Source organism: Bremerella sp. P1 (assembly GCF_028748185.1).
Taxonomy (GTDB): domain Bacteria; phylum Planctomycetota; class Planctomycetia; order Pirellulales; family Pirellulaceae; genus Bremerella.
Genome location: NZ_CP118164.1, coordinates 3804336 through 3862006, shown reverse-complemented (window position 1 = coordinate 3862006; position 57671 = coordinate 3804336). Strand labels below are relative to the sequence as shown.

The 57671-nt window shown below is 56.1% G+C and carries 55 protein-coding genes and 1 tRNA gene (2 of these 56 cut by a window edge); 20 read left to right on the top strand and 36 right to left on the bottom strand.

The features are described 5' to 3' along the window. The 9 genes from PSR63_RS16235 to PSR63_RS16195 all read right to left on the bottom strand — a co-directional run. A protein-coding gene (locus PSR63_RS16235) for an FAD-dependent oxidoreductase (protein WP_274326724.1) crosses the window boundary here: on the bottom strand, positions 1 to 562 show its 5' portion. It extends 1508 nt beyond the left edge of the window; the window shows 562 of its 2070 coding nt (coding positions 1-562); it begins with the start codon at positions 560 to 562; the stop codon falls past the left edge of the window. A 112-nt stretch (positions 563 to 674) separates the two neighbouring features. Continuing rightward, entirely contained in the window at positions 675 to 1409 is a 735-nt protein-coding gene (locus PSR63_RS16230) for a hypothetical protein (protein ID WP_274326723.1), read from the bottom strand. A gap of 20 nt (positions 1410 to 1429) precedes the next feature. Continuing rightward, positions 1430 to 2137, bottom strand: a complete 708-nt coding sequence (locus tag PSR63_RS16225; protein ID WP_274326722.1) for an arginyltransferase — start codon at positions 2135 to 2137, stop codon at positions 1430 to 1432. 117 nt (positions 2138 to 2254) lie between these two features. Continuing rightward, positions 2255 to 3697, bottom strand: coding sequence for a replicative DNA helicase (gene dnaB, locus PSR63_RS16220; protein WP_274326721.1), 1443 nt, complete (start codon positions 3695 to 3697; stop codon positions 2255 to 2257). A 423-nt stretch (positions 3698 to 4120) separates the two neighbouring features. After that, the gene (gene rplI / locus PSR63_RS16215) at positions 4121 to 4645 is read right to left on the bottom strand and encodes a 50S ribosomal protein L9 (RefSeq protein WP_144976228.1); all 525 of its coding nucleotides are present in this window, start codon (positions 4643 to 4645) and stop codon (positions 4121 to 4123) included. An 87-nt stretch (positions 4646 to 4732) separates the two neighbouring features. Then, complete coding sequence (ssb, locus tag PSR63_RS16210) at positions 4733 to 5239, bottom strand: single-stranded DNA-binding protein (RefSeq protein WP_274326720.1); 507 nt, start codon at positions 5237 to 5239, stop codon at positions 4733 to 4735. 65 nt (positions 5240 to 5304) lie between these two features. Continuing rightward, positions 5305 to 5739, bottom strand: coding sequence for a 30S ribosomal protein S6 (rpsF, locus tag PSR63_RS16205; protein WP_274326719.1), 435 nt, complete (start codon positions 5737 to 5739; stop codon positions 5305 to 5307). Positions 5740 to 5835: 96 nt separating this feature from the next. Continuing rightward, on the bottom strand, positions 5836 to 6396 hold the full coding sequence (pth, locus tag PSR63_RS16200) for an aminoacyl-tRNA hydrolase (protein WP_274326718.1): 561 nt from the start codon (positions 6394 to 6396) through the stop codon (positions 5836 to 5838). 43 nt (positions 6397 to 6439) lie between these two features. Next, complete coding sequence (locus PSR63_RS16195) at positions 6440 to 6721, bottom strand: hypothetical protein (protein ID WP_274326717.1); 282 nt, start codon at positions 6719 to 6721, stop codon at positions 6440 to 6442. A 472-nt stretch (positions 6722 to 7193) separates the two neighbouring features. Between PSR63_RS16195 and PSR63_RS16190 the strand changes: the two genes are divergently transcribed. Beyond that, on the top strand, positions 7194 to 7535 hold the full coding sequence (locus PSR63_RS16190; protein WP_274326716.1) for a co-chaperone GroES: 342 nt from the start codon (positions 7194 to 7196) through the stop codon (positions 7533 to 7535). On the opposite strand, the gene PSR63_RS16185 is transcribed toward PSR63_RS16190, so the two are convergent. Continuing rightward, complete coding sequence (locus tag PSR63_RS16185; protein ID WP_274326715.1) at positions 7532 to 8488, bottom strand: ribose-phosphate diphosphokinase; 957 nt, start codon at positions 8486 to 8488, stop codon at positions 7532 to 7534. The genes PSR63_RS16190 and PSR63_RS16185 overlap by 4 nt on opposite strands. Before the next feature lie 85 nt (positions 8489 to 8573). Then, entirely contained in the window at positions 8574 to 9326 is a 753-nt protein-coding gene (locus tag PSR63_RS16180; RefSeq protein WP_274326714.1) for a sugar phosphate nucleotidyltransferase, read from the bottom strand. A gap of 383 nt (positions 9327 to 9709) precedes the next feature. On the opposite strand from PSR63_RS16180, the gene PSR63_RS16175 reads away from it, so the two are divergent. After that, positions 9710 to 11245: a protein kinase domain-containing protein gene (locus tag PSR63_RS16175; protein WP_274326713.1), complete on the top strand. Its 1536-nt coding sequence runs from the start codon at positions 9710 to 9712 to the stop codon at positions 11243 to 11245. 7 nt (positions 11246 to 11252) lie between these two features. Here the strand turns inward: PSR63_RS16175 and PSR63_RS16170 are convergent, their stop codons facing one another. After that, complete coding sequence (locus PSR63_RS16170) at positions 11253 to 12125, bottom strand: uracil-DNA glycosylase (RefSeq protein WP_274326712.1); 873 nt, start codon at positions 12123 to 12125, stop codon at positions 11253 to 11255. 185 nt (positions 12126 to 12310) lie between these two features. Here PSR63_RS16170 and der point away from each other — a divergent pair, with 185 nt between their 5' ends. The 3 genes from der to mtnA all read left to right on the top strand — a co-directional run bounded on the left by der (position 12311) and on the right by mtnA (position 16134). Further along, positions 12311 to 13771 carry a ribosome biogenesis GTPase Der gene (der, locus tag PSR63_RS16165; protein WP_274326711.1) on the top strand — a complete coding sequence of 487 codons (1461 nt, stop codon included), beginning with the start codon at positions 12311 to 12313 and terminating at the stop codon, positions 13769 to 13771. 174 nt (positions 13772 to 13945) lie between these two features. Then, positions 13946 to 15052: an alanine dehydrogenase gene (ald, locus tag PSR63_RS16160; protein ID WP_274326710.1), complete on the top strand. Its 1107-nt coding sequence runs from the start codon at positions 13946 to 13948 to the stop codon at positions 15050 to 15052. 2 nt (positions 15053 to 15054) lie between these two features. Beyond that, positions 15055 to 16134 carry an S-methyl-5-thioribose-1-phosphate isomerase gene (mtnA, locus tag PSR63_RS16155; protein ID WP_274326709.1) on the top strand — a complete coding sequence of 360 codons (1080 nt, stop codon included), beginning with the start codon at positions 15055 to 15057 and terminating at the stop codon, positions 16132 to 16134. Positions 16135 to 16196: 62 nt separating this feature from the next. Here mtnA and PSR63_RS16150 read toward each other — a convergent pair whose 3' ends face one another. The 11 genes from PSR63_RS16150 to PSR63_RS16100 form a co-directional block, all read right to left on the bottom strand. Beyond that, positions 16197 to 16865 carry a transposase gene (locus tag PSR63_RS16150; RefSeq protein ID WP_274326708.1) on the bottom strand — a complete coding sequence of 223 codons (669 nt, stop codon included), beginning with the start codon at positions 16863 to 16865 and terminating at the stop codon, positions 16197 to 16199. A 37-nt stretch (positions 16866 to 16902) separates the two neighbouring features. Then, the gene (locus PSR63_RS16145; protein WP_274326707.1) at positions 16903 to 17073 is read right to left on the bottom strand and encodes a hypothetical protein; all 171 of its coding nucleotides are present in this window, start codon (positions 17071 to 17073) and stop codon (positions 16903 to 16905) included. Positions 17074 to 17286: 213 nt separating this feature from the next. Further along, the gene (gene glnA, locus PSR63_RS16140) at positions 17287 to 18129 is read right to left on the bottom strand and encodes a type I glutamate--ammonia ligase (protein WP_274326706.1); all 843 of its coding nucleotides are present in this window, start codon (positions 18127 to 18129) and stop codon (positions 17287 to 17289) included. Next, on the bottom strand, positions 18018 to 18422 hold the full coding sequence (locus PSR63_RS16135) for a glutamine synthetase beta-grasp domain-containing protein (protein WP_274334201.1): 405 nt from the start codon (positions 18420 to 18422) through the stop codon (positions 18018 to 18020). The genes glnA and PSR63_RS16135 overlap by 112 nt, the downstream gene beginning before the upstream one ends. 46 nt (positions 18423 to 18468) lie before the next feature. After that, entirely contained in the window at positions 18469 to 18603 is a 135-nt protein-coding gene (locus PSR63_RS16130; protein ID WP_274326705.1) for a hypothetical protein, read from the bottom strand. 140 nt (positions 18604 to 18743) lie between these two features. Next, positions 18744 to 19838, bottom strand: a complete 1095-nt coding sequence (locus tag PSR63_RS16125) for an MMPL family transporter (protein ID WP_274326704.1) — start codon at positions 19836 to 19838, stop codon at positions 18744 to 18746. Further along, positions 19754 to 21388, bottom strand: a complete 1635-nt coding sequence (locus PSR63_RS16120) for an MMPL family transporter (RefSeq protein ID WP_274326703.1) — start codon at positions 21386 to 21388, stop codon at positions 19754 to 19756. Before PSR63_RS16120 ends, PSR63_RS16125 begins: the two co-directional genes overlap by 85 nt. A 154-nt stretch (positions 21389 to 21542) precedes the next feature. Then, entirely contained in the window at positions 21543 to 22874 is a 1332-nt protein-coding gene (locus PSR63_RS16115) for a S41 family peptidase (RefSeq protein WP_274326702.1), read from the bottom strand. Then, on the bottom strand, positions 22858 to 23223 hold the full coding sequence (locus PSR63_RS16110) for a hypothetical protein (protein WP_274326701.1): 366 nt from the start codon (positions 23221 to 23223) through the stop codon (positions 22858 to 22860). The genes PSR63_RS16115 and PSR63_RS16110 overlap by 17 nt, the downstream gene beginning before the upstream one ends. 458 nt (positions 23224 to 23681) lie before the next feature. Further along, a complete protein-coding gene (locus PSR63_RS16105; protein ID WP_274326700.1) occupies positions 23682 to 24473 on the bottom strand; it encodes a GntP family permease in 792 nt (263 codons plus the stop codon). A 72-nt stretch (positions 24474 to 24545) separates the two neighbouring features. Beyond that, entirely contained in the window at positions 24546 to 25517 is a 972-nt protein-coding gene (locus tag PSR63_RS16100) for a GntP family permease (protein WP_274326699.1), read from the bottom strand. 156 nt (positions 25518 to 25673) lie between these two features. On the opposite strand from PSR63_RS16100, the gene PSR63_RS16095 reads away from it, so the two are divergent. After that, positions 25674 to 26432, top strand: a complete 759-nt coding sequence (locus tag PSR63_RS16095) for an SIR2 family NAD-dependent protein deacylase (protein WP_274326698.1) — start codon at positions 25674 to 25676, stop codon at positions 26430 to 26432. Between the two features lie 312 nt (positions 26433 to 26744). Further along, on the top strand, positions 26745 to 27437 hold the full coding sequence (locus PSR63_RS16090; RefSeq protein WP_274326697.1) for a hypothetical protein: 693 nt from the start codon (positions 26745 to 26747) through the stop codon (positions 27435 to 27437). A gap of 242 nt (positions 27438 to 27679) precedes the next feature. On the opposite strand, the gene PSR63_RS16085 is transcribed toward PSR63_RS16090, so the two are convergent. Then, positions 27680 to 28429: a sugar phosphate isomerase/epimerase family protein gene (locus PSR63_RS16085; protein WP_274326696.1), complete on the bottom strand. Its 750-nt coding sequence runs from the start codon at positions 28427 to 28429 to the stop codon at positions 27680 to 27682. Between the two features lie 263 nt (positions 28430 to 28692). Here PSR63_RS16085 and sppA point away from each other — a divergent pair, with 263 nt between their 5' ends. Then, on the top strand, positions 28693 to 29763 hold the full coding sequence (gene sppA / locus PSR63_RS16080; RefSeq protein WP_274326695.1) for a signal peptide peptidase SppA: 1071 nt from the start codon (positions 28693 to 28695) through the stop codon (positions 29761 to 29763). Between the two features lie 66 nt (positions 29764 to 29829). Here the strand turns inward: sppA and PSR63_RS16075 are convergent, their stop codons facing one another. From PSR63_RS16075 to tkt, 7 genes are all read right to left on the bottom strand, one after another. Next, complete coding sequence (locus tag PSR63_RS16075) at positions 29830 to 31320, bottom strand: SLC13 family permease (RefSeq protein ID WP_274326694.1); 1491 nt, start codon at positions 31318 to 31320, stop codon at positions 29830 to 29832. Between the two features lie 35 nt (positions 31321 to 31355). Then, a complete protein-coding gene (locus PSR63_RS16070; RefSeq protein ID WP_274326693.1) occupies positions 31356 to 31994 on the bottom strand; it encodes a tetratricopeptide repeat protein in 639 nt (212 codons plus the stop codon). A gap of 108 nt (positions 31995 to 32102) precedes the next feature. Beyond that, on the bottom strand, positions 32103 to 34013 hold the full coding sequence (locus PSR63_RS16065) for a TrkH family potassium uptake protein (RefSeq protein ID WP_274326692.1): 1911 nt from the start codon (positions 34011 to 34013) through the stop codon (positions 32103 to 32105). A 59-nt stretch (positions 34014 to 34072) separates the two neighbouring features. Further along, positions 34073 to 35410: a Trk system potassium transporter TrkA gene (gene trkA, locus PSR63_RS16060; RefSeq protein WP_274326691.1), complete on the bottom strand. Its 1338-nt coding sequence runs from the start codon at positions 35408 to 35410 to the stop codon at positions 34073 to 34075. A gap of 12 nt (positions 35411 to 35422) precedes the next feature. After that, entirely contained in the window at positions 35423 to 35800 is a 378-nt protein-coding gene (locus PSR63_RS16055; protein WP_274326690.1) for a (2Fe-2S) ferredoxin domain-containing protein, read from the bottom strand. Between the two features lie 141 nt (positions 35801 to 35941). Then, a complete protein-coding gene (locus PSR63_RS16050) occupies positions 35942 to 38341 on the bottom strand; it encodes a hypothetical protein (RefSeq protein WP_274326689.1) in 2400 nt (799 codons plus the stop codon). A 301-nt stretch (positions 38342 to 38642) separates the two neighbouring features. Next, positions 38643 to 40673, bottom strand: coding sequence for a transketolase (tkt, locus tag PSR63_RS16045; RefSeq protein WP_274326688.1), 2031 nt, complete (start codon positions 40671 to 40673; stop codon positions 38643 to 38645). 342 nt (positions 40674 to 41015) lie between these two features. On the opposite strand from tkt, the gene PSR63_RS16040 reads away from it, so the two are divergent. After that, positions 41016 to 41237, top strand: a complete 222-nt coding sequence (locus tag PSR63_RS16040; RefSeq protein ID WP_274326687.1) for a SlyX family protein — start codon at positions 41016 to 41018, stop codon at positions 41235 to 41237. A gap of 23 nt (positions 41238 to 41260) precedes the next feature. Here PSR63_RS16040 and PSR63_RS16035 read toward each other — a convergent pair whose 3' ends face one another. Continuing rightward, positions 41261 to 42541, bottom strand: coding sequence for a hypothetical protein (locus tag PSR63_RS16035; protein WP_274326686.1), 1281 nt, complete (start codon positions 42539 to 42541; stop codon positions 41261 to 41263). A gap of 472 nt (positions 42542 to 43013) precedes the next feature. On the opposite strand from PSR63_RS16035, the gene bcp reads away from it, so the two are divergent. Beyond that, positions 43014 to 43490: a thioredoxin-dependent thiol peroxidase gene (gene bcp / locus PSR63_RS16030; RefSeq protein ID WP_274326685.1), complete on the top strand. Its 477-nt coding sequence runs from the start codon at positions 43014 to 43016 to the stop codon at positions 43488 to 43490. Between the two features lie 66 nt (positions 43491 to 43556). Here the strand turns inward: bcp and PSR63_RS16025 are convergent. Continuing rightward, positions 43557 to 43630 (bottom strand) — tRNA-Val (locus PSR63_RS16025). Between the two features lie 433 nt (positions 43631 to 44063). Between PSR63_RS16025 and thrS the strand changes: the two genes are divergently transcribed. The 3 genes from thrS (at position 44064) to PSR63_RS16010 (ending at position 47931) form a co-directional block, all read left to right on the top strand. Further along, positions 44064 to 46073, top strand: coding sequence for a threonine--tRNA ligase (gene thrS / locus PSR63_RS16020; protein ID WP_274326684.1), 2010 nt, complete (start codon positions 44064 to 44066; stop codon positions 46071 to 46073). 279 nt (positions 46074 to 46352) lie between these two features. Next, positions 46353 to 46901: a translation initiation factor IF-3 gene (gene infC, locus PSR63_RS16015; protein ID WP_338000676.1), complete on the top strand. Its 549-nt coding sequence runs from the start codon at positions 46353 to 46355 to the stop codon at positions 46899 to 46901. Positions 46902 to 47085: 184 nt separating this feature from the next. After that, a complete protein-coding gene (locus PSR63_RS16010; RefSeq protein WP_274326683.1) occupies positions 47086 to 47931 on the top strand; it encodes a glycosyltransferase in 846 nt (281 codons plus the stop codon). Positions 47932 to 47955: 24 nt separating this feature from the next. Here PSR63_RS16010 and PSR63_RS16005 read toward each other — a convergent pair whose 3' ends face one another. Next, a complete protein-coding gene (locus PSR63_RS16005; protein ID WP_274326682.1) occupies positions 47956 to 49296 on the bottom strand; it encodes a glycosyltransferase family 4 protein in 1341 nt (446 codons plus the stop codon). A 7-nt stretch (positions 49297 to 49303) separates the two neighbouring features. Further along, positions 49304 to 49837 carry a hypothetical protein gene (locus PSR63_RS16000; protein ID WP_274326681.1) on the bottom strand — a complete coding sequence of 178 codons (534 nt, stop codon included), beginning with the start codon at positions 49835 to 49837 and terminating at the stop codon, positions 49304 to 49306. Between the two features lie 288 nt (positions 49838 to 50125). Between PSR63_RS16000 and rpmI the strand changes: the two genes are divergently transcribed. The 5 genes from rpmI to PSR63_RS15975 all read left to right on the top strand — a co-directional run bounded on the left by rpmI (position 50126) and on the right by PSR63_RS15975 (position 55628). After that, the gene (rpmI, locus tag PSR63_RS15995; RefSeq protein ID WP_105353331.1) at positions 50126 to 50332 is read left to right on the top strand and encodes a 50S ribosomal protein L35; all 207 of its coding nucleotides are present in this window, start codon (positions 50126 to 50128) and stop codon (positions 50330 to 50332) included. 132 nt (positions 50333 to 50464) lie between these two features. Continuing rightward, positions 50465 to 50821, top strand: a complete 357-nt coding sequence (gene rplT, locus PSR63_RS15990) for a 50S ribosomal protein L20 (protein ID WP_274326680.1) — start codon at positions 50465 to 50467, stop codon at positions 50819 to 50821. 107 nt (positions 50822 to 50928) lie between these two features. Next, complete coding sequence (gene pheS / locus PSR63_RS15985; protein WP_274334199.1) at positions 50929 to 51960, top strand: phenylalanine--tRNA ligase subunit alpha; 1032 nt, start codon at positions 50929 to 50931, stop codon at positions 51958 to 51960. A 75-nt stretch (positions 51961 to 52035) separates the two neighbouring features. Next, positions 52036 to 54051, top strand: a complete 2016-nt coding sequence (gene pheT, locus PSR63_RS15980) for a phenylalanine--tRNA ligase subunit beta (protein ID WP_274326679.1) — start codon at positions 52036 to 52038, stop codon at positions 54049 to 54051. Between the two features lie 56 nt (positions 54052 to 54107). Further along, positions 54108 to 55628, top strand: coding sequence for a carboxypeptidase M32 (locus PSR63_RS15975; RefSeq protein WP_274326678.1), 1521 nt, complete (start codon positions 54108 to 54110; stop codon positions 55626 to 55628). 24 nt (positions 55629 to 55652) lie between these two features. Here PSR63_RS15975 and PSR63_RS15970 read toward each other — a convergent pair whose 3' ends face one another. Beyond that, complete coding sequence (locus PSR63_RS15970; RefSeq protein ID WP_274326677.1) at positions 55653 to 55919, bottom strand: hypothetical protein; 267 nt, start codon at positions 55917 to 55919, stop codon at positions 55653 to 55655. Positions 55920 to 56000: 81 nt separating this feature from the next. Between PSR63_RS15970 and bshB1 the strand changes: the two genes are divergently transcribed. Continuing rightward, positions 56001 to 56705 (top strand): bacillithiol biosynthesis deacetylase BshB1, encoded by a 705-nt coding sequence (bshB1, locus tag PSR63_RS15965; RefSeq protein WP_274326676.1) that lies wholly within the window; start codon positions 56001 to 56003, stop codon positions 56703 to 56705. A gap of 190 nt (positions 56706 to 56895) precedes the next feature. Then, positions 56896 to 57671 carry the 5' portion of a hypothetical protein gene (locus tag PSR63_RS15960; RefSeq protein WP_274326675.1) on the top strand. 145 nt of this gene lie beyond the right edge of the window, so the window shows 776 of its 921 coding nt (coding positions 1-776); the start codon lies at positions 56896 to 56898; its stop codon lies off the right edge, out of view.

Below are 57671 nucleotides of genomic sequence, written 5' to 3'. Positions count from 1 at the left end.
CATTCGCCGCCGCCAACAAGTCACCCTCGTAGGTTGCGTCGACATAGGTCTTCGCCTGGAAGGTTCCTTTGTTGGTCTCAAGCTGTTTGATCGTTGCCCCCTGCATCGTTGCCGACTCAAGGACGTGCCCTGGCAAGACCTCAACGCCAGCTTCGTTGAGCATCGCCATCGTGACCTGCATCGCAACATGCGGTTCATAGGTCCACTTCGCGTTATCTTTCACGCTCACGTCGTACGGCAACTTGACTCCGCGAGCCGTATAGTCTGCTTCAATCCGTCGGTGCCATTCGTCGAACAGGCCCATGACGGTCGAACGTACGGTTTGGTTGGAATCGCTAAAACTCAGCCCGCCCGTATTCACGCCACCGACGTGCGAAGTAGGCTCTAACAAAATGACCGAAGCCCCTTCCCGAGCAGCCGCAATCGCCGCACAGAAGCCGCCAGGGGTCGAACCGTAGACGATCACATCCGCCGACTTGGTTTCCGCTTGAAGCGAATTGCTGAAGACGCAGGCAAGCGAGATACACAGAAGGGCAAAAAGGGGGAAGGGAAATCTGTTCATGGTGTTGGCAGAAGCTAAAGGCAGGAAATGGGTGGCCTCGATATTGTAGTCCAATCGACGTCGGGGTTCCAAACATCCCCCCCAGAGCTTCCACCAGGATTGCGCTCCTACGTTAGGACCAGGCGAGAATGTTCGTTCGCACGAAGAAGTAGATCAGTGCGACGGCAAGTCCAACCCAGTGGAGCCAGTCTCGCCACTCACGCTGAATCAATTCCCACACGGTCAGCAGAAGCATCAAGACAAAGATGATAATCCTGGTGACGACACTCGACCAGCGAAGCGTTTCAAATGAAATGACCTGCCCCATGGCTAACTCAAATGGATTGATCATGCAGAGAATCAAGAGATTCTCGAAAATCAACATTCCAAAGACGAATTGCCAAAACCGCGTCGTACGGATCAGGCACAAGTAAGCTGAAAGCATCAATGTGATGCCCGTATACTGGACGAGTCCTTCGTATGCGTAGATGCTCTGCCGAAACGAAGAATATCCGACTTCTTCATCGAACATCACGAGATCGACTGCGACTGCTAACATCGTGACCAGTTCGTAGAAACTCATCGCGGGCGGCAGAATATGCCCTGGCTGCCATGCCCAGCAGTGACCTCGGTAAAACCAGAACCCAATCAACGCTGCAACTGTGACGCCCGTCCCTAAGACAATCGCGCTGGTACCGTAGAACAGCATCGAAAACCAATCGAGCAGTCCGGTGAAGTCGTCTTCAAAGAATCCTTGAAGCAGCATCAGCCAGGCACCGACCGATACCGAGACCAGGGTTACCCAAAGAAACAGAATCGCCAGCGAGAACCTCGGCGTGCCTGAAAGGGGCTTCGTCGTTTCGCTCACTTTTACCTCATTCACGGCCGCTACTCAAACCGCTGCCAAACCCCACCGATCCGCCGTTCGTGCGGCAGGTAGCTGGCTTTGTATTTCATGTGAGCATTCCCCGCGACGTAGAAGCCGAGGTACAGATACTTGATCCCCCACTCGCGACATGCTTCGATCTGTTTGAGAACCGAGAAGTTGCCGATGCCCAACTCGGATAACTCCGAATCGAAGTAGCAATAGACGGCCGACATCGCTTCGTAACCGACATCGGCAATGGCTACCCCAACCAGGTCGTCACCGCGATAGTAACGGAACTCGCGGCTATCGCAGCAAGTGATGCCGATGAACTCTTTCAGGCTTCGCAGATCGACCTCGCTGCCTGGCTCGCCGAGCCCCCGCCCTACTTTGTGTTTGTTATAGAGTTCGACTCGCTGGCGATCGATGATCGGTTCACCAATTTCGACACGAAGCTCGGCCTCTGCCCTTTTCAAAACACGACGATGGCGCCGACGCGGAACGAAATCTTCGACAGGGATGCGGATCGGCTCACATGCATTGCAGCCAGGGCAATTGGTGTGATAGATGAAAATCCCCGAACGACGGACGCCTTCTTCTAATGCCTCGTCGAATGCTTCAGGCTCGGCCCGAAAGTCGGTTAGATAGAACGGGAGCACCGCCAGCCGATTGGGCAGGTAGGGGCACGTCTCTTCGACGTCGATAAATTTCGCCCCGTAGCGATGACTCATTCGAGCTCTCTACACCATGACACAAACAAAGCATGGCATGCTGGAAACATGACGCAGGCCACCGTCTAAATTATACCTCTCAAAATGGGTGGCAACTTCCCAAAAAAGAGAGGAAGGCTAAAAGCCTCCCTCGCCCCCTTGGTTGAATGCCGAGAAATCATCAGGCTCGCGGTCAAACGCGTTCTCGAATCGCGTAAAGTCCTTGAGCCACGTCAGTTTGACTTCACCCACCGGGCCTGCACGCTGTTTACCGATGATGATTTCGGCCTGACCGGCGTACTGCTCGCGTTCCTCGCCGTGGTGATAATATTCTTCACGGTGAACGAACATGACAACGTCGGCATCCTGTTCGATAGCCCCCGATTCGCGGAGGTGACTCAACTTCGGCTTGTTATCTTTGGAAACTTCCGCCTGACGATTGAGCTGTGCCAGACAAAGAATCGGCACGTTCATTTCACGCGCCAAACCCTTCAGACGCCGGGCAATCTTGGCGACCTGCTCCTGTCGAGGATCGTCCGCATTGTCAGGCTCGATGAGCTGCAAATAGTCGATCACGATCAGGCCCAGACGCTTCTCATTGCGAATGATGCGTCGAGCGGAGGCGGCGATTTCCGCCACTGTTCGGCTGGGCGAGTCATCAACAAACAGGGGTGCTTCCCCCACAAGCGACGACTTCTCGATCAAGCGGGCCCGGTCTTCATTGCTGAGCGTTCCGTTTCGCAATCGATGGCCATTCACGCGGGCCACACTACACAGCAGACGATCGCAGAGTTCGACCGATCCCATTTCCAAGCTGACAAACAGCACCGGGACCTTATCATGCACAGCAACGTTTTCGGCAATGTTCATGGCGAACGCCGTTTTACCCATGGCCGGGCGAGCCGCGAGAATCAGTAGTTGGCTGCCATGGAAACCGCTGGTCATTTCATCGAGATCGTTGAAGCCCGTCAGAACGCCGTCTTCGTTCGCTTCGCCACGCAGACGAGCATCGATGCGTTCCATCGCTTCGGTCACGATCTCGCGCATGCTGGCCATGCTGCGGCTGTCGCGACCATCGAGGATGCTGAAGATCTTCTGTTCCGCCCTACCGATAAGCTCTTCGGGCTTCCCTGCTTCCTGGTAGGCATCTTGCAGGATATCGGTCGCCGCGATGATCAGGTTTCGGCTCGTCGCTTTCTTCCGCACGATTTCGGCGTAGCTGACGGCATGGGCCGCGTGCGGAACACTTCGAGCGACCGTTGCCAGGTAGGCGGCACCACCGCAGAACTCCCAGTCGCCAGCATCACGCAGATGCTCGCTGAGAAGCGTGATGTCGATCTTGCGACCGCTGTTGTGCAGGTCGACCATGTGCTCGAAGAGCTTTTTGTTTGCCTCGTCGTAGAAGTCCTCGGGACGCAAGACCATGATCACGTCGTCCAGACAATCTGGCAGCAGAATGATACTGCCTAGCACACACTGTTCGGACTCGATGCTGCACGGCGGCTGGTTATCGAGAAGGTTGGTTGTTACCTCTTCACGATCATCGAATCGCCGCTTCTTGGATTTACTACCGGTGGCCAAGGATGTGCTCCATCCGTAGGTTGTGAATACGTCTGCCTGACTTCGATTTCCATGTTACCACGGAGCTAACTCAGAACAACGACATCCGCAGATTTAGGGATCGGATTTACGGGCATCACAAAATAGACGCCGCGGCATAAAAAAAACTCCTCGGGGAGGCCGAGGAGTTTTTTGGGATTGTCCGCAGGGGAAGCTAACAAGGCCGGCGTTCTCGCCAAAGGGCCGACCGAGCTTCGTCACCGTTGGAAAAAGGGAGTGCGACTTACTAAGACCAGCAAGCTCCGAGTCCAAGGGAACGGGACTCAAGGTGCCTGCCGTAGCGTGCTATGCGTTATGCGTTTCAGAGCGATGCCGTGCCTGAAACACAAACGTTTGCACAGTTAAACTCAGTGCGAATCTCGCACATTTGACTGTCTGGGCGAATTAGTCGCCGGAGACGGTCGGAACAACCCAAACCTTCAATTCCGATTCGATTTCGGCATGAAGGTGAATCTTGACGGTATACAAACCGAGTTCCTTCAGCGGACCCTGCAGGCGAACCTGGTCTGGGGTCACGGTGAAGTTCTGTTCCTTCAAAGCGGCCACGATCTCAGCCTGACCGACACTACCATACAAGTGGCCTTCGTCGTTGGCATTGGCTTCGATGGTAACGCTTTGACGGTTCAACAGATCTGCGATGGCACGCAGACCAGCCAGACGCGACTTTTCGATCTCCGCCAGCTTAGCCTTGTGCTTTTCGACCATTCGCTTGTGGTGCGTGGTCGCGATGGTAGCCAGACCCTGTGGGATCAGGTAGTTGTTGGCATAACCAGGACGAACTTCGACAACGTCGCCAGGCTTACCCAAGTGATCCACCGATTGGATCAACAACAGTTCGATGCCGCCGTGCTTGCCTTTTGGCAAACGCTTCCAAGGACGTGCTTTGTGCTTTTCAGATCGAGTTGGCATGGTCTTACTATTTCCAATAATAGCCAGTGGTTTGGCGATCTTGTTTTGAATGTCTCGGTGACGTCGACTCGGGTCGACCGCCAGCCACTAAAACGGGATGTCGTCGTCGGCTGCCCCTTGCGAACCAGGTCCGCCAAAGCTGCCGTCATCGTAGGAATCGTAGTCACTGGAACCGCCCTGGTTGTAACCGCCACCACCTTGTGGCTGCGATTGACGCTGGGGAGGTCGCGATCCACCGCGGCTACCACCGCCGCCGCCACCTTCACGGCCGCCGAGCATTTGCATCTTCTCGCCGACAACGCGAAGCTTGGATCGCTTCTGTCCGTCCGTTTCCCACGTGTCGAGCTTAAGTCGTCCTTCAATCAACACGGACGAGCCCTTGCTCAAATATTCGCTGGCGATTTCTGCCGTGCGTCCCCAGAGGGTCACATCGACAAAGGTCGTTTCATCGACCCACTCGCCGCTTTGGTTCTTTCGTCGATCGTTCACCGCCAAGCCCAGCTCGGTAACGGCGAGTCCCCCGTTGGAAACGTAGCGGACTTCAATGTCCCGTGTCAGGTTCCCGACCAGAATAACTCGGTTGAAACTTGCCATCGTGACGCTCCTTCAAGGGAAATCAAAATCGACTTGAGTCTTTACCGCAGATGACTGACGACGAACTAGTCGGCAGCTTCTACAGTTTCTTCTTCATCTTCCGACGATGCTTCATCGTCATCGGATTCATCCGAACCGGTGTCTTCCGAATCGCCGTCGCCGGCGAACTCATGTCCTTCGGCGTGGGCGATCAGCATGTCGACCAGGCGTGGATCTTGCTTGATGAAGAGGTAACGCAGCATGTCATCGCTGATGTTACATGCGTAGTTCAACTCTTCCATCTTGGAGCTATCCAAGCGGAAGTAGGTCAACCAGTAGGTACCACGACGATGCCCTTCAATTGGGTACGCCAGGCGCTGTTCCGCCCACATGCGGCTGACCAGGATTTCGCCGCCCAGCTTTTCGACCAGGGCGTTGATTTTTCCGGAGACCCCACTGGGGTCTTTTCCATAGCGATTGGAGTCCAGAATGAACATCCCCTCATAAACGTAAGCCGCCAAGGTTTCTACTCCTCGAATGTCGACGTCAAAATGATCGGTGAGTGGCTGGCCGCAACTTGCTGGGCCGATAAGCCAACCACATGATTAAATGATTTGTTATCCGTTGTACTGATTCATGGTGTGCACGAGACCGTGCTTGGCCCAGTCCTCAACGACTGAAGCGGCCCGCTCAACACACACATCTATCTCTGGCTTTTCTGCCTTGGCAAAGTTGCTCAAGACATATCCGGCCACATCCGCTCCTTCACGGGGAGGTCCAATTCCGACACGCAGTCGAGGAACCTCATCCGAGCCGAGCTTTTGAATCACATCGGCCAACCCGTTCTGCCCGCCTGCCGATCCCTTCCCCTTAAGCCGCAATTTGGCCAAAGGAAGATTGAAATCATCGCAGACGATCAAAACGTCTTCCAGCGTCAGTTTATAAAAATCGAACGCCGGTCGAACACTGTTTCCACTTTTGTTCATGAAGGTGTGCGGCCAAAGCAACATCAGCTTTTCGCCACCTACCCCCACTTCCGTCAGTTGACCGTTGAACTTCGACTTGGGTTGGGAGGCCGCATGTCGCTTGGACAGCGTTTCCAACACGTCGAAGCCGACATTGTGCCGCGTACCGTCGTACTTCTTACCTGGATTTCCGAGCCCGACAACGAGTTTCATCACATCCAGTCAGTCAGCACAACGCTTACGACAGTCCGCCGTCTTAGTTTCCGGCTCGGAAGAAGTCGACGTGGAGAACTTCGGTGCCGAAAGTGTCCCATTGGACCTCTCGCATCACAACGCTCTCGGACACGTCCCCTTCCAGGGTAATGTTCTTCACACCGTGGCGAACAATCGTATTGAATTGATCCGCACACAGTTCCAAATGCACGACGTCTTTGCCTTCACCGTACAAAACGGCGGGAATTTTCCCGTTCAGGCGCAGGTTGCGATTGGCAATCTTGCCGGTCTTTTCTCGCTTCGTGGCTTTGAGTGTTTCGGCCATGAAAACTTGTTCCGCAGTCAGTAAGTGTTGTCTAGGGGCGACCGGGCAAAGGTGCGTCTGGTCGTTTCGTATGAATCAAAAGTGATCTGGCAAAGGAACGGGTGTTCCCTAGGGACCAACTTCGTAATTTTGGAAACTGGTTATTTTGCCAAACTATCTGCCGTTGGCAAGTCCAAACCCAGCCCTCTCGGCTTATTTCATGCCAAGTGGACTGCCAGTCACGGCAACCGGCAGCGCAAAGCCAGACCCAGCCAGGCATGATCCTCCCCGTAAAAGACCGAATCTCCACGCCATAAAGCAAGTATCAAGGGGAAGTTAGGCACATCCTTCCGCCAACCGATAAAGTTTGCCACAACTGGCCCCCACACCGGAAAGCCGAAACATCCCGGGGGATTGCTAATCCGTTTTCTTTAAGAACAATTGAACAGAGCCCCTGTCAGTCCCCGCATCGCAACCCTGAAATCGGAAATCCATGGCCAAATCGTCCCGCAGTAAAGTCATCGAGTACGTCGAACCCATCGGTGCCCGTGTTCTTGTCCGCAAGGATGAACCGAAACGGACAACCAAGGGGGGCATTGCGCTGCCGGATCAAGCCGAGATTCCGACGATCACTGGGCGAATCGTGGCTATTTCCACGCGGATCGAGAACGACGAAGACTTCCCTCTTCGCCAGTACGACAAGATCCTCTTTCATCCGAAGGAAGCAATTCCGGTCGACTTCGAGACCGACAACCAGCTGTTTGTTGTCCCCGTCGAGGATGTTGTGGCCGTATTTCGCCGTGAAACGGGCAGTAAGGCCTCTAAAGAAGATTAGGCAATGCTCTCGCGGAACAGAGCGCTAATCGACTCGTCGTTGTGAATACGCTTAATGGCCTCCCCCAGAAGTGGAGCGACCGATAGCACACGCATATTGGTCAGCAGATCTTGCGATTTCTGGGGAATCGTATCGGTCAGGATCAGCTCTTTGATGGGTGCTGCCTGCAAGTAAGCCACGGCTGGTCCACAAAGAACACCATGGGTGGCCGCGATATAAATCTCTTTTGCGCCGGCTTGGTGAACGACTTTGGCCGCCCCGCAGATCGAGCCGGCCGTACTGATCATGTCATCAAAGATGACCGCCGTCTTGCCTTCTACCGGCCCACCGATGATGTTCTTCGACGTCGTTTCACTGGCACTGGTTCGTCTCTTGTCGACAATAGCCAGCTTCCCATCCAAACGACGATTATGGGTCACGGCGCGTTTGATACTCCCTGCGTCGGGACTCACAACGCAGAGGTCTTCCGTCGGAATTCCTAGGCTGAGAAAGTACTGATTCAGCACCGGCGAAGCATTCAGGTGATCGACCGGGACGTTGAAAAAGCCCTGAATCTGGGCGGCGTGCAGATCCATCGTCAGCACGCGGTCTGCTCCAGCACTGGTAATCAGGTCGGCGACCAACTTGGCGGTAATCGGCACGCGGCCTTCGTCTTTGCGGTCCTGACGTGCGTAACCGTAGTACGGGATAACCGCCGTGATTCGCTCGGCACTGGCCCGACGACAACTGTCGATCATGACCAGCAGTTCCATCAGGTTGTTGTTCACTGGAGGACAGGTCGGCTGCACGAGAAACACATCGCGACCGCGAACGTCTTCCTCGATCTTGCATTGGATTTCGCCGTCCGGGAACTCGCCCAGAGAAACGCGTCCCAGCTTAAGATGCAGGAAGTTGCAGACATCTTCGGCAAGCTTGGTGTTAGCGCGACCGCTAAAGATTTTGATCTCACGCATGACGTAAACTGGGCAACCGGCTGAGAGTTGTCGAAAAAGGTGCTACGAACCAAGAAAGGGGCGAGTGCCCCTCGAACCGCTTCCGTCAGGACTTATTGTAACCAATTTCCGCCATCACACGCTCTACCTCAGCTAATTGCTCGCGAGAGTTAATGCTATAAGCCTCGCATGCTTTCAGCACGGGTAGGGCATCTACCTTGTCGCCCAGCTCTTTGAGAATCTTCGGGCAATCGGTGAGATAATACTCTCCCTGGGCGTTGTCGTTGGTGAGTCGCGAAAGTGCCTCGACCAGCCGCGGAGCCTGGAACACGTAAGTGCTCATGTTGACTTCGTTAATACTCCGCTGATCCGGCGTGGCGTCTTTCTCTTCGACGATCCCCTCGAACACGCCTGAAGCATCACGAACGATGCGGCCCAAACCGGTCGGATCTTCCCGCTTCAGCGTCCCTAGCAGGCAAGCATGTCCATCGACCTCGAAGGCCTCGAACAGTTCGCCTAGCGACGAAGACTGAACCAGGGGCGAGTCTCCGGCCAGAACGACCACGCTTCCATCGGCAGACCTCAACTCGTCCAGGCACATCTGAACGGCATGTCCAGTGCCCAGCTGTTCTTTCTGTTCGACGAAAACAAGATCATCGTGCGACTCAAGGGCCTTTTGCACGTCGTCGGCTCGATATCCGACAACACAGACGATCTTTTCAACCCCGACCTCGCGCAGCGCGTCCAGGACATACTCGATCATCGGACGTCCCAGGACTGGAAACAGCACCTTGGGCATCTCTGACTGCATTCTGGTCCCTTTACCAGCAGCCAGAACAACTGCAATCCGCTTTCCCATGTTGCCTACTCGCTTCGGCCTCAAAGCACATATGACCAATGGACAGGGCAGGAATCCGTCCGTAAACGGTCGTATCTTGGCATTTTTTGGCTTTGAGTTCCAGTGGCACGAACGGCTAAGCCGGAAAATGGATCGATCGGAACCTATTTAATCGTCAAGACTTAGGAACCCGGCAAGAAAATTTAACGGCCTTAACGGTTACACCGACTTCCACCCATCTGAGTTGTTTGACAGGCGATTTAATTTGGGCGGCTGGAATTTGCTTTCACGCGAAAAGTCGAATAACATAACGTGCGGAACAGAAAAGTCTTATCCCCGCATTCTTACCCAGACGGAAGAGGTGCCCAGATCGCTGCTGGACGGTTCGGGCCCAGGAAGTTTTTATGGCTGATCTCACCGCTGAAGAATTTGCGCAGCGCGTCATCGACTTTAACCTTCTCGAACATCACCAGGTCGAACAGGTCTGGAGCGAACTCGGAACCCGAGAAGTCTCGCTGGGCGAAATCCAAAACTTGATGCTACGCAAAGAGCTTTTGACCAATTATCAGGTCGAACGCGTCGTTAAAGGTCTGCGTACTGGATACTTCTACGGTGACTACAAAGTTCTGTACATGATCGGTACCGGCACCTTCGCGCGGGTGTTCCGCACGGTGCACAAGGACACCGGTAAAGTGGTGGCCGCCAAGGTGCTGCGTCGTCGTTTCAGCGAAGATCCCAAGCGTGCGTCGCAGTTCATGACGGAAGGGGAACTCGGCAAGGGGCTGCGTCACCCGAACATCTGTCCGATCTATGAGGTGCACTCGGAAACTTCGATGTACCAGCATGGAACCAGCTACTTCCTGATCATTGAATTCATCGAAGGGCAAAATCTGCGTGACTTGCTGCGAATTCGGGGCAAATTCAACCCGAAAGAAGCAACGCAGTTGATGATCGATATCACCTCAGGCTTGGCCTACGCTTCCGAACGTGGCCTGACGCACCGCGACTTGAAGACCTCCAACGTGCTGATCTCGGCGCGTGGTCGTGCCAAGCTGGTCGACTTTGGTCTGGCCGCATTTGCCGAACAAGTCAACGAAGATGGACAAGCATCGAACCCGCGTACGGTCGACTACGCCGGTCTCGAAATTGCGACCAATGCGCCACGTGACGATCCACGCAGCGATATCTACTTTGCCGGGGCCATCTACTACCACATGCTCACCGGCGTACTTCCTCTTTACGAGACGCGTGATCGCCAGAAACGTCTGGCTGCCAGCCGCTATTTAAACGTCGAACCAATTGCCAAGGTCGCTCCTGACCTGCCGCGTTCGGTCGCTTCGGTCGTGATGAAGGCGATGGAAACCAACCCGGATCGTCGTTATCAAACCACCGGCCAGATGCTGATGGACCTGAAGATGGCCGCCAAACGGCTGGAACTCGGGGACGATTCTACCGCTGGCGAAATCCGTGGAAAGATCGAAGCACAAAACGAAGCCCGCATCGCCAAGCAGTTTGAGGGCTACAACAAGACGATCATGATCGTCGAGTCGAACATGGACATGCAAAATGTCCTGCGGGATCGCCTGAAGAAGTACGGCTACCGCGTGCTGGTCATTAGTGATCCACAGCGAGCTCTGAGTCGTTTTGCCGAAGATGCGTCACCGGCCGACATCATTGTCTTCAGCGCCATCGACATGGGTGAGGCAGCCCTGGAAGGCTTCAATCAATTCGCCGAAGACATCCACACCAAGGATAAACCTGCGGTGTTGATCGTGAAGGAACGCCAGACTGCCATTCGAGAAGCCGCCGAATTGGGCGAGAACCGAGCCATCATGACGATGCCGGTCAAAGTTCGCGAACTTCGAAAGTTGATTCACGAACTGCTCAAAGATCCGCTCGATCCCGAAGAAGAAGACGCCGAAACGGAAGCTGCCAAGTAGCAGCCGTCTACTTGGCAGGCTTGGGAATCGCGACTCCCATATCCTTGAGCATCATCTTCATGTCTTCCCACACGTCCTTCTTGGCCGAGGGATTCCGCAACAGGTAGGCCGGGTGATACGTCACCACCACCTTACTGCCACGGTAAGGGTGGAACTGGCCACGTAGCTTGCCGATCGGCGCAGTCGACTGAAGCAAATTCGTGATCGCGAATCGTCCCAGGCAAACGATGTACTCTGGCTGGATGATTTCTAACTGTCTCTCAAAATAGGGTCGACAGTTCTCATTTTCTTCCGTGGTCGGATTTCGATTGCCTGGAGGGCGGCACTTGAGCGTGTTGAGGATGTACACGTCCTCTCGCTGGAACGTACAAGCCTCGATGATCTGCGTCAGCAGTTTGCCTGCTCGCCCCACAAACGGCTCTCCTTGCCGGTCCTCGTCCGCCCCTGGGGCTTCGCCGAAAAATGCAATCCGCGCCTTAGGGCTCCCCACGCCAAAGACGGTCTGCGTTCTCGTTTTCGCCAGTTCTGCGCAAAGAGTACATCCAGCCACAGTCGCTTGGAGTTGATCGAGTTCTTCCTGCCGTTTTGCCTTCGAGAGCTTGGCGTATGGGGCTGGCCACGGCTCGTCCGACGAACTGGGCAGCGTGGGCATGGCGGCCGGTTTAATGGCGGTCTTGGCTGCGGAAATGGTCTCCGTCTTCTTCGGCTTGGGCATCTCGCTGACTCCTTGCGGTGCGGGCATTTCCGGTTCAATTGGGGGTGGTGCGTCAGGCGTATGGGGAAGCTCAATACCGGCCTGCTTGGCCAGGAACTGCACACCGGACGAGCGCCAGGCTTGAGCCTGTTGAAGAAGAACTCGGCGAATTTCAGGCTCGTCCATGCCGGATGTTGCGGAGTTAAATAGGTGGCTTGGGTACTCAGAATTCACGCAGGAATGGGAACGCTAAGAAGTTTTCCCTTACTCAGGCGAGACCTAGCACGTAAAATGAAGTTAATCCATATTAGGGTAAGTAATTCATGCTTTCCTGTCATCCATACTCGCACCCCTGATTGAATTCTGCCCCTATGGCGGTACCCCAAGTAGTTATCATCGGACGCCCGAACGTCGGTAAATCCAGCATCTTTAACTGGTTGGCCGGTCGTCGGCTTGCCATTGTCGACGACGTCGCAGGCGTCACCCGTGACCGGATGGTCCATCTGCAGAAGTGGAACGACCGCTTCTTCGAGATCGTCGATACCGGCGGGATTGGCGTCAATGACGTCGATAATCTCACCGACGAAATCGAACGCCAGATCCAAATCGCCATCGACTCGGCCGACATCATCCTGTTTGTGGTTGATGTCCGCAGCGGTATGCTGCCGCTGGATCAACAGGTCGCCCAGCGTCTGCGGAAGATCGACAAACCCGTCGTGCTGGTCGCTAACAAAGCCGACTCGCCGCACATGGATGTCGAAGCCGACCAGTTCTATCGCCTAGGACGGGGCAAACTGGTTGCCGTCAGCACCCTGCAAAATCGCAACAAGAGCGACCTGCTCGACGTCATCGCCGATCGTCTGCCCGACACGGAAGCCCCTCAGGATGCCGACGACGGGCTGCCGGAAATGAAAGTGGCGATCGTGGGCCGCCGTAATGTCGGCAAGAGCACCTTCGTCAACACGCTCGCTCAGGCCGATCGCATGATCGTCAGCGAAGTGGCCGGGACGACACGCGATAGTGTCGACGTTCGCTTCGAGATGGACGGCAAGTCGTTCGTCGCGATCGATACACCAGGTCTCCGCCGCCGTGTGAGCGTAAAGACCGACATCGACTATTACAGCACCCACCGCGCCGAGCGAAGCATCCGCCACGCGGACATGACGCTGATGTTCTTCGATGCGTCGCAGCAGATCAGCAAGGTCGACAAACAACTGGTCCGCTACATCAGCGACGAGTTCAAGCCGTGCATCTTCGTGGTCAACAAGTGGGATTTGTACAACACGCAGATGCCGACTGAGCGTTGGGCGACGTACCTGCACGAGACATTCCCGATGATGTCGCACGTCCCAATTGCGTTTATCACCGGCAAAACGGGCAAGAACGTCAAGACGCTGCTCAACCACGCCCAGATGCTGTACAAGCAGTCTCTCTCGCGAATCAACACCGGCGAGTTGAACCGGATCTTGAAAGAGATCATCGCCCATCATCCGCCACCGCTGCACAAGAATCGCAAGCCGAAGGTTTACTACGCCACGCAAGTTGGGGTTCAGCCCCCGACCTTCGTGCTGATGGTGAACATGCCCAAGGCGTTTTCGCAGAGCTATCAGCGTTACCTGATTTCGTCGTTCCGCGACGCGGTCCCCTTCCCCGAAGTCCCCATCAAGCTTTACTTGAAGAAGCGCGAGTCCTCGGACGAACGGGACGACTTCGGCAAGGTCGGCAAGCCGGTCTACGAAGAAGACACGTCGGATGAATTTCTGCCGGAAATTGACGAGGCAGGCGATAGCGCCATCGTCGAGCAATACGACGATGCCAACGAGGAAGCCTGATCGACTACCTAGCAGAAATCGATTCTTTCTATCGAAAAATTGGGGCGAGATTTCTCGTCATTTCGCCCCTCGGGTACCATGTCCACATCTGCGTGGACATGTTTCAATAGCGAATGCCCCTAATCTTCGTGCGCTTCGCACTCAAGCTAATGAAACAAACGTAGGGATCACCAGATGATCGTTGGCATTCCCAAAGAAGTCAAAAAAGACGAGTACCGCATTGCCATCTTGCCCGTCGGTGCCGAAGAACTGGTTCGAGCAGGCCATACTGTCGTTATCGAGAAAGACGCCGGAATCGGTTCCGGCTTAACCAACGAGCAGTACCAGGAAGCGGGTGCCACGCTCGTCGATACGGCAGAAGAAGTTTTCTCCCAGGCAGATATGATCCTCAAGGTGAAAGAACCTCAGGCTGAGGAATTTCCCCTGATCCGTCCCGGGCAAATCGTCTTCACCTACTTCCACTTCGCTGCCAGCCGTGACCTGACCCAAGGCATGATCGATTCCGGTTCGATCTGCCTGGCGTACGAAACGCTCCGCGACAAGCGCGGCACGCTTCCGCTGCTAACTCCCATGAGCGAAGTTGCCGGGCGTATGAGCATTCAGGAAGGCGCCAAGTACCTGGAAAAGCCACAGATGGGACAAGGCATCTTGCTCGGTGGCGTGCCAGGCGTGGCCCCAGCACACATTACGATTCTTGGTGGTGGGATCGTCGGAGCGAACGCCGCGAAGATTGCCGCTGGCTTCAACGCCGACGTCAACATCCTCGATATCAACATGGACCGGTTGCGATACCTCGATGACGTGATGCCGCCGAACGTGAACGTGCTGTTCAGCGATCGCCACGTGATCCGCCACCAGCTGCAACTGGCCGACCTGGTGGTCGGCTCGGTGTTGATTCCGGGAGCCAAAGCCCCCATGCTGGTATCTCGTGAAGACCTTAAACTAATGAAGCCTGGGAGCGTGATCATTGATGTCGCCGTCGATCAAGGTGGCTGCATCGAAACATCGAAACCGACTTCCCACAGTGACCCCACCTACCTGGTCGACGACGTGCTGCACTACTGCGTCGCCAACATGCCAGGTGCCGTGGGACGTACCAGTACGTTCGCGCTTTGCAACGTCACGCTGCCTTGGGCACTGCGTGTCGCGAACGAAGGCATCGAGAAGTCGCTGGCCAACTCGCCAGAACTTCTCACAGCCCTGAATATCCATTCCGGCAAAATCACCAACCAGGCGGTTGCCGGAACCTTCGATCTTCCCTATCAACCCCTGACTGCTTAGCCATGACCACTTCCACGCCCGAAACGACCGCCCCTGATCCGATTCGTTTTGTCGGCGAAACGGACGGCCATCTCGTTCTGATCGATCAAACCAAGTTGCCGGTCGACCTGGTTCACATTGAATGTCGCGATGTCGAAACCGTCTGGGAAGCCATCAAGATGCTGCGTGTCCGTGGGGCACCGGCAATTGGCATTGCTGCCGGGTACGGGGTAATCGTTGGCCTGCAAACGGCCGTGGATCAAGCGGCGGAACAGTTCGAGGCCCGCTTCCACGAAGTGGTCGAGTACCTCGCAGGCAGCCGCCCTACGGCGGTCAACTTGTTCTGGGCACTCGATCGTCTGAAAGCCACTTACGCTGCCGAGAAGGAAGCAGGCAAGTCGCCTGCTGAGATCCACGCGGCACTGTTGGCCGAAGCTCGCTTCATCCACGAAGACGATCGTCAGGTCTGCCGAGCCATCGGCCGTCATGGTGCCGAGCTGATCCAGTCCGGCAACGGAATCCTCACCCACTGTAACGCTGGCGGCCTGGCCACTGCCGACTACGGCACGGCCCTGGCAGTTATGTTTACCTGCCACGACCAAGGCAAGGACATCCATGTCTACGTCGACGAGACGCGCCCGCTACTGCAAGGCTCGCGTCTGACGGCTTGGGAATTAGTGCAGCGAGACATTCCGGCGACGCTGATCTGCGACAACATGGCCGCCCAGGTCATGAAAGAAGGCCGCGTGGATGCGGTGATCACCGGTGCCGATCGCATCGCCGCCAATGGTGATTCGGCCAACAAGATCGGAACGTACGGCGTGGCCCTGCTGGCCAAGGCGCACGGCATTCCGTTCTACATCGCCGCACCAATCAGCACGTTCGACCTCACCCTGCCCACCGGCGAAGGCATTCCCATCGAACAGCGCGACGCCGTCGAGATCATCAACGGCATGGGCAAGCAGACCGCTCCAGAAAACGTACAGGTCTACAACCCTGCCTTCGACGTGACCCCAGCCGAACTGATCGCCGGGATCATCACCGAGAAAGGGGTCATCTCGCCCGTCACGCCAGAGAACATCGCCCAAACCATCGCAGGTTAGAACGAGAGGCGATTACGATACACGGCAGCCGCCTTATCCAGTCCCCTCTCCCTTGAACAACATTATTCACCAGCTAGCGGTGGAGGATGAAGGTTGAGGAGCATGTACATGGCATGGATCAGAAGTTTGGCTTGAACCCACTCGCGGACGCGGTGTATTCGTCGAGCCCAGTTGGGTAGTGGTTCGAGGCCTCCGGCGTGATTGCCAAGCCAGGCGAATCTTCGTTCGACCTGGTTCCGGAACCGTATTAGGGCGCGACCGAACTCCTGCTCTAGTAGGGCGAAACAGCGAATTCGTCCTGGGCTGTGGCGGCAATGCCCCAAGCCTTTTCCTGGTCGCAGTTTTTCGGCCACCAGTTGATAACCGGCTTCCATCGCCGCGTCGTGGAGCTGGTTGCTGTCGTATCCACGATCAGCCACTAGATAGCCTCCGCCTCTCCCTAGGATCGGGAGAAGCCGAACTGCAACCGGCGTTTCGGCCACGTTGAGCGGTTCGACATCCCAGGCCAGCGGCATGCTGCTCGAGCCGTAGATCGCGTGGACCTTGTAGCCCTTGCCGTAGCCGCGTCGTGCGCGGCCCCAACGGGCATCGGGATCCTTGCTGCAATGACTCACCATTTGCGGCTTGCCATCAACGAGCATGACAAAACCGAAATCGTCCACCGCGATCATGCACCGTTCCATTTGAGCGAGCAGTGCCTGAACTTCCGTGGTTGGCAAGCGTCGGCTCATCGTCGGTTGAGACGGTAATTTCCGAGGCCTGAGATCGTCAGGCCAGTTGCCCGGCTCGCATGCCCAGCAGGTTGGTCGATCGTGAATAACCGCCCACAAGTAGACGCTCACGATCTCCCAATCGAAAAAACTTTGTCATCGCCCACCAGGGATTGGCGTCGCACTGGCGAGCCAATTTGTATAATGCAATCCAGAGTTCACGTTCCATGGCTTGGCTCCCAATTTGGGAATTCGTACACAACTACCTAGCCTAGTACGTGAACTCCTTTTATTGCTAGCTGGTGAATAATGTTGTTGAAGGGAGAGGGTCAGGGTAAGGGATTCTCTTAAATGTCGTAGTACAAGCAGAACTCATAAGGATGCGGACGCAGACGAATCGCGTCGGCTTCGTTCTTTCGCTTGTACTCGATCCACGTTTCGATCACGTCTTTGTGAAGACGTCACCACGAAGCAGGAATTCGTGATCGTCTGCCAAGGCGTCTAGCGCTGCATCAAGCGAGCCTGGCGTCTTCGGCACGGCGGCTGCTTCTTCCGGCGGCAGGTCGTAGATGTCCTTATCGAGCGGTTGCCCCGGATCGATCTTGTTTTGGATCCCGTCGATCGCCGCCATGGTGATCGCGGCGAACGCCAGGTAAGGGTTACAGGTCGGATCGGGGCAGCGGAATTCAACCCGCTTGGCCTTCGGGCTCGGGCTATACATCGGAATGCGGCACGATGCTGAGCGGTTCCGCTGCGAGTACGCCAGGTTCACCGGAGCTTCATAACCAGGGACCAATCGCTTGTAGCTGTTGGTTGTCGGGTTGGTGAATGCCAGCACCGCCGGAGCATGCTTCAGCAGGCCACCAATGGCATGCAAGGCCGTTTCGCTGAGGCCAGCGTAGCCGCTACCTGCGAAGAGTGGTTCGTTGTCTTTCCAGAACGAGAAGTGCGTGTGCATGCCGCTGCCGTTGTCGCTGAAGACCGGCTTGGGCATGAACGTCGCGGTTCGGTTGTTGCGCTTTGCGACGTTCTTGATCACGTACTTGTAGATCAACAGATCGTCGGCCATCTTCACCATTTCATTGAACCGCATGTCAATTTCGCACTGACCGGCGGTCGACACTTCATGGTGCTGGGCTTCGACATTCAAGCCGCACTCGATCATCGTCTGCATCATTTCGTTACGCAGATCCATGAGCGAATCAGCAGGCGGCACCGGGAAGTAGCCTTCCTTGTGACGCAGCTTGTAACCGAGGTTCGGTCCCTCGTCGCGACCGCGTTCCACTCCCCTTCCACGCTATCGATGTAATAGAAACCGTGTTGAGGTCGTTGATCGAAGCGGACGTCATCGAAGACGAAGAACTCGGCTTCCGGGCCGATGAAGCAGGTATCGGCGATGCCAGTGCTCTTCAAGTAGTTGGCCGCTTTGCGGCACACATTGCGTGGATCGCGGGAATAGTCTTCACGCGTGATCGGATCTTGGATGTTGCAAATCAACACCAGCGTGGGCAATTGCGTAAACGGATCGACAAAAGCCGTATCGGGCTGCGGCACAACGAGCATATCGCTCTCGTTGATGGCCTGCCAGCCACGGATGCTGGAACCGTCAAAACCGAGGCCATCTTCAGAAGGTATCTTCGCTCAAATGGCTGACAGGGATCGTGAAATGCTGCCAGAGGCCGGGAAAATCCATAAAGCGGAAATCGACCGCTTTCACGTCGTTTTCACGGCACAGGGCTAAGACTTCTTTGGGCGTCATGTTGGGGCTCCCTTTCATAACAATGGTGACGCAGGGCAGTCGAAACGGGAACCGAGACACCACTTACCGCATTACGAGCTAAGTGGCGTCACGACTCCTGCATGAATCCGTAATATGGCGCTTTCACTGCTGCGATTCAATTAGACCGGAACATTTTCTTCCGGCGGCTGCCCAGATTGAGGATGAGTTTCTTCATCAGCAAAGCGATTCATCAGGGCGAGAAAGCTCGGGAGCATGATCGTGCGGACGACAAACGTATCGAGCAAAACACCCACCGTCAGGGCAAATCCAATTTCGATCACCCCAAGTAGTGTTCCCATACACATCGACGCAAACGTACCGGCCATCACCAGACCGCAACTGGTAATGATGCCACCGGTTGTCGTCATGCCTCGCAGCAAACCGTCGCGTAACCCTAGTCTCTTTTGCTCTTCAAAGACGCGTGTGGCCAGGTAGACGTTATAGTCCTGGCCAATCGCCGCCAGGATCACAAACAAAAACAACGGCACTTTCCAGTCCAGTGCCTGATACGAATCGGCATAGACAGTGCGAAAGAACATTTCGGTGATTCCCAGCGTGACGTAATAACTGAACAGCACCGAGAGGATCATATACGCACACACCATCGGCCTGCGAAGGATTACCAGCAGCACCATAAAGACGGCCACGATCACGCCTAGTTCGATGCGCCTTTGATCTTGCGTGGTCACCTTCATCAGGTCGCGGATCGATGGCGTTGTCCCTTGGATATAGATCTTCGTTTCATTCCAGGGTGGCGGCAGCGTGGCGATCTTTTCCTTGAGGTTCGTCTCGATGTTATCCATCAGCGCGATGGCTTCATTCGAGAACGGATTGCGATCGGTCAGCACGCGAAACAACGTGATTTGGCCACTCAAGGTGGGCTCTTGGGCCAGGAAAAACTCTTTCGTACGACGATGCTTCTTGAGCATCCAAATATGTCGTCCGCGCGAGGAAATCGAGAAGCCTGCGGGCCGATCGCCCAGTGGCTGCTCGCTGGTGAAGACGCGTTCCACGTCTTTGTTGGTATCGAAGATGGTCTCGGCAAGTTGGTTGGTGATGGCCTGACCGTCGGTCTCCATGAACTGGCCAGCCGGGTTCACCGCCAAGATCGTCAGCGGCCCACTTTCCCCTAAGGGGAAGTAATCGCGGATCTGAAGCGCCGTCTGCTTGGCCATGCGGTCGTTACCGAGATCGCCGAACAAGTCGTACGACACCTCCACCGCCCTGCCGGTTGTGATGCTTGCTTGTAGAGACTGGGAAAGCCTACGATTCCCAAAAGCAGCACCACAACGGTTAACGTGAGGCCTGGCCGGGCACAAACTAAGCGGGAAATGAGATCCCACCATCCAGCCGAAACGGGGCGGCTTTTCTCGACGAAGCTCTGCGTATCGCCCCATGGCCAGAACAACACCTGCCCCAGGAATCGCATGATCGCAGGGGCCAAGGTCAAACAGGTCAGTAGCGTGATTAACAGGCACAGCCCAATTGCCGGACCGCTGTTTCGGTACTTCTCGAAATCGGCGAAGAACATCATCCCCAGCCCCACGACCGTTGTCATGGCGCTGGCCGTAAGGGCCTCCCCTACCCCGGCTAGTGCCTGGGCAATCGCCAATTCATGATCGCGGCAGCGAGCGAGTTCTTCTCGGTAACGTCCAATCAGAAACAGACAGAAGTCGGTCCCTGCCCCAAACAAGATCACGACGATAAAGATCCGCGACGTCTTGAAGACCTTGAAGTCGAACCACTCCATGCCTGGCAGCAGATGCACTTGCGTGAGCGAAGCGACCAGCCACGAAGAAATAATGAACGACACCGCAATCGATAACAGCGGCACGGCCAAAAGCATGGGCGTGCGGTAGATCAGCAGGAGGATGACGATCACCAGCACAATCGTGTAAAGCTCGGTATTGGCGATACTCTCTTTCGCCGCCATCAGCATTTCGCCACCGATCGCCGCGTTGCCGGTCACGCCGATCTCGAGATGCATAAATCCTGCTTCCTGGGCGCGCTCACGCCATGTATCGACGTACTGCGTCGCCTCTTGCAGGACGCGAATATTATCGGTCGCCATGAATTCGTTGCGCGACTCAACGACGACTAGGACCGCGTGTCCGTTCTTGCTCGTCAGCATGTCGCCGCACACCATCGTGTGCCGCGTCAGCACATCGAACTGATTCCAGTTGAAAGGATCTTCCGGGACCAGCTCCAGCGTTTCGTCCTTCAGCTCCGGACGTAGCGTCATCGCGTGCTCGAGAAACTGCTGCTCGGCATCGGCATCCCCATGCTGCTTGCTCGCGTAGGCCATGTTCCACAGCGGATGCCAGTTCTTCGAGTCGAGTAGCGCCGACTCTTCCCAAGCATCCATCGCATACTGCAACGGGGCCGATAGGTCGTCCTCTGGCTCTTTGGTCGGCGGAACTTCATCCGCGATCGCCGCTTTGTACAGGATTACGCCTTGGGCGTTTTGCAGCGGCGAGGCCATGTTGTCGGCAAAGCGAAGATCATCCTCGGTCAGCGGCTCGTCTTTCCGGCTGATGGCGAACACCAACTGGCTTTTGGCCTGACGCTGAGGAAACGCTTCGCGGTAGAGTCGTTCGGCTTCGACGCTGGGAAGTCCGGCAGGCAGGAACGCCAAGTCCCCGTCCAGCGTGACATCGTTCCAATGCGGCGGAAGAAGGGCGGCCGCAACCGCGAATACCATCCAAAAGCAAAGGATGGCAATGGGATAGCGGACAACGAACTTCCCAAGCTTTTGGAACAACAAGATACGAGGCCTTCGCCACGAGTCATACGAGCAGAGCGCGAAGCCACGGGTCTACGTGACTTACCCAACCCAATTAATCGTAGCGGTTACCCCAGGTGTCGCCAACCAGACACCGCCACGTAGAAGTGTGGCAGTGGATGAAGAACCAATCGCGTTATCGCTGATCTTGCGTGCGGGTCGACAACCCTGGCACGCCCAGAAGCTGGCGAGCAGCAACCAGGCCAGCGTCCATCACGGGATCGGCCTGCGAGGCGGCTTGATCGACAGCCGCTTTCACTTCGGCAAGATCAGGCTTCCCGGCGACGCGGACGTTCACGTCCGGCATCACGCCGTTGCGGCTGATCGCTCGTCCGCTAGGCGAGAAGAACTTAGCCGTCGTCAGGCGAAGCCCCGTTCCGGCCGTTGCCAGCGGGAAGATCCCCTGCACCGAGCCTTTGCCGTAGCTACGCTGTCCGACAACCGTTCCGCGACGATGATCACGAATCGCACCGGCGAAGATTTCACTGGCACTGGCCGAGTTCGAGTCGATCAGCACGACCAGCGGCACTCGCCAGGTACCGGGCATATGAGCGGTGTAGTCGAAGTCTTCGCGAGCGTTGCGACCGCGGGTCGAGACGATCGTGCCTTGCTCGACAAACAGGTCGACCATGTCGACGGCTGCCGTCAGCAAACCACCAGGGTTGCCGCGAAGGTCAATCACCAGGGCTCGCATGCCATCGCGATGCAGTTTCCACATCGCCTGGCTGAGATCGGCCGGGGTGTTCTTCTGGAAGCTCGTGATCTTCAAGTAGCCAACCTTCGACTCGGTATCCATGATGTGGATGTTGTCGACGCTGGGCACTTCGACGCGATCGCGACGCACCATCATATCGCGGGCAGGCTGATTAGGGCTGACAACCGTCACGCGGACGCTGGAACCGATCGGGCCTTTCAGCATGTCGGCGGCTTTGTCGGTCGAAATCACTTCAGTCAGGTGACCGTCGACGGCGATGATGCGATCGCCCGAGCGGATACCAGCCTGGTGAGCAGGGCTGCCGTCGATCGCATGGACGATCAACAGGTTGCCGGAATCGGCCTTCAGCTCGACGCCCAGACCAACGAAGTTACCTTCGATCTGTGAGTAGACTTCCGTCAGCTGATCTTGCGTGAGGAAGCTGGTATATGGATCGAGCGAAGCAGCCGTTCCGCAAGCGAATTCGAGAATCGTCGCGGTCGGCTTCACGCCCAGGTTTTGCCACATCAGTTCGGCGGCGTAGTTGGCCGTTTCAATCGCTTGCTGAGGCGAACTGACGTTCTGCCAGTTCACGTTCTCGTTCAGCATGCGGCGAACTTGATCGATACGGTTGCGATCGACGTCCTTCAGGTTCTTCTTATTGAAGACGTCTTCTTTCAGAGCCACGTCCAATTGCTTGACGCCTTCGCGGCTGACATCGCTCCAGCGGGGCGAGTCGACGTAGCTGGCCTGAACCTTACGCAGCACCGTCATACAGACGCAACGCTTCGTCGCGAGACATCGTATCGATCGAGCGAACAAAGCTTTGATCGGTATAACGTCGACCGACATCATAGTGAAGTCGAGCGAGGTTCGCCTTTCGCTGCACGCTGGAATCGAAGCCGTGCAGGCGCAGTGCGTCTTCGTAGAAGGTGAGTGCTTCACCCCAACGGCCCTGTCGTTCGAGCTGCTCACCGTTGGCGATTACCTCGCGAACGGCGGTCTCGTCGATACGAGCTTCGTCGGGAATCCGGATCTGACCGTAGACAGTCGCCGGAGCTAAAGAGAGCAGGGCGATCAGCAGAGCAATCGCCAACTTGTATGATTTGTTTACTGTTTGCATGATCCGTCGCAGCGTCCAGTGTCCGTAGTCACCAGCCACGACGCATTAATCATCAGCCCAATTAGAAATTGGCAAGGACTGAGAGCGGGTCGAAGTACCGGCAACTTGGGGGAGTAAATCTCGTGAAGGACGGGCCATCATTTCGACCCAGTCCACTATAGATCACGAAAATGCCCTGGTCAAAAAATCGACGACTCTTTTTGGCGGGATATTTTCCCTAGAAACGCTACAGCCTGACTTCCGGGTTCCGGTGAGTCGGGTTGAGCCTAATTTCGAGTTTTGCGTCGATCGCGCTTCCTGGCGCTGCGCGGTACTTCCTGAACCGATCCTACATCTGGGCTTCCTATCGCACTGTATTGTATGCAGAAGACCCTCAAAAGGTTCGTTTTCAGGTCAAAAACGCCTGAAAATGGCCGAAAATGCCAGCATTGATGGCGGAATCAGTCCGACTGGGCAAACTACGCCAGCGGAAGAACGATCGCCATTATCACCGCACAGACAAAGCTGGTTGCGCCCAGCACCATCAACAGCGGCGTCCACGTTTTGAGCGCTTCGACTTCGGTCAAGCCGCTCATCTTCGCGAAAATCCAGAACCCGCTGTCGTTCATCCACGAACCGAACAGCGAACCAGCCCCGATACTGGCCGCCAGGTAGACCGGGTGAAAACCGAGCACTTCCGGATTGGCTAGGCTGACGAGCATACCACTCGAGGTGATCATCGCCACCGTGCTCGAGCCCTGGGCGACCTTCAACACCGACGCGATCCCAAAGCCCAGGAACAGAATCATCAGCTTGGCCGAAGCCGCGTCTGACCCGACCGGGAACATGTTCTGAATGGCGTCGCCCACATTGGCCACTGTCAGCATCGCACCGAAGGCACCACCAGCAGCGGTGATCAGAATGATCAGACCACCACTCATCAGCGAGACTTCCACCGACGAGGCGAGCTCTTTCAACGACAACGATCGCTGTACGGCCAGCGTCCACATGGCGATCACCGCCGAGATCAGCAGGGCGAAGTTAGGATCGCCCAGCATCGAAGTCACGTTGGCTGCTTTACGGTTCGGCGTTTCCCAGGTGTACGGCTTCACGACGTCGGCACCATACGCCGATTCCAACACTTCGCGGTTCATCCGTTCTGCAGTCACGGGCGCCATGCGTGCCGGGTTCTTGCCAGCCAACGACATGGCCGTACCCGAAAGCTTCACACCAAGGAATGCGTCCCGGTTCTTCGGAAAGCTTTTGTCCAATAGCAGAAATCGGTTCAGCCCGGCACGAAGTTCGTTTTGCTCTTCGCCGTTGAGGTCTCCTCTCTTGCAGAATCAGCTCGGCGATGCGTGCTCGTTCGGCATCGCTTCCATCGCCGCGAATGGTGCCCAGCACGTGCTTACCGAAGTTCGTCTCGGCGTCCGCAACGTTGTCATCTTGGATCCGACTACGAAACGTACTCCAGTCCGCAATATCGCCTTCACGCAGCTGCGCGCGCGTTCCGCGTCGGCCATCGTGGTCAACACGGTATTGGTCGAGATCAATAGCACCGGCAGCAAAACGGGGGCGAGCGAAATCCACAGCGAAGGAAGCTTGTCGTCCGGAATCGCTTCTGGTTCTGGCTCGCTACCCAAAGGACGCATCGGAAGTGGCATCAAGCGGTTCATGAATGCCGAAAACCACAGCCCCGCACACGCTGCTGGAAATGCGATCATCGCACCGATCAAGATCATCAGACCTTTGTCGACATTCAACTGATCGGCCACGACCAGCGGACCTGGCGTCGGTGGCACGAGTGTATGCGTAATACAACCGCCGGTTGCGATCGCCATCACGTACAACAGGTAGTTCTTCTGCGTCTTGCGAAACATCGACCGACCCAGCGGCACGAGCAAGTAGAAGACCGTATCGAAGAACACCGGCACGGCCAGCACGAAACCGCTACCCATCAATGCGATCGGCGAACGTTTCTCGCCAAAGACCGACATGAATGCCCGAACCACACGGTCGGCAGCGCCACTATCTAACATGCACTTGCCGATGATCGCAGCCAGGGCAATCACAATGCCGACGCCGCCCGCCGTTCCGCCAAACGAGGAAGCGACACGCGAGAACTTGTCTTGGATCGCTCCGTCGGCCATCAAGCTGACAACCATCGCGGCGGTGATCAGTGCCAAAAAGGCATTGGCCCGCATGAAGATAATCAAGCCCAACACCGTTGCCATGCCTACGAACAAGCAAAGCAGGGAATATTGGTCTGGCGTGATGGCAGATTGAGCGAAAAGAGAGATATCAAACGGAATCATTCCGGGGATCTCGACTAGCTGGGGCAGGGCAGGGGAGTCGTACGAAAAGCTTTCTTTTCTTCAAGAAAGATTTCGTTGAAGATGCCATAACTCTATGGCAAATACAAGTCTTCCCCCACCGATCGACGGTATGATGAGCCAATTGAATCCACTTTTTTGGGGAAACACACATGTCTTCCGACATCGAACTCACTGCCAACTGGCTGCGCCGCAAAATCGGTTGTTGTCTTCACCGGTGCCGGAATCAGTACGGAAAGTGGCATCCCTGACTTTCGTTCGCCTGGCGGTGTCTGGTCGAAGTATCGCACCGTCTACTTTGACGAGTTCTGCCGATCGGCCCAGGCACGGCACGAGTACTGGGAGCAGAAGACTGAAGCTCATGTCGCGTTCGCCGCTGCCGAGCCCAACATCGGTCACCAGACGATTGCCAAGTGGGAAGAGAAGGGGAAGGTCCGCGGCGTAATCACCCAGAACATCGACGGACTGCACCAGATCGCTGGCAGCCAGGATGTGCTGGAACTGCATGGCACCGCCCGGGAAGTGACCTGCCTGGACTGCGACTGGCGTGCGCCCGTCGACCCGCTAGTCGTGCAGTTTCGCGAGACCAATGAAGTCCCACTGTGCCCTGAATGTGGCGACGGCCGCTTGAAGCACGCCACCGTTTCGTTCGGACAGGTCTTGCCTGAGGAAACGCTCAACCGTGCTCACCAATGGTGCCTGGAAGCCGACCTGATCATCACGGTCGGCTCCTCCCTGGTCGTCTACCCAGCCGCAGGCCTGCCAGAAGCAGGCAAACGCAGCGGCGGCAAACTCGTGCTCATCAACCGAGACGAAACGGGTCTCGACATGATCGCCGACATGCTGATCCCCGGAAGTTGCGGCGAAGCACTCGCCGCGATCGATGCAGCGTTATAACAAATCCAGTCCCCTCGCCCCTTAGGGGAGAGGGTTAGGGTGAGGGGGCGAACCGGGCACCAGCGTCGAAGTCTCGAGAGAGGACCAACCACAGATTTCACCGATGGTCACGAATAAAAGCAGGGCCCGCGCCAGCGCGGGTCGCGAAGTGGGTACCAGGGTTCCGACCCGAGCTGGCGCGGGCCCTACAAAAAATCTCGCGCACTATCTCGCTGAAGCACTTCGCTGATAGATTGCACGTACGCCCAACGAAGCAATCTTGCTTCTTGGGCGTGCGAACTTGTAACCAATCATCAACACACAACAAACGTCATGTCCCATCACCACGCACCACAACTGGAAACACACGGAGCTGGCTCAAAAGGCCACGCTCCGCAGGTTGCCGTGCGCGATCGGAACCGGCTTCTGTGTCCCTGCTGTGGGGAAGTGTTGCTGGTCCTGCCGGAGACGCCTCCTTCCTATGGAGCCAATCGCCAGGTCGTTGACATCGATCCAGAGACCGCCGCGCACGAGTTCCCCGAAGATCCGCCTCCGCAGATTCCTACTCGGCGGCCAACCACGCTTCGGCCTGCGTCCCTCGATCAGCGCGAACCGCGCGAGCGCGACGAAGCCACCCGGGCTCGTGAACGCGAACTCTATCGCTCCAAACGCCCCCTGCGAGAACCGCTCACCTACGAGGCTGCCCGACTGTTCGCGTACACCTTCTATCGCCTGCAGGCCCTTGATCGGCAACTGCACCGAGAGATCTGCGAGAAGCAGGAAGAAATCGACCGGTTGCAGCAGGAACTGGATGGCCGGAAGGAAACGTCTTCGCACGGAGTAGGTTCGCCCAGCAAGACACTGCAGAAGGTGGTTGCTCATCGAGAGACCAAGCAGGCCATCACGCCACGGCGACGAGAACGCGTTCGCCACGCGCTTCAAAGACACGCCCAAGCAGACTTGGGCGTGGCACCCCGTCTTGCAAGGAACGAGAATCACGCCAACGAACGCGGCCCACCACGCTAATCTTGTCCCTTCTCCCTCGCAGGGAGAGGGCTAGGGTGAGGGTTTCCTGAGCGACCCTTCACTCAATATGACGAGAACAATGTTCCGAACTGATTAGAACACGACTTGGGCATGCGCTACGAAGGAGCGAGACGCCCCCTCACCCTAACCCTCTCCCCCACAGACGGTGGAGAGGGGACTGGAATGCGCGCGCATGCGCTGTCCATATTTGCGAGGAACGTGATCCATCGAAACGCTCGCTGTTACAGCAAGCTTTCCAGCAGCAGGCGGATCTTTCGCATTTCTGCCATCTGGTCGGTATCGGGCAGAGGTGGCATGTGAACCGTAAGAGCACGGTTGTAGCCGGTTTGTTCGAGCTGCTGGATCAGGCGGCCGTACTCGACTTCGCCTTGGCCGACGCGGACTTGCATGGCGTCTTTGCTGGTGTCGCGAAGATAGACGTGACGGACATACTTCAGAACCTTGTCGTAGCTCTTCTCGCCGTCTTCGCGGCAGATGAAGTGGCTCGGGTCGAGCGTGATGCCGAGGCCTTTGACATTGTCGCATAGCACTTGAATCGTGTCGCAGTCTTGCGACAGGCAACCGACGTGGGTGTGCATGCTAGTGACGATCCCTTCGGTAGCGGAAATCGCAACCAACTCACGCAGGTGCTCGACCTCTTCGTTGAAGGGGGTACCGAACTCACCGCTGGGGACCGTGATCGAGGCAACCTTGACCGCTTTGGCCAACTTGCAGATCGCTTCGTACTCGGTGTAGCGATCGTTTCCTTGGGCGGACGACAGCAGGCGAAAGTTGGAAATCACCAAACGCTGCGTGTCGTGGCAAATGTCGATGGCCCGCTGCAGGTTGCTAAGCACGTCGGAGGGGCGCAGATGCTCGCTGTTTTCGTCCAGCGTCATGTCGACGGCGCTGAACTCCAGATCGACCAGCTTTTCCATGCACTCACGCAGGGGTAACTCGGGAAAACACTCGGTCGACGCGGAAACGAACACGGCTCGACTCCTTCACTTGCCTGGGGGATGTTCAGCTAGAGATAAACGCAGATCTGCTACAATCCGGCGTAGCTTACCGGGATTAGGGGCAATTTGACAACACCAGACTCCCATCCGGCCCCAATTTGGGTGAATTGCCTGGAGATTTCGCCCCTCAAATTGCCCTAGTTCAAGCGGAACGTAGAATATCAGTGCCTGATGCCACCCTGAGCACAGGCCTACAAAGATCGATTCCTCATTTAGCAAGGCAGGACCTCTGAAATATGGCTGATCAAAATTCCTCGGACATGGTCCAACCGATTCACAACCAACCTCAACCGATCATCATCCAAAACCACCACTCGGGAAGTATCCTGTGGCGAATTGTGGCCGCGATCGGCTGGCTCGGGCTGTTCTTCTGCGTGCCGATCATTCTCGGCCTGATGATCAGTTCGGCCAGCTACTACAACACCACCGAAGGGGTATCGGAGAAATACTTTGCTGGCAGCAAGACGGCCAGCGACAAGATTGCCGTGATCAATGTCACCGGCCTCATCATGGAAGGCCAAGGTTACGTTCGCAAACAGATCGACCTGGTGCGGGAAGACAAGAACGTGAAAGCGGTTGTCGTCCGCGTTGACTCGCCTGGCGGTACAGTGACCGGTTCCGATTACATTCTGCACCACCTGAAGAAGCTCAAGGAAGAACGCGACATTCCTTTGGTCGTCAGCATGGGTGCGATGGCCACCTCAGGCGGCTACTACGTCGCCATGGCGGTCGAAGACGAAGAGGACTCGATCTATGCCGAACCGACCACCACCACCGGTTCGATCGGCGTGATCATTCCTCACTACAACATCGCGGGCCTGATGAAGGAGTACAACATCGAGGACGACTCGATCATGAGTCATCCGCGGAAGCAGATGCTGACCATGACCCGCGAGATGCCAGAGGAACATCGCGAGATACTGCAGGAATACGTGAACCAGGCATTTACTCGATTCAAAGACATCGTCAAGGAAGGCCGTCCTGCGTTTGAGAAGGATCCTGCCAAGCTCGACGTCCTGGCCACTGGAGAGATCTTCACCGCCAACCAGGCACTAGCTAACGGCTTGGTTGACAAGATCGGCTTCATCGAAGAAGCCATTGACCGTGCGGCCGAACTCGCCGACATCGACTCGAAGAAGACGCGCGTGGTCACCTATGAAGAGCCTGTGGCACTGTTCGACCTGGGACTCGCTCAGAACCAGGCCCTCAGCTTCGACAAGATGCTGGAGATGTCCGCTCCCAAGGCGTATTACATGTCCAGCTATTTGCCGCCGGTCGTGAGCACGTTTCCTTTGGGTTCGCGATAACCGGTAGCCAGCGGAGTTTATCCGAAGGAAGACCGCGAGCCGGTCTTCCTTTTTTTCTGCGCGTGCTCAAATGAGCAGTCGTCCGAGCACCAGCACGGTGATCGAAACGAGGATGATCGAGAGAATGTTCAGCACGATCCCGGCTTTGATCATGCTGCCGATCGGCACCCGGCCCGAGCCGTAGACGATCGCGTTGGGAGGCGTAGCGACCGGCATCATGAACGCGCAGCTGGCTGCCAGCGTCGCCGGGACCAACAAGAGCAACGGCGGGACACCCAGTTCCTCCGAGGCACTGCCAAGCACTGGATTGAACGTTTGCACACTGGCCAGGTTCGAGGTGAACTCGGTCAGCCACACCATGCCGGTCGCCGTGACGATCACCATGGCCGACTGCGACATCTGGCTCATCACGTTGGCCATGTGCGACCCGAGGTAAAGGTCGAACTTCGAGGCATTCACGGCTTGAGCCAACGCGATACCGCCCCCGAACAGCAGCAGCACGCCCCAGGGCACTTTGACGGTCGTGGGCCAATCCAAAAGTGCACCGTGCTCTTTACCGCCGCGCGGAATAATGAAGCACAGGATTGCCATCGCCATAGCCGTCGTAGCGTCGCTGACGAAGGTCTTTCCATTTTCGTCGACGAAGAAAACACCCCAGCCCCAGCCTTCAACCGGTTCTCGCAGAATCCACAGCAACGCCGTCGCGAAGAAGATAATGCCTGACCGCCATTCGGCAGCGTGAATGGGGCCTAGCTTTTGTAGTTCATCGGCGATCACCGTTCGCCCACCGAGCGAGTCAGAGCTATGCACAGGGAAGAGCATGTACGCCAGAACGCCCCAGGTAATCAGCATGAAGACCAGCGAGAAGGGGAGGGCCATCAGCATCCAGGCCAGGAAGGATACCTGCGGCAGGTCCGGATAGGTTTGGCTGTAGAAGGACGAGAACGCGATATTGGGTGGCGTACCAACCAGCGTTGCCACGCCGCCGATACTTGCCGCGTAGGCAATGCCCAGCATCAATCCGACACCCAGGTTTCGCCGGGCAGAATCGTCGGTCAAGCGCATATCAGCCACGGCAAGAATACTACCGGCGATCGGCAGCATGAGCAGCGTTGTGGCAGTATTGGAGATCCACATCGACATGAGCCCGGTCGCGACCATAAAGCCTAACAGCAGCTTCGCCGGGTTGTCGCCCATCACGTACACAATCGAAAGAGCCACGCGGCGATGAAGCCCCGAGCGTTCGATGGCTAGGGCGACCAGAAAGCCGCCCAGGAACAGAAACACGTTCTGATCGCCATAACTTGAGGCGACCTCTTTGACCGACTGAATTCCCAGCAGCGGAAACAACACCAGCGGCAAGAGAGACGTCGCGGCGAGTGGGGCAGCTTCGGTGAGCCACCACACGCCCATCCAGATGAATGCCCCCGCGATCGCATTTAATTGCGGCTGCTCAGCATCGAGGTAAAACCCCAAGCCAGGCGACAACCAGAGAGAGAGCGCGAATATTGGTCCTAGCCACAATCCGATCCTGGCGGCCAAGGTCGGGGGTGGCATTGTATCTACCGTCAATGGACGTCTCTCTTCGCAGACTAGAAGTTGCCCGTGATCTCGACGCGAACCTGACCACGATTATCTTCGTTGTTCAGGTCGTGCATCTTGAGCAGCAAACGTCCCGTTTGAGGAACGTTCATTCGCTTTTGGGTACCGATGGTGAAAGGGACCGTATCTTTATCAGGCGTGGCCGATTTGGCAACAACCCCAATCAAGGAACCAAGCTTGTAATCACGGATTTCTCGGGGTATCTCCAATCCATTCGCGTCACTCGGGTGAACTAACAGCCATTCACCTTCGACGCGAAACGCGATCGGACTGCCTTCAATGACATTGATGCCGGTGTCTTGCCAACCTTCGCTGGCTTCGACGGTCACCAGTTTTTTGTTGGCGTTGGAAAGCTCTCCGTTGATCACCTTCATCTTTTCAACGGCCGGTTTGTAGTTGGGCACCAGCTTGAGAACTTCGCCGAAAACGATGCGTGCCTTTTCCCAATCTTTCTTCCGAGCATATTCGTCACCGAGCTTCTCGGCCTTGGTAACGAACTCGCGATGGATCTCGACCAGGCGTGGATCGGTCGGCAGTTCCAGCGGCTCTTCTTTGGGCTTCCGCTGGGCGAAGGCATCGGACGGGCAAAGACCGATGGCCACGAACATTAAAAAGAGGGCAAGTCGCATGGGGGGGGATCCTCGAGAGAAGCGCGCTAAGGGCAAGACACTATTTAAATTCTAGCTCGTGTCGCTTGCAAGTGATTGGCCTAGATGCCCTGAATTGGCGTGCCGTTTCTAGCGAGAACGCCAGAATCGCGGCATAAACAGAACCAGAACCGCAAAAATTTCCAGTCGTCCAATCATCATCAACGCGGTAAACAGCAGCTTGGTCCACGAGGTGAAATTGGCGTAGTTCTGCGTCGCCCCGATAATCCCCAGACCCGGGCCCACGTTGTTAAGCGTAGCCGCAACAGCGGTCGCGCTATCGATCAGCTTGTGTTCGATGTGCTCTTCCGAGGCTCCCCAGGTCGAATCAGGCTCCAACGTCACAACCGACAACCAGCCGAAGACAAACAGCACCAGAATCAGCGAGAAGTAGATCAAGATATTGTTCTGTAGTTCCGGATCATCCACCGGTTTGCCACCCAGACGCAGCGGACGCACCACCGTGGGATGGTACGATTTTTCAAGCTGCAGGAAGAGAATCTTGTGGAACAAGATGTGGCGAATCACTTTCAAGCCACCGCCGGTACTACCGGCACATCCGCCGACGAACATCAACAGGAAGAGCACACCACGCCCAAAGCTATTCCATTGATCAAAGTCATGCGTCCCGTAACCGGTCGTCGTGATGATCGAAACAACCTGGAACAAACCGTAACGCAGGGCATAAAGGAACTCGTTCACCAGTGAGGTTTCGGGATCGATGACAAAGTCATCGTAAAACATCCCGAAGGTCATCACGGCGATCGTGACGCCCACGATGATTCCCATGTAATAACGCCATTCGATATCTTCGATTAAGCGAAAGGCCTGACCGATCATCATGAAGTACAGCAGCGTGAAATTCGTGCCTGCCAAAACCATGAAGACGATCACGACGTACTCGATCCAGGCTCCACTGACAGGATCGGCCTGGACGAAGTGTCCGAGACTGGCGTTGTAGGTGCTGAAGCCACCGGTGGCTAGTGTTCCGAACGCATGACACACCGCGTCGTAAAAATTCATGCCCAACAGCCACAGCAGCACGGTCAGGACGAGATTCAGCCCGCAGTACAGCCCAGCAAACATCCAGGCCGTATGCTGCATACGTGAATGCGATCCTTCCTTACTAGGGCCAGGCATCTCATTCCGCATCAGAGCCTTTCCCGCAGAGCCTTGCCCCAGGATCACCACGAAGAGCACGATGATACCCAAGCCGCCGAGAAAGTGCGTACTGCTTCGCCAAAACAGAATGCAATGCGGAATACTGACCGGATCTTCCAAGTCAGCAATCACCGTGGCTCCGGTCGTACTAAACCCCGACTGCGATTCAAAAATGGCGTCCGCGATGCTCATCGGAACGGCGCGTATTCGATAGTTGTTACGCCTATCCTTTGGCGCGTCGGGTTCTTCGTCCGGTTCGATCAACGCACCGCGCCAGTGCGGCAGTTCTCGCAGTTCATCAAAGACCTGGTCGAAAGGGCGTTCCGGGCTTTCTCCCTTATTCAGTTTCGTAACTTTGGCATTGTACTGTTCGGCCAGTTTTTCTTTCGATAGACCTCGTGCACCGGCGGCGACCAGCGACTGCACCAGCGCGTACTGATCTTCCGAAAGAGGTGACACCGCGTCACGATACACCTGAGGTGCATGCTGATGAGAATTGAACAACCGCACCGAGAGCTTGTTGCACGAACCGGATAACAGGTACGGCATCGCGCCCAAGATAGTGGCGATCAACCAACTGAGCCCCACGATCGCCATCGCTTCACGGCGGTAAAGTTCCCCTTTCGACTTGCGTCCGATGCGCCAGAGAACGGCCCAGCAGATAATGCTTAACAGGATCGAATAGACCAGCCCGAGAAAACCGTGCGTTTCAAACTGCTGAAAGTTCTCGTCCGTACGATGCCCAATCGTTGGCCAGGCCCACGGCAGGCTGAAGACCATCGTCACCCCGATAATCAGGCAGACGATCGACAGAAGTCGGCACACCAGACGATAATTCATGTTGCTGCTAGTTAGGTGTTGCCAGGGCTAATTCGTTGACGGGAAATGCCACGCTACGATTATTCTTCAAACAGTTTGACGACCGCATCCAAGGTCGACTCTTCCACAAGTACGACCACCGTATCGCCCGGCGTCAGACGATCGTCTGCCGATGCCACACGCACATAGTCAGAACTCATGATGGCCGCGATCAAACAATGCGGCGGCAGCTTGAGGTTGGCGATCACGTGTTCCGTCGCCACAACACCAGGCATGACCTCGAACTCGACGATCGCGATCCCGCCGCCTGGCAAGTTCTTCTTGGAAATGATCGGTCCGCTGTTGAGCAAACCAAGCACCTGTCGCGCGACCACGTTTCGCGGGCTCACGGCCAGGTTAATGCCCAGCTTCTCGACCACGTTGGCGTAATCAGGGCGCTGGACGATGGCCATGCACTCCTTGGCACCGATTTCACGGGCTTCGACACAGGCCATGATATTGTTTTCGTCATCGCCGGTACACGCCACAAAGACATCCATGTTCCCGACGCGTTCTTCTTCCAGAATCGCGCGGCGCGTGGCATCGGCATGAACGACGGTTGTGTGCTCAAGCAGACGAGACAGGAACTCGCAGCGTTCCATGTTCTCTTCCATCAGCGTGACATGGTAACGTTGGCCTTCCAACATGCGAGCCAACGCCAGGCCTGTCTCACCACCACCGGCGATCACCACCGATCGGACGGGAGCCGCTTTAACCTGAAACTTCGATTTGACCGAGTCGATTTCCTCGCGTGTTCCGATCAACGTGATATGGTCCCCCACGTCAATCGAGTCGCCTGCCCCGGCAATCCAGGTCTTGCCTTGCCGCTGAATCGTTCCGACACGCACGCCCTTGGGCAGCTTCACTTCTTTGAGCTCTTTACCGGTCGCAGGTGCCGGATCGTCGCAAATGATTTCTTGAACTTCGAGCTCGCCTCGAGCAAAGTTTTCCAGCACTGCACTACCGGGCGAGCGAATCGCGCGGACGAACTCAACCGCAGAAAGATGTTCAAGACTGAGGAAACGATCGATCCGAAAGTGCCGCTGGTAGTCGAACGTACTCAGGTCGCGAAACACGCGACCGTACACGCGCGCAACACAGCGGCGGGCCCCCATGGCTTTGGCCATACTCGCGGCAACGATGTTCACTTCGTCGTCGCCAGTCACTGCCAGACACAGGTCACAACCGATGATCCCGGCTTGAAACAGAATGGCCGATTCGGATGCCGAACCATGAATGGCACGAATATCGAGTTCCGCGTTGATGACACGTACCGTTTCAACGTTCGATTCGACGACCGTCACGCTATGGTTATTGCGACATAGCAAGTCCGCAATCCACGTACCGACCGTTCCCGAACCCAGAATTACGATTCGCATGAAAGATCGCCTCTAGTTTGAAGGGGAGGGTGCGGAAGACTCAGGTTCCATTTTCTTGGCAGCCTTGCCACATCTAAGTCGTTCGTCGGGAATCTGCAAATCTTCTAAAACCTTTCCTGCAAGAATGGTTTCGTGGATGATTCGCTCGGCATCACCCTCGGTGACTCCGCCATACCAGATGGCCTGGGGATAGATCACAACCACTTGACCGTCATCGCACTGGTCGAGACAACCCGAGTCGTTGGCACGGACCTGAGCTTTGAGCCCCAGGCGTTTGATCTCTTTCTTGAGGGCGGCCCGCAGCTTTGCGGAATCGTGCTTCCCATCCCGTAGATGCTTAGGGGGCTTGCACTTATTGCAGACAAAAATGTGATGCGTGAACTTTGACATACAGCACGAGGTGAAGACACTCGGAAGTTGCTTTCCTAAGAAAACAACAGAAAGCTTACCATCCTACGATTTCAGAGCGTGCTTACTAGCCCATTTCGGGCCCCCCACCCGCTGCCTGGGGGCCATTTGCGAAGAAACGCCTTAAGTGTCGCCTTCTTTCAGGCCTAAACGCGACAGCCAATTTCCCTTGGCCGCCTTCTCATTGCCCGGATTCGCGGGGGCTGCCTTGGACAGCCTGGACTTTTCGATCTCAAGCTGGTTGATTTTTTCTTCGAGTTCGGCCCGATCGCGGGCGATCTTGGCTCGTTCGACCGAAATATCAACTTCGGCCTTCCGCAGCTTTTCTTTCCACTGCTCCTGGAGCGTCTTCAGATTCTCGCGTTCTTGTGCGATCAACTCGTCCTGGTCCAACATTTGTGCGATCGCGTTGGCCCCGTGGGCAACGCCTGCATCGTTGTTGCTCGATTCCAATTGTTCGAGCTGCTCGCGCAATTCTTCGATTTCACGCTGCTTGGCTTCGACGGCTGCGTTGCCGCTGTCGATTGCCTCTTGGATCGAGAGCCTCTCGGCAGCTTCTTCTTCGTCGCCATCACCATAATCCGCTTCCAACTGGGCGAGCATACGACGCTTGGTGGCTTCCCAATCGCTGCCACTATCGTCGACCACGGCTCCGCCGGACTTCTTCGCGTTCTCAAGATCTTTGGCGAGTTTCGCGTTTTCCTTCTTCAGATCTTTGAGGTCGTCCAGGGTCAGCTGCAGACGACTTTCGAGGGACTGCACGCGTTCGTCATCAGGCATTTCACCTGATTCGATTTGATGCTTGAGATCGCTGACTTTTTCCAGAAGCGAGTCGCGTTCCTGGCGAAGCTGAGCGAAGGCCTCTTCATCGGCACCGCCGCCACCTTCGGTCTTGAGCGTTTCATTCTCTTCGCGAAGCTTGTTCGTCTCTTCCTGCAGCGATTCGACCTGACGTCGCAAGCCACCGACTTGTTCGCGGCTTTGTTCGTGATCGGAACGAGCCTGAGACAAGGCGACCTGCGAAGCAGCCAACTGGCTTTCCAGTTCGCCCTGAGCATCTTCGACCTGCTTCTTGAGCGACTCGTTCTCGACTCGCAGCTGTTCCTGCGAATCGCTTAGCTCACCATGCTCCGACTGTCGCTTCTCGAGCTTCTCAGCCAGCGCATCGCGTTCGTGCTTGAGGTGCTCAAGCTCGTGTTCCAAGTGAGCCAGGGCTTCGTGCGACTCGGTCGAGCCTTCAAGTTGGCCTCGGGCCTGGTCAAGTTCACCGCGTGCTTGCTCGAGTTCACCGGTTGCTTGATCCAGCTCGCCACGGGCCTGTTCGAGCTCGTCACGTACTTGGTCCAGATCACCACGCGTCTGATCGCGTTCACTTCCGATCGACTTGAGCTGCTCCGTGAACTTGGCCAGCTCCTCATCTTTCGCTTCGAGCGTCTTCTTGAATTCGGCCTGCTGAGCTTCGAGCTGGGAACTATCCGCCGCTGCAGCGTTGAGTGCTTCGATCTGCCCTTCGAGCTGTTGGACTTGCTCGGTAAGCTTGCTGCGTTCTTCTTCCAGTCCAGCAGCCGATGATTGGGCTGCTTCCAACTGCGTTTGCAACTGGGCAATTTGCTGCTGCTGATCCGCTTCACTTTCCGAGAGGCGGGCACTGGCTTCGTCGCGCTGCTGCTGGGCTTCATTCAGCTTGCCGGACAACTCGTCGGCTCGCATCTTCTCTTCCTGCAGACGACCTTCCAGATCGGCATTTTGCGAGCGGATCGAATTGAGCTCTTCAGCCAGCTGCGACTTCTCGCCCTCCGCGGCATCGAGTTGACCCTTTAGGTCCTCAGACCGATTCTGTTCGCTGGTAAGCTCGGCTTCCAGTTCGGTGATATGTTCGTTGGTTGCCTGCGACTCTTGGCGAAGCTGATCGAGCTCGGTTCGTGCTCCGTCACGTTCCTCGGAGACTTGCGAGAGCTGCTTTTCGAGTTCAGAGATGCGAGCATTGAGCTGGTTTTGCATCTCCTGGGCGGCTTGGCCGTTCTGCTGTGCGGCCTGAAGATTCTGAAGTGCTTCGCTGTGCTTGGCCTGTTGATCGAGAATATCTTGTTGAAGCGAAGCTTTGGCTTCGTTAGCGGCACGAAGCTCGGTCTGAAGTCGGTCGCGTACCGATACTAGTTCATTGCGTTCGGCATCCCATGCCTGGTGATTTCCCTTTTGCTCTTCAAAGCGGCCCAGCTCGACCTCGAACGCTTCTTTCTCGGCTTTCAGCGCATCGATTGACGCAGCCAGTTCGGAAGACTGGTTTTCGAGTTGCGAATTGGAGGACTCAACTTCCGAGGTGCGGTCGTTGAGCTGACTCTCTCTTTCGAGAAGCCCTTGCGAAATTTGCTTCAACTGCTGCGAGATGCTCTGCTCAATTTCGCTAATTCCCTGGCGGTGACGCTCTAGGAATTCGCGCGCTTGCTCCCGCTGCAACGAAGCTTTGCTTGCAATCTCTTCCAAATTCGCGATGTCGTGAGGGTGAGAGTTTACGCCTTCCATGTCCTAATCGATTTCATTAAATGAGACGTGTCCACAACTTCATGCGTTTCTCACGCCCTTCCACGCTGCTGCCAATCTTATGCAATGCTGCCAATCGGTTGCGCGGAACGGCCTACTGTTCTATAGGTTAGTACCAGCGACCGGTCAAAAGCCTGAGGCATTCTGCGGCAAAGTGCAGTCCCTCAGCGACGAATAACTGAAGACATGTGCGAGATGTAAGGATTATGCAGGCGCATGAAAAAGGCCCCCTCCGTAAGCAGAGGGGGCCTTTTTTGCTGAGCATTTAGTGCGATAGCGGCAACTATTTGCCAATCGACTTCTTCGCGGCTTCCACCACGTTATCGGTCGTGATGCCGAAGTATGGGAATAGCTCTTCCGCCGGTGCACTGGCACCGAAGCTCTTCATACCGACAAACTCGCCCTGCAGACCGAGGATGCGATCCCAGCACTGGCGAATACCGGCTTCGACGGCGACACGAGCCGTCACGCCGCAAGGCATGACCGACTTCTGATATTCAGCGTCTTGCTGGTAGAACAGTTCCAGACAAGGAACACTGATCGCACGGGCTTTGACGCCTTCGGCGGTCAGCTTTTCGTAAGCTTCGACCACCAGCGACAGCTCGCTACCGGTACCCATCAGCAGAACTTCCGGCGTACCTTCGCAGTCGGCGATGATGTAGGCACCCTTCGAGGAACCGCTTGGGCAAGCGTACTTTTCGCGATCCAGCGTCGGCAGGTTCTGACGGGTCAGGACGAGCACCGAAGGACGATCGGTCAACTGCATCGCCGTCTTGTAGCACTCACCCACTTCGTTGGAATCGCCAGGACGGAACACGGCGACGTTAGGAATCGCGCGAATGGCCGACAGGTGTTCAACCGGCTGGTGCGTCGGACCGTCTTCACCGACACCGATCGAGTCGTGCGTGAAGATGTACATGACCGGAGCACTCATGATCGCCGACAAGCGGAGCGAAGGTCGCAGGTAGTCGCTGAAGACGAAGAAGGTCGAGACGTAAGGACGAAGACCGCTGAGGGCCATGCCGTTACCGATCGCAGCCATCGCATGTTCGCGAATACCGAAGTGGAAGTTACGACCACCGTAGGTACCAGCCTCGAAGTCGCCAGCGCCTTCAAAGGTCAGGCCCGTCTTGGTCGAAGGCTCCAAGTCAGCCGAACCACCGAGCAGACCAGGCACCTTGGCGGCGATGGCATTCAAAACCTTACCGCTGGAAGCACGCGTGGCGACACCCTTGGCGTCGGCTGGGAAGGTGGGGACGTCGGCATCCCAACCAGTAGGCAGTTCGCCCGAATTGATGGACGACCAGGTCGCCGCCTTTTCAGCGTCTTCCTTGCTGAACTTCGCGAAGTCGGCGTCCCATTGGGCCTTAGCTTCGGCACCGCGAGCACCCAGGTTCGCGTTGAAGTCTTCGTACACTTCGGCAGGCACTTCAAACTTGTCGTACGTCCAACCGTAGACTTCCTTAGTTGCCGAGATTTCGTCTTCGCCAAGCGGAGCACCGTGAGCACCGTGCGTGTTGGCTTTGTTCGGGGCACCCCAGGCGATGATGCTGTGTACGACGATCAGGGTCGGCTTGTCGGTCGTTTTCTTGAACTCAGCAAAGGCGCTGTCGAGAGCGGCCAGATCGTTGGCATCTTCGATATCGATCACGTGCCAGCCGAGTGCACGGAACTTGCCAGGGATGTCTTCGCTGAACGCGAGATCGGTGTCCCCTTCGATCGTGATCTTGTTGTCGTCGTAAACCCAGCACAGGTTCGACAGCTTCAAGTGACCGGCGACCGAAGCAGCTTCCGAGGCGATCCCTTCCATCAGGTCGCCATCGCTGCACAGGGCGTAGGTGTCGTACCCGAACATTTCGCCAAAGCGGGCTGCGTACCACTTACCGGCGATTGCCATACCAACGCTGTTCGAGACGCCTTGACCGAGTGGGCCGGTGGTCGTTTCGATGCCGGCGGCTTCGTGAACTTCCGGGTGACCAGCACATGGGCTGTGAAGCTGACGGAAGTTACGGATGTTGTCGATAGTGATCGAAGGCTCGCTGGCCCCGTCTGCCTTCTTCACGCCGGCAACGTGCAGCGTGCTGTAAAGCAGCATCGAAGCATGGCCGCACGAGAGGACGAATCGATCGCGGGCAGGCCAGCTTGGGTTGGCCGGATCGTACTTCAGGTGCTTGTTCCACAACGTGTAGGTGACCGGTGCCAGGGCCATCGCCGTGCCAGGGTGTCCACTGTTGGCTTGCTGAACGGCATCCATAGACAAGGTACGGATGGCGTTGATCGACAATTGCTCAATACTGGTCGTGGATGTAGACATATTTCGTTCGGGACTCTCTAGCCAACTTAGAAACGGAAGTCGCAGGCTACCTAGACAAGCCGGAGCACTCGTGGAACGCTTGTTGGATCAGCGTGAATTACCCTGGCGATCCCGCTGCGACGCGGACACATAAGTCAAGCATTTTAAATCCAAAAGAACTCGGAAGTCAACGCAACGGTTGCCGCGGTATGGGTTTGCGAATCGCCGCGGCACCCTATCAAAACGGCATAAAATCGATTTGAATGAAGTTATGGAGAAGCGTCCGCCCTGAAATAGGACTCGAAGGTCCCTAAAAGGGAGTTAAAGACGGAAATCTTCCCCCATCTCGAAAGGGCGTCCAGAATGCCAGAAGAAAACGTTGTCGAAAGAATTACATCACTTGAAGAAAAACACGCCCACCAAGAGCGCATTATTGCGGATCTGAACGAGGTCATTCTGGATCAACAGAAGCGAATCACGCGATTAGAGTCTTTGCTGCGCCGGGCCGATGACCGGATCGAACGATTGAGTGTCGCGATTGAACAACCGCGGTCCGCGGCGGACGAGCGTCCACCCCACTATTAATCAGAGATCCCGACAGGCCAAATCTATTCGCCGTCGAGCGCTTCGCCCAGCATGCTCTTGAGCGAGTTCATCACCTCGGAAACGTAAGCCGTGATCACGAGGGAGTAATCGTTAAACTCCTCGACCGTATCGATCAGCTCGCCCTCAAAGACCAGCTCGATCTCGGTTTCAAAGAGCTCTTCATCTTCGAGCACAATCGACAGCACGACATCGCCGTCGACAACTCCACCATCTTCGCTGAGCGAGGCGGCGCCGGTCAGTCGGTCGATTTGAATGCCGTTCCAATTCACGCCGGCGATCATCAACTGAAAGACATCGTTCGCACCTGGCAAGATGACACCCACCTGGAATTGGCCCAGATTGAACACTGGCGGTGGTGGTGGATCTTGCCCGCCGTTGGGATCTTCAGGGTCGACAACACCCCCTCCGCCACCACCATTGGACCCGGCAGGCTCAACCCAATCCTCAGGGTAATTGGTCGGGAAGGCGATGTTCTCGTCAGCGTAGGTCTTGCCGTAATTGCCGATGAAGTGGGTGAAGTCCGATAACCCAACGGCATACGACTTGTCAAAGTCGGAATACCACTTCAATCCGTCGGTGGCTGCTTCGGTCTTTTCACCGAATGACTGGATGAATTGGGAGAAGTCAGCCAGTCCGATCTTCTGATCGTCGTTAAGATCGTAAATCACCGGAAAGAGGCCCATTTCCGGCATCTTATCGGCGGTGGTAATCACATCCAGTCCAGCGGATCTAGCTCCGAAGTTTTCGGTGGCCAGTTCCAGTGAGTGTGGTCCGACGATGCCGGTCTCCATGTCCAGGCGGACGTTATCGCCGTACTGCGGAACGGCCTGGAAGTGGACACGAGCAAAGAGCACGCGATCGGCGTCGGTAAGCGAAACGCCGACCGTGCTACTGTGGATATCGCGGACGTGCCCTGTCTCGTCATCCAGTTGGAACGTGCCAGGGCCCTCGAACGAACGACCAAACTCCACATCAACGGCAGAGGTCAAATCGGTGCGATAGCCCAGGTCGAGTTTCATTTCCTGGATATCAACAGGCTCTTGCCCTTCGCCACGCAGCCAGACCTCGACAACAAAGCGATCCCATTCGTGGGTCCGCTTCATGCTTTCGGGCAACACGCCCATGCGATCGGCGACCAAGTCATCCGGCCGCGATGCATCAGAGAACACCGCGAACTCTACCGCAATAGCGGCATCGCCGGCCAAAAGATCCTTACGTTCCAATAGCTGAAACGCTGACCTACGCCGAGCGAGAGGATTCGACCTGATTTGACGAGAATTCATCCGCCTCTTCTCGAAACCACACGTGTTTTGATCACGGCAGATCTACCTTGAATCAGGCAAATCGCTCGTTATCAAGAAGGTGTTTTGAATGGGAAAAGCGTGGTTTGAACACGGGCAATCAAACCAGCGAGGGATTGAGGTGTTCCTAAATCGGGTGAGCGAATCAGCAATGACCAACCAATCCAACCTTGGCCACGTGCCGGCAATCATCAATTCGCGAGTTGCCCCTTCGACGAACAATGGCTCATTCGCTACCCCATTTGTTATATACAACTCACAACCCGAAAAAAACCAATAAGTGTCGGAATCATTCAAGATTTTGAATGGATTATCCGACATCCCGTTTGACTTTTTGATATGGTCGGTTGCGCGTAAAGCAGTTTGCGGTTCATGACTTAGGTCAATTACGCAGTGCGCTAAATCCTACACTTTGAGGCTTTTCGCCTCACTATAGCCCTAAGGAGTGACTTTAATGGCAGAATGGGTTGAAGCCGGCTCTAAAGCCCCCAGTTTCACATTGACGGCAGACGATGGTTCCAAAGTGAAGCTTTCGGACCTCAAGGGATCGATTGTCGTCCTCTACTTCTATCCCAAAGACGATACTCCTGGCTGCACGAAAGAAGCTTGCGCTTTTCGCGATCGCCAAAGCGAGCTGGTAAAGCACGGCGTTACGGTACTTGGGGTAAGCCCGGACGACAAAGACAGTCACATCAAGTTCAAAGAGAAGTACAAGCTCAACTTCCCTTTGCTGGTCGACAAAGACCACAAGCTGGCCGACAAGTACGGTGCCTGGCGCGAGAAGAACATGTACGGCAAGGTAAGCATGGGCATCCAGCGCAGCACGTTCCTGATCGACGCCGATGGTAAAGTGGCGAAGGTATGGAAACGTGTCCAGGTCGACGGACACGACGAGAAGGTGCTTGAAGAAGTGGCCAAGCTGAAAGGCTAGTTCGCACCCGATGAAGCCAGCAAAAAAGGGAACCCGCAGAAGTGGGTTCCCTTTTTTCGTTTTGAGTGGGCGATACAGGATTCGAACCTGTGACCCCTACCATGTCAAGGTAGTGCTCTAACCAACTGAGCCAATCGCCCGTTTTCGCTTGTCGTGTGCAAGCAATTATCTGTGATTCACCCCCGAAGAGGTTAACCAAACGCGTAGTTTGCCATTAGAACCGTCGAATCGTCAAGGGGCTAGAACGAAAATTGCGATTATGCCCCCTCACTCAAGCTGCCTATATCGCAGACTTACGACTCATTTCACCGATCGAAGGAGAACCTGGACTTTTCCTAATGCGTAACTCCTGTCAATCTATACGCTTCTTGCAGTGAACCCGCTGGGCGTGAAGGCCGTCTCTACCATCACATGATAGGGAGAGCCCTGCAGCCGGCAGAAGGTTCACCTTGGCCGATGACCGCTTTAACGACTTCATCGGCCCGATCCATCCTCACGGTTTTAGCGACATCCTTTGTTTCGATGTCCTCGTGAGCCTGGAAATCGCCATTAGGATAAGAAACCGAACACACCATGCTCGAGGTTATTCTTCCCGACGGATCCAAGAAAGAATTCGATCACGCAGTCACCCCGATGGAGGTCGCCGCCGACATCGGCCCCGGCCTGGCCAAAGCTACCTTGGCAGGCGAGATCGACGGTAATGTCGTTGCCTTTGATACCAAGCTGCCTGACGAAGGCAGCGTCAATCTGCGACTACTGACTAAGAAGGACGAAGAAGCCCTGGGAGTCATGCGGCATAGCTGTGCCCATATCATGGCCCGGGCCGTCATGCGGCTGTTTGATGGAGTGCAACTTGCTTTCGGGCCGACCATCGAAGGGGGCTTCTATTACGACTTCGATCTCGAGCACAAGCTTTCCGAAGAGGATTTCCCGGCCATCGAAGCCGAGATGAAGAAGATCATCAAGCAGGACGAGCCCTTCGAGCGGATCGAACGCAGCCGCGAAGAATCGCTGCAGGTCGTCAAAGACCTGGGCCAGCAGTACAAGATCGAGCACATCGAGACTGGGCTCAAAGATCACCCGTCGATGTCGTTCTACCAGCAGGGCGAGTTCGTCGACCTGTGCCGCGGCCCCCACATCCCTCGCCCCAAAGCGATCGGGGCCTACAAGATCCTTTCGGTCGCCGGCGCTTACTGGAAAGGAGATTCCAACAATCGCCAGCTTCAGCGGCTGTATGCAACCGCCTTCTTTAACAAAGAAGACCTGGAAGCGCACCTGACCAAGATCGAAGAAGCCAAGCGTCGCGACCACCGCGTGCTGGGCAAACAGTTGGATCTGTTCTCGATCAATCCGCTGGTAGGGCAGGGGCTGATCCTCTGGTCTCCCAAGGGGACCATCATCCGCAACTTGTTGACCGAGTTCGTGGGAGAACAGCTCAAGAAGTTCGAGTACCTTCCGGTCGTAACTCCCAACATCGGCAAGGTCGACTTGTACAAGATCTCGGGGCACTATCCTTACTACAAGGACAGCCAGTTCGCGCCCATTCATCAGGCAGAAGACGAGGAATACCTCCTCAAGCCAATGAATTGCCCGCACCACATCATGATCTACAAGTCGCGGCCGCGTAGTTACCGGGAACTGCCGTACCGCTTGTCAGAGTTCGGTACCGTCTATCGCTACGAGCAGTCCGGCGAGTTGAACGGGATGACTCGCGTTCGTGGGTTTACCCAGGACGACGCCCACATCTTCTGCACCGACGAGCAAGTCGAAGACGAGTTCCGCAAGTGCATCCAGATGACTCAGTACGTGCTGAGCAGCCTGGGCCTGACCGACTACCGTGTGCGATTGGGTTTCCGTGATCCCGATAGCGGCAAGTACGTCGGTAAAGAAGCGGTCTGGGATCAGGCCGAAGAGGCATTGGTCCGCGTCTGTAAGAATATGGGCATCACCGCGACTGCCGAAGCGGGCGAAGCTGCGTTCTATGGACCGAAGGCCGACTTCGTGGTCAACGACTGTCTGGGCCGTGAATGGCAACTGGGTACCGTCCAGTTGGACTACAACCTGCCGAGTGCCGAGCGCTTCGATCTGGAGTACATCGGCAAGGACAACCAGCCGCACCGACCGGTCATGATTCACCGTGCTCCGTTTGGCTCGCTGGAACGCTTCATGGGCGTGCTGATCGAGCACTTCGCCGGGGCGTTTCCGCTGTGGCTTGCCCCCGAGCAGGTTCGTATCCTGACCGTCAGCCAGAAGTTTGACGAGTATGCCCAGAAGGTCGAGAAAGAACTGCAAGCTGCCGGCTTCCGAGTCAGTGGCGACTACCGACCTGAAAAGATCGGCGCCAAGATTCGTGCCGCTCAGTTGGAACTGATCCCTTACATGTTCATCATCGGGGGTCGTGAAATGGAAGAAGAAGCCGTTTCGGTCCGCGACCGGATCGATGGCGACTTGGGTTCCATGAAGATCCCCCAGGCAATCGACAAGCTAAAGGAAGAAATGGCCAATCGTGTGGTTCGCCAAGTCTTCAAAGGATCGTCCGGGCTCGGTACCTCCGGAACCGCCACCATCAGCGAAGGCTATTAACTGCCAGGTGACACAACCATCGCCCCCAAACAAGGGGGCGAGCTGTCATCACCCAGGAAAAGAGTCCAGTTTGATGCCGGGCGGATTGCCCTCCAAAGGGAACATGAACAGCCATTACCACCCGGAAAGGTGGCAAAATTCGCCGATTCCTATTTTCGTGCGTTAACGTGGCGGTAAGTTGACGATAGAATGTTTTCACTGTGGTACGATTTTACGGGTTGGCCACGAAGTCGATATGTTTTCTCTACCCGTTTCCTAGCCTAAAAAGGATCACTAGCCATCGCCCTGCGAAATACGTCTCGCGATCGAGACCGCGATCAAAATCGCGACCAGACTCGAATCAACGATCGCATTAGAATCTCGCCCATTCGAGTCATTTCTGCTGAAGGAGAACAGTTAGGCGTTCTGCCCACTGACGAAGCCTTGTCCATTGCTCGAGAAGCAGGACTGGATCTTGTCGAAGTTGCTCCTGGCGCTAAACCGCCGGTGTGCCGCATCATGGACTACGGCAAGTACAAGTACCAACAAAGCAAGAAGCAACATAAGAACCAGTCGCATCACACCAAGACGAAGGAAATTCGTCTGCGTCCTAAGACGGGCGACCACGATATCGAGTTCAAGGTCAAGCAAGCGATTAGCTTCTTGAAGCACAAAGACAAAGTCCAAGTCTCGATCCAGTTCAAGGGTCGCGAAATGGCTCACGTCGAAGAAGGTCATCGCGTCATGGCCCAAGTGATCGAACTTCTCTCGGAAGTTGGGAAGGTCGAATCACCACCGAAACAAATGGGACGCCGAATCATGGCGACCGTTTCTCCGAAAGCTGGCTAGCAGCAAACGTATCGACAAAGAGGCTAGTTCCCAAATGAAGTAGCCTCTTTTCATGCGCCGATGTTGTTTTGCTAGCACCCATCAAAATTCGCGAATGCTCTTGCTGAGTCGGTTTCCCCTCTGGTAGTGTTCCGCGTCGCTGTTGGCAAGGATGCCCCGCTGCGCCACCCCGGAAGGCAAACCCATGAAATCTTCGGTCATCATCACTACGCACAATCGGTCGTTTTATCTCGATAAGGTGCTGTACGGCTATCTGCATCAAGTCGTCAAGCCACACCAGGTTGTGATCGCGGACGACGGATCGACGGACGATACGCCTGAGATTGTTCAGAAGTATCAACAACAGGCCGACTTCCCAATCATTCATGCCTGGCAACCCTTTGGCGGAATGCCTCAGATCAGTAAGGCTCGCAACGCGGCAACGCGTGAATGCACCGGCGATTACCTGATCTACACAGACGGCGACTGTATTCCTGGACCGATGTTCGTTTCCGACCATCAGAAGCTGGCCAAGCCTGGCTTCTTCATGCAAGGTCGCCGGAACTTCCTGAATTACAAAGCGTTCGATACCTTCAAAGGCACCGAGAACACCTGGCAGCTCTTCAAGCATTGGCTCAATGGTGGACTCACCAAGCTTCACCTGTTGGTTCACATTCCCGGATTTGCCGTTCGCAGCCGTGGCATGAAAGGAATCCGGGCTTGCAACCTCGCCGCATGGCGATGCGACGTCGAGGCCATCAATGGCTGGAACGAAGAGTTCGTCGGCTTCTGGCGTGAAGACAGCGAGTTCGTTACGCGCCTGATGCGAACCGGCGTCAAGCGTCGCAACGCACGCTATTCGGCGATCGTGTTTCACATGGAGCACGAGAAATTCTTCAACCAGGAAGACTTCGACCGCAACAACGCTCTGTGGGAAAAGTCGAAGACAGGCCCGATTTACATTGAGAAGGGGATGATGCCACCGCCCCGCCTGCAGCCGATTACCTCGGAAAACACTGCCCCGACTACGTCTATCAGAAAGGCTGCGTAGCGCGAGACGTATCGCAGCTTCAGTTCAGCCGGACGAGCGAGCCAACATCGAACGATAGATTTCAATCGTTTCGGCCGCGGCGACATCGGCTCCGAATTTCGTACGGACCGTTTCCGACGCCGACGCACCCAGGGCTCGCAAGGCTTCTCGATTGGCGAGCACCTCCGACAGCTTTTCCGCCAAGGAGATTGGATCGTCAGGACGCACCAGGTGCCCACCTCCGGTCGCGGCGATCAACTCGGGAAATGCCCCATGATCGGGCTGTACCACCGGAACGCCTGCCGACCAGGCTTCCAGCACGAACAGCCCCTTCGGCTCGCGGTAGACCGTCGGCACCGATAGAACGTCGATCGATTGCAGAAAGTCCAGTTTGCCGGCTCGATCGACCGTTCCCAGGTACTCGCATCCACCGAAGTGTCCCGCATCTTTCAGCTTTGCGAACTGCTCATCGAGATAGGCCTGTTGCTGAGGACCAGCCCAACCAGCGATCTTCAACTGGGCGTCCTCCAAGCCGGGAATCTCTCGTAAGTGCATGAACGCATCGACCAACACGTGCAGGCCCTTCTCAGGAGCCATCCGCGCGAGATAGCCAATGGTGGGCGGGCGATCCGGATCGTGCTGCGGCCTGGGCTCGTCTGGGAAGTCACTCAAATCGATGCCCAGCGGCACCAGGTGGAACTTGTCGCGCGGAATGCCAAAGTACTCGGCCATGTAATCCGCATAGTAATGGCTGAAGACGATGAACCCGTCGATGTGCTCGACCAGCTTGCGGATCTGATCAAAGCACTGCGTTCGGTACGGCTCTGGAAGATCATCCATGAAGATGTCGTCCCCTTGCAGGGTCACCAGAATCGGACAGTCGACTTTTTCCTTCAGCAGCGGCGCCGTGCCGGCGATCATCATGTTGCTGAAGTTGATTACCTGCGGCTTCAGATGCTCGGAAACCCACTTCGCCAGACGCTGGGCTTCCTTTCGCTGGTTGCCCTCTTTCCCCTTGAGGACCGACAGAGTCAACGCGCCCAACTGCTTGGCGCTCGTCTCGATTCCGCGGGAGGTGGCCCAGCGGATGATCCACTCCTGGTCGAGCCAACGTGTCACCAGGTCAGGCAGAAACCGATACCCAGGCACGTTCTGTTCCATGTACACATTGATGCCGCCGTAGAAGAGCGTCTTCTCGCTGACGTCCTCTTCGTCGACGCGAATGGGCGTGTACATCGGCAGAAGATGCACATCGTGCCCCAGGTGATGCATGGCCCGGGCTACCGTGTTATCGCGCATGCAGCTCCCGCAAAACATGCCTGCCCCGCCAGCGGTCAGGTAGGCGATGGTGAGCGGATCGGAGTTGGAATCGTTCGCTTGATGCATCAGCTTGTTACAAATCGGAGGACTCGGCCAGTTCGGCCCTTGGAGTGGGCAGGAAAGTAACCGTTAGCCAGACGAGCCCCAAAACGGCAAAACCAATCAGTCCGGACACACGCAGCGGACCATCCTTGAACACCACCAAGCCGTTGAAGGCGATGAACAGGAAGAAGCCCACGATCCACTGTTCCCAGCGAGGGCTTCGCGCCGCGTAGCTTTGCGGTGCCATCCACCACCACAAAACATCCGCCACCCACAGCACGGCCATGAAGTGATTCACGTAGATCCCTCCACCAAACCGCACACCCAGCTTGTCGTACGTTTGCTGGGCGGTGTCCGCGTAGGCCTGGGCGTTGCTCCAATCGTGGTAATAATGCATGCCGGCGACGATATGGGCCAGAAAAAGTACGCACGCAACGGTCCAGAGCATCCGCTGCACTCCCACGTTGGTGGTCAGCCAGGGACGCACCATTCGCAGCACAATACTGGCCATCAAACCCAATAAGGCAAGGCGAATCGTCCAGGCAGTGATCTGGGGACCATCCATTAGGTAAGCAGGCCGCTTTCGAGGGAATCGTTGTGGGGTAATCCATATTTTAGGTAGGCCCGCACGGATATTCGACCTCGCATTGGCTGAAACGGGCCGAAAACCGTATCGGTAAAACCAATTGCGACAATAAGTTGCGTCAATAGCTTGTCTGGCAGGGGCGATTTTCAAAATCCTTCGCGTCCCCCTACCGCTTGCGGAGCGAAATCTCTAGAATATTGGGTTTCCATGTATCAGAAGAATGTCCACTAAAGGACATGACGTCCCAGATATTCATTGGGGAATGGCATCATGCCTAAGATGAAGACCCACAAGGGTACCAAGAAGCGCTTCCGCATCACCGGGAAGGGCAAGATCAAGCACCGTCAGTGCGGCACGAGCCACTTGGCTAACCGCATGAGCCACAAGCGGAAGCGAAACCTCCGCGGCACAACCGTTTTGGCCGAAGCCGAATCGGTGGCTCTGCGTGAAGCTTTGGGCAAGTACAGCTACTAGACACAACTCAGGCGGCACTTTGAACTGATTCACAGCGTGTGATCACCTCTCAAGTGTCATTTTTCAGTACACGGGCAACAAACATCCATTCTTAGCGAGTGGGGGCCCAGTGGACGAAAGTCAGGTAATACGATGAGAACTACTTACGGCAAGGCACGCCATAAGGCCAAGAAGCGTCTTTTTAAGAAGGCCAAGGGTAATCGCGGTGGACGTGGTAATCTGCTGCGTACCGTTAAGGAAACCCTGGTCCGTGCTGGCGTATATGCCTATCGCGACCGTAAGGTCCGCAAGCGTGAGTTCCGCAAGCTCTGGATCATCCGTCTCAACGCCGCCGCTCGCGAACGTGGCCTGCGTTACAGCGAATTCATCTACGGCCTGAAGAAGGCTGGTATCACCTTGGATCGAAAGGTTCTGTCGGAAATGGCAATCCACGATCCAGGTGCATTCGACGCCGTGGCGGAAGAAGTCAAGGCTGCCCTGGCTGCCTAAGTGCCTGCCCACCTTGGATGGGCAGCAACCAACACAGATGCAATAATACAAGCCGCCGAGGATGACTCGGCGGCTTGTTTCATGAACGCACTAAATTCACAGGCATCATGTCACTCAACGATTTCATCAAACAACTGGACGATCTGGTCGAAGCCGCGTCAACACGTTTCGAGCACGCCATCAACTCGGTCGATCAAGAGGTCTTGGAAGAGACTCGGATCGAGTACCTGGGCGCCAAGAGCGGCAAACTCAAAGAAGTTCAGAAGGGACTCGGCAAAGTCGCCAAGGAAGACAAGCCGGTCGCGGGCAAACGCTTCAACGAGGTGAAGACGCGTCTGGAAGAACTTTTCCAATCGGCTGCCGATGCCATTACCGGTGGCGGCGGAAAGAAAGGGAAAGTCGAAGCCCTGGACGTGACCCTTCCCGGCCGACGCCCTCGACTCGGTCATATCCATCCGATCACCCAAACGATTGATGAGCTTAAGGACATCATGGGTCGGCTCGGATTCTCCGCCGTCGAAGGCCCCGAAATCGAAGACGACTGGCACAACTTCGAGGCTCTCAACATTCCCCTGGAACACCCGGCACGCGATCCGCTGGACAACTTCTATTTGAATGTCGCCTCGACCGGTACCGGTGGCGGCAATCAGTTGATGCGGAGCCAGACGTCGACCGTTCAGATCCGCGTAATGGAAAACGAGAAGCCGCCGATTCGGATCGTCTCGCTGGGCCGCGTTTATCGTCCCGATGAAATCGATGCGACCCATTACGCAATGTTCCATCAGATCGAAGGGCTGCTGGTCGACACGAACGTCACGATGGCAGACCTCAAGTATGTGCTCCGGTTGTTCGCTTCGAGCTACCTTGGCCATGACGTCGAAATCCGCTTCCGCCCTTCGTTCTTCCCATTCACCGAACCGAGTGTGGAAGTCGATATGCGTTGGCAAGACACCTGGCTCGAGTTTGGCGGAGCCGGCATGGTCGATCCGAACGTGCTCAAGTCCGTCGGTTACGATCCCGAAGAAGTGACCGGGTTCGCGTTTGGCTTAGGCGTCGAGCGTCTTTGCATGCGACGTCACGGTATCAACGACATCCGCTATTTGTACGACAGCAATACGAAGTTCCTGGCCCAGTTCTAAATCTGGCCGGCGACACGTTTGCACGGAATCGCTACGAAACCTCGAACACACGACCCTGTAAAGAAAAACTTTGACATGCTCGTTTCCTGGGATTGGCTGAAGCAGTACCTCGATCTAGACGTTAGCGAAGCGGAAGTCTGCGATCGTTTGACCTTGGCGGGTTTGAATTTCGACGGCTCCTCGACGGTCGACAACGACCGCTGCCTGGACCTGGAAGTCACCAGCAACCGTCCCGATTGGCTCGGCCATATCGGGATCGCCCGCGAAGTCGGCGTGCTGTTCGACCTCGACCTGAAGGTCCCCAGCGCCGACATCTCGAAAGTTTCGACCGGGGGAGCTTGCTCTAAGATCGTTCAAATCGAAGACGAAGAGTTCTGTCCACGGTACATCGCCCGAAGCATCACCGGCGTGACCATTGGGGACAGCCCAGCCTGGATGGTCAATCGCCTGCGTACGATCGGTATTCCCACCATCAACAACGTGGTCGACGCCACCAACTACGTTCTCATGGAAATCGGTCAGCCGCTCCATGCGTTCGATATGGACAAGCTCACCGGAGACACCGTTCGCGTTCGCAAGGCCGAGCACGACGAGAAGTTCCTGGCGATCGATCATCGCGAGTACCTGTTGAGTACCGACGACTATGTAATCGCCGACAAGAATGGTGCCGTCGCTCTGGCCGGCGTAATGGGTGGCAAAGAGACGGAAGTTACCGAGATGACCTCCGACCTCTTAATCGAAGCGGCTCAATTCGCTGCTTTGCCGGTACGCACAACCTCGCGCCGGCTCAAACTGAAGAGTGACTCTTCGTATCGTTTTGAACGAGGGGTCGATCCTGAGATGATCGACTGGGCCAGCCGACGCTGCTGCGAACTGATCGTCGATACGGCTGGCGGCGAAGTGTGTGAAGGCCACGTCTATGCCGGGTCGCAGCCGAGTGCCCGTAAGTCGGTCACCTTGCGTCTGTCGCAGATCCCGCGAATCTTGGGTATTGATGTTTACCAGCCCGAAGTTCGCCGCATCCTGGAACGCCTGGGCAACGAAGTCACGCAGCAAAGCGAAAAGGCGATCACCGTGATTCCGGCCAGTTGGCGACGCGATATCGAACGCGAAGTCGACTTGGTCGAAGAAGTGGCTCGTATCCACGGCTACGACCAGATTCCCGAACACGCTGGTGTTTCCCTCAGTGCATCGCATCAAAGCGACTTGGATCGCGTGCGCAACAAGATTCGCATGGGCATGCTGGGGATGGGCTTTGATGAAACCCTGACCCGTAGCATCGTGAGTGACATCTGGTCCAAAGCTTTCCAAGGCTGGTCTCTCGCTGAGCCGCTGACGACCAGCATGCCGATGGTCAAAGGGGAAGATCGCCTTCGCGTGAGTTTGATCCCGAGCCTCTTGGGTGCACGTCGCAACAACGAGAAGTTCAGCTACACCCACATCGACTTGTATGAGATCGCCAAGGTTTACCTTCCCAAGCCCAAGGCGCTGCCGGACGAGCGTTACATGGTAGGTATCACCAGCGGACGTGACTTCTTCGAGCTGAAGGGAGTCATCGAAGGGCTGGTCGGAATGCTCAACCCGAACGTGAAGATCAACACGATTCCTTACACGGACCCGATCTTCGCCGAAGGGCAGGGGGCTCATCTGACGATCAACAGCACGACGCTCGGTTACATCGGAGTCGTGTGCGATAAGGCACGTAAGGCATTCGGCCTTCAGCAGCCAGCGACGGTCGCAGAACTCGACTTGGGTGCGTTGATGAAGTTGGCTGTCCTCATTCCACAGCATCAAGATTTCAGCACTCACCCGGCGATGAATCGCGATTTGAACTTGATCGTCGATGAAGACGTCAGCTGGTCGAAGCTGCAAGACATCAGTTACTCGGCCGGAGGCGATCTGGTGGAAGTCGTTACGTTCCAAGAGATCTTCCGCGATCCGAAGAAGGATGGCCCTGGCAAGAAGCGTGTCCTCTTTACGGTCACCCTTCAGGCCTACGACCGCACACTGACAGGCGAAGAAGCCGATGCGACCATCGCCCAGATTTTGGCGGCCTGCGACAAGGAAACCGGCGCGAAGTTGCTGGCCTAAGCCCTGCGTTAAAAACCCACGGCAAACCGATTTAATCTCTAGCCCAGGCAAAGACCATGGCGGATCATCAGCAAATCTTCGACCAACTGTGCGACCACTATCGCGAGACAGCCAAGCTCGAGAATATCAATTCGCTGCTGGGCTGGGATGAACGAGTCCTTTTGCCCGAGAATGCCGGCGAGTATCGTGCCGATCAGATCACGCTGCTTTCCGGAATCATTCACGACCGGAATACCGATCCCAAGATCGGAGCCTGGCTGGAAGAACTTCACGAATCTCCGCTGACCGAAGAGCCCAACAGCCCGGCCGAAGCGACGATTCGCCGTATCAAGAGCGACTACCTGAAACAGGTCAAGCTGCCCAAGCGACTGGTCGAGGAGTTCAGCCATGCCCGGATCATCGGTCAGCAGACTTGGGTGAAAGCGCGCTCGGAAAACAACTTCGGCACGTTCGAGCCAATCCTCGACAAGCTAATCAGCCTGAGCCGCGAAACGGCGGAAGCAATCGGCTACCAAGGCGAACAGTACGACGCTCTGCTCGACTTCTACGAACCGGAAGCCAAGACTTCCCAGGTACGCAGTGTGCTTGAGACCCTGAAGGATCAACTCGTTCCGCTGGTAGCCGAAATCAAGGACAGCGGGCGCAAGCCGAATATGGACATCCTGAAGCGGCACTACCCGATCGCCCAGCAGGAAGTCCTTGGCACGTCGGCGGCCTCGCAAATCGGATTTGACTTCTCGGCAGGCCGGCTCGATGTCACGCACCATCCGTTCTGCACGACGATCGGTCCCTACGACATTCGCATCACAACGCGTTACGACGAGAACTTCTTCCCCTCGGCCTTCTTCTCGACGCTACACGAAGCGGGCCACGGGTTGTACGAGCAAGGCCTGCCGAAAAAGTGGTTCGGCCTGCCACCTGGCAATGCGGCTTCGCTGGGGATTCACGAGTCGCAGTCACGACTATGGGAAAACATCGTCGGTCGCAGCTACGCTTTCTGGAGCCACTTCTATGGCGATGCCAAGAAGATGTTCCCGGAAGCCCTGGGCGATGTCCCGATCGGTGACTTCCACTTCGCCATCAACGAAGTTGCTCCGTCGTTGATTCGTGTGGAAGCGGACGAAGCGACTTACAACTTGCACATTATTATCCGCTTCGAACTGGAACAAGCACTTCTTTCTGGCGACCTCCAGGTGAAAGACTTGCCGGGAGCTTGGAACGAGAAGTACACCCAACAGCTCGGCATCACGCCTACCACTGATGCCGATGGCTGCCTGCAAGATGTCCATTGGAGCGCCGGCCTGATGGGCTACTTCCCCACCTACAGTCTGGGCAATATTTACTCAGCTCAGCTATTGGAACAAGCTCGCGAAGATCTGGGAGATCTGGACGGCATGTTTGCCGCCGGAGAATTCATGCCGCTGCTGGATTGGCTCCGAGAAAACGTCCATCAGCATGGCGAGTGCTACCCGGGTGCTGAATTGGTCGAACGCGTTTGTGGCGATCCCATCGATTCGACTCCGCTGATTCGCTACCTTCGTGCGAAACTTGGCCCGCTCTACGGCATCGAACACTAAACCGATCCGTTTCGCGAGAGCGAACTATCGGTAACCCAGGTTCCGTTCAATTTGTCGAGAACGGTCGGACAGCCCTGTGCCAGGGTCATCGGTTCGACCATTCTTCTTGGCGTAGGTGGCGGAGTCGACAAAGTCGTCTTCCTGATCTTCACTCGACTCCGATTTGTTGTCGGTGAAGTTATCGACGAGATGGGTATCCTGCTTTGATTGCTTCCCACCCCAGCCCCATGTGCGGCAACCAGGGACGATAGCAATAAGAGTCAGCATGACAACGAGTGTTCGGATGGTCATGGGTGCGAAATCAGCAGGGCCCTAAAAATGAAAATTTGTGCCGTGGTAAATACCTGATAACGAGTCATGGTTCCAGATCAAATGAAAACCCCCACACCGCTCGACATCCTGGTAATCGCCCCCCATCCTGACGACGCTGAACTGGGCATGGCAGGTGCGATTCTCAAATTCAAAGCGGAAGGCAAAAAGGTTGGCATCCTCGATCTGACCTCAGGCGAACCGACCCCCTATGGCAGCCTAGAAAAGAGAGCCGCCGAAACAACTGCCGCGACGGAGATTCTGGGAGTCGATTGGCGAGACAATCTAGGGCTTCCCAATCGCAGCCTGGAAGCAACGCTAGCAGCCCGCGAGAAGCTGGCTTCAGTCATCCGACAGCTCAGACCCAATTGGCTGTTTGCTCCTTACTGGGAAGATGCCCATCCCGATCACCTGGCCGCAACGCAGCTGGTTGATGCGGCACGTTTCTGGTCGAAGCTGAGTAAGACCGACATGCCCGGTGAGCCCTTTCACCCGCAGCGAATCTACAACTACTACTGCGTGCACTTGAAGATGACTCCCCAGCCGGCGTTCGTGCTCGACATCAGCGAGTACTGGGAGCAGAAGCTGGCTTCGATCCGCTGTTATCACAGCCAGTTCATCGAAGGGCGACCGACCGAGTACCCCACGTTTCTGGACAAGCTACATGACGAAGCCTCGTATTGGGGCAAGGTGATTGGCACTCGCTACGGAGAACCTTTCACGTCTCGAGAGCCGATTGGCATGCAAAGCATGAGCACGCTGGTGTAGCTTGAGCCATTCTGCCAGCATCGCTAGCGGCGTCAAACTTTCTCCAATTCGCGAAATCGGATCGATTCGCGTGAAGAGCACAGGCCCACCTCGTCGATGACAGACACATCGGACCATGCGCGGCGAAGGATTCGCGAAGCGCATGCAGCAAATCAGGGGGGCTACCTGAATTGCTACGATTGTCACACTCGTGCGTACCTGGTTCGCCATCGCCTGTTTGACTCTGCTATGCAGCGGCTGCGCCGCCATCCCCGAGGTGCGCGACAAGCCGATCTATCACAATCCATTTCCGCAGCTCGCTCGCGTCGCGATTGTCCCCTTCAACAATCAAAGCGACGTGCCCACGCTCGACATGGACGAAGTGACGCTGGCCTACTACGGCGAGCTTCAATCGATCCGTGGCTTTGAAGTCGTGCCGGTAGGTGTCGTCATGCGGGCGATGCAAGCAAGCAACAATAACGGTACCGACGTCGAACAATTACGTGCCCTCGGAAAAATGTTAGGTGCCGATGCCGTCGTCGTTGGTTCGGTGACCGACTACACGCCCTATTATCCGAAACGTTTGACTCTCGCGATCAATTGGTACTCGACCAATCCCGGATTCCATCCGATTCCGCCTGGCTATGGACTGCCATGGGGCACGGCCGGTGAAGAATTCATTCCCGAATCGCACGTCTGGGAAGCGGAGTTCGCGCTCGCTCGCGAACAACTTGCGACGCAGACGCCCGCGGAGCCAGATCTCGACGATCGCATTGAAAACCCCGAGAAAAACGAACAAATCGCGGTCGAAGGCCTCCCACCGAATTGGCCTGATCCAAGCGGGTTCATTCCCGATGCACCACGCACTCAACCACCTCCGATGCTGCAGCAAGATGGCCCGATCATCTCGCAGATTCGGAGCTATAGTGAAAATGACTCTAACCTCACAGAACGTGCCGAACAGTATTACTTTTTTCTGGACGATGC

Bases quoted from the DNA above. Each gene is read 5' to 3' on its own strand.
- PSR63_RS16130 (WP_274326705.1), bottom strand. From the start codon at position 18,603: ATGACGCCCAAAGAAGTCTTAGCCCTGTGCCGTGAAAACGACGTGAAA.
- PSR63_RS16005 (WP_274326682.1), bottom strand. From the start codon at position 49,296: ATGCATCAAGCGAACGATTCCAACTCCGATCCGCTCACCATCGCCTAC.
- PSR63_RS16035 (WP_274326686.1), bottom strand. From the start codon at position 42,541: ATGAATTCTCGTCAAATCAGGTCGAATCCTCTCGCTCGGCGTAGGTCA.
- PSR63_RS16180 (WP_274326714.1), bottom strand. From the start codon at position 9,326: ATGGGAAAGCGGATTGCAGTTGTTCTGGCTGCTGGTAAAGGGACCAGA.
- PSR63_RS16100 (WP_274326699.1), bottom strand. From the start codon at position 25,517: ATGATTCCGTTTGATATCTCTCTTTTCGCTCAATCTGCCATCACGCCA.
- PSR63_RS16000 (WP_274326681.1), bottom strand. From the start codon at position 49,837: ATGGATGGTCCCCAGATCACTGCCTGGACGATTCGCCTTGCCTTATTG.
- PSR63_RS16145 (WP_274326707.1), bottom strand. From the start codon at position 17,073: ATGGAACGTGAACTCTGGATTGCATTATACAAATTGGCTCGCCAGTGC.
- PSR63_RS16175 (WP_274326713.1), top strand. From the start codon at position 9,710: ATGGCTGATCTCACCGCTGAAGAATTTGCGCAGCGCGTCATCGACTTT.
- bcp (WP_274326685.1), top strand. From the start codon at position 43,014: ATGGCAGAATGGGTTGAAGCCGGCTCTAAAGCCCCCAGTTTCACATTG.
- PSR63_RS16110 (WP_274326701.1), bottom strand. From the start codon at position 23,223: ATGCAAACAGTAAACAAATCATACAAGTTGGCGATTGCTCTGCTGATC.
- mtnA (WP_274326709.1), top strand. From the start codon at position 15,055: ATGACCACTTCCACGCCCGAAACGACCGCCCCTGATCCGATTCGTTTT.
- trkA (WP_274326691.1), bottom strand. From the start codon at position 35,410: ATGCGAATCGTAATTCTGGGTTCGGGAACGGTCGGTACGTGGATTGCG.
- pheT (WP_274326679.1), top strand. From the start codon at position 52,036: ATGCTCGTTTCCTGGGATTGGCTGAAGCAGTACCTCGATCTAGACGTT.
- bshB1 (WP_274326676.1), top strand. From the start codon at position 56,001: ATGAAAACCCCCACACCGCTCGACATCCTGGTAATCGCCCCCCATCCT.
- thrS (WP_274326684.1), top strand. From the start codon at position 44,064: ATGCTCGAGGTTATTCTTCCCGACGGATCCAAGAAAGAATTCGATCAC.
- PSR63_RS16185 (WP_274326715.1), bottom strand. From the start codon at position 8,488: ATGCGTGAGATCAAAATCTTTAGCGGTCGCGCTAACACCAAGCTTGCC.
- ald (WP_274326710.1), top strand. From the start codon at position 13,946: ATGATCGTTGGCATTCCCAAAGAAGTCAAAAAAGACGAGTACCGCATT.
- rplI (WP_144976228.1), bottom strand. From the start codon at position 4,645: ATGCCAACTCGATCTGAAAAGCACAAAGCACGTCCTTGGAAGCGTTTG.
- PSR63_RS16225 (WP_274326722.1), bottom strand. From the start codon at position 2,137: ATGAGTCATCGCTACGGGGCGAAATTTATCGACGTCGAAGAGACGTGC.
- der (WP_274326711.1), top strand. From the start codon at position 12,311: ATGGCGGTACCCCAAGTAGTTATCATCGGACGCCCGAACGTCGGTAAA.
- ssb (WP_274326720.1), bottom strand. From the start codon at position 5,239: ATGGCAAGTTTCAACCGAGTTATTCTGGTCGGGAACCTGACACGGGAC.
- PSR63_RS16190 (WP_274326716.1), top strand. From the start codon at position 7,194: ATGGCCAAATCGTCCCGCAGTAAAGTCATCGAGTACGTCGAACCCATC.
- PSR63_RS15970 (WP_274326677.1), bottom strand. From the start codon at position 55,919: ATGACCATCCGAACACTCGTTGTCATGCTGACTCTTATTGCTATCGTC.
- PSR63_RS16070 (WP_274326693.1), bottom strand. From the start codon at position 31,994: ATGCGACTTGCCCTCTTTTTAATGTTCGTGGCCATCGGTCTTTGCCCG.
- PSR63_RS16040 (WP_274326687.1), top strand. From the start codon at position 41,016: ATGCCAGAAGAAAACGTTGTCGAAAGAATTACATCACTTGAAGAAAAA.
- pth (WP_274326718.1), bottom strand. From the start codon at position 6,396: ATGAAACTCGTTGTCGGGCTCGGAAATCCAGGTAAGAAGTACGACGGT.
- PSR63_RS16090 (WP_274326697.1), top strand. From the start codon at position 26,745: ATGTCCCATCACCACGCACCACAACTGGAAACACACGGAGCTGGCTCA.
- PSR63_RS16195 (WP_274326717.1), bottom strand. From the start codon at position 6,721: ATGGCCGAAACACTCAAAGCCACGAAGCGAGAAAAGACCGGCAAGATT.
- PSR63_RS16150 (WP_274326708.1), bottom strand. From the start codon at position 16,865: ATGAGCCGACGCTTGCCAACCACGGAAGTTCAGGCACTGCTCGCTCAA.
- rplT (WP_274326680.1), top strand. From the start codon at position 50,465: ATGAGAACTACTTACGGCAAGGCACGCCATAAGGCCAAGAAGCGTCTT.
- PSR63_RS16170 (WP_274326712.1), bottom strand. From the start codon at position 12,125: ATGGACGAGCCTGAAATTCGCCGAGTTCTTCTTCAACAGGCTCAAGCC.
- PSR63_RS15975 (WP_274326678.1), top strand. From the start codon at position 54,108: ATGGCGGATCATCAGCAAATCTTCGACCAACTGTGCGACCACTATCGC.
- PSR63_RS16075 (WP_274326694.1), bottom strand. From the start codon at position 31,320: ATGCCACCCCCGACCTTGGCCGCCAGGATCGGATTGTGGCTAGGACCA.
- sppA (WP_274326695.1), top strand. From the start codon at position 28,693: ATGGCTGATCAAAATTCCTCGGACATGGTCCAACCGATTCACAACCAA.
- PSR63_RS16055 (WP_274326690.1), bottom strand. From the start codon at position 35,800: ATGTCAAAGTTCACGCATCACATTTTTGTCTGCAATAAGTGCAAGCCC.
- PSR63_RS16050 (WP_274326689.1), bottom strand. From the start codon at position 38,341: ATGGAAGGCGTAAACTCTCACCCTCACGACATCGCGAATTTGGAAGAG.
- PSR63_RS16010 (WP_274326683.1), top strand. From the start codon at position 47,086: ATGAAATCTTCGGTCATCATCACTACGCACAATCGGTCGTTTTATCTC.
- PSR63_RS16115 (WP_274326702.1), bottom strand. From the start codon at position 22,874: ATGACGGTGCTGCGTAAGGTTCAGGCCAGCTACGTCGACTCGCCCCGC.
- PSR63_RS16065 (WP_274326692.1), bottom strand. From the start codon at position 34,013: ATGAATTATCGTCTGGTGTGCCGACTTCTGTCGATCGTCTGCCTGATT.
- tkt (WP_274326688.1), bottom strand. From the start codon at position 40,673: ATGTCTACATCCACGACCAGTATTGAGCAATTGTCGATCAACGCCATC.
- pheS (WP_274334199.1), top strand. From the start codon at position 50,929: ATGTCACTCAACGATTTCATCAAACAACTGGACGATCTGGTCGAAGCC.